This window comes from Methanohalophilus levihalophilus (assembly GCF_017874375.1).
GTDB classification, from domain to species: Archaea; Halobacteriota; Methanosarcinia; order Methanosarcinales; family Methanosarcinaceae; genus Methanohalophilus; species Methanohalophilus levihalophilus.
Window position 1 is genome coordinate 57,672 of record NZ_JAGGLK010000001.1, and the last position, 57,671, is coordinate 115,342.

A 57,671-nucleotide genomic window follows, 5' to 3' on the forward strand; every position below is an offset into this window, starting at 1 on the left:
GAATAAAAGCCCTTATGATCCCATCGAGGTTGCTGATTTCAGTCAGCAACTCTTTAGCAGTTTCAGGTCTAACTAACCTGCTTGGGAAAATTTCGATTTGAATGGGATTTCCGTTATCTGAAGAAGTTTCTGTCATTGTGAAACCTTAACATCCTGTGACAATCTTAGAGAGATTCTGCGATCGCGTCAATGGGCTCTCTGAACTCTTTGATGGATCCAAACACGTCACCAATGAGTCCTGATGTCTTTTCGATGGTAAACATCTGGGTACCTGCGTCAAGAGCAACTGCAGCGGATACACATGGAATTGCGAATCCTCTGGAGTGTCTGGTTACGACGTGGTTACCGTTGAATACACCTGGTCCACCGCCACCATAGATTGAGTGGCTGAAGAAGGAGAAACCGACTGCTGTACCCTGGATTCTTCCCATGTCACAGCCTGGTAAACCTGTTTCCTTCTCAATGATATCGTTGAAGTAAAGAATTGTAGATGAAACGTTCTGAGCTGCCCTGCCAGCACCCACGTTTACCATGGTTGCTGCAAGAAGACCTGCTGCTGCGTATGCGTTCCATGCGGATACATCGTTTGCTTTGTAGAACTTGTATCCGGAAGGTGCAGTCGCGTCAACACTGATTACACCATCTTCAATTGCCCTGCCAACGGTAGACTGAATCACAGTACCGATGGTACCGTCTTTGCCGTTCTCTTTAACGATGTCGTATACGACATTGTTTGCGTTAAGACCCTGGCATGCAAATCCGAGAAGCTGGTGTCTCTCGAATGGACCTACTGCGTTACCCATTTCGAACATTCCAGTCTGTTCATAGACTGAAGAAAGTGCTGCAGCGTTCATTGCCTTGCGGTGTGTGATTGCTGCAATGTGGTTTGTCATAATGTTCCTCAGGGAGTATCCCAGACCTTCGTTGTTCTGTGGGATATTGAGGATAGATGCGACGTTACCGCCCTTCATGTCCATTGTCTGTGGGTAGTTACCCCAAACAGCACCCTTTACGATTGGTGCATCGAACATGTCAACATTGTACATGTCAATGAGGGTCTGGACAACTGCAGCTGCACTGACTGTGAGGGAAGCAGTGTAATCTGCACCTGCATTGATCCTTGCGGTTGGAAGCTGTACGAGTAACTGCTTTCCGCCACTGAGGGTCTCAATGTTGGTGTCGTCACCATCTTCGACCATAACGAGTTCGTTTACTTTGTCAGCGATTGCTCCTGCATCGTCGACAATGTTGAAGTTCATTCCACGGCCGCTAATCTGGGCACCTTTGCCACCCATTTTACCGGTTGCGAGTGCCTTCTCGATTCCAGCGAGGTTGACAGCCACTGTTCTCTTGGTGTCGGTAATGATACGTTTGATGGCTGCGTTCCTTGTTGGAGCAAGGTCTGCAATATCAACGCCGCTTTCTAACAGTTTTCCTTTGTCACTGTAGATGTCTACTTTATCAGACACGTATTTTCCTCCTTTAGTTGTTGGTAAGAAATTCCCCATTTGGAAAACAACTACACTTGAGCGAGGACGATCTGGCGACACAATCCAATGGTAGCTAGAATTCCAGTCGGTTTTTCTTGAATGTAATGCACTTCAGCAATGTGACCTTTTAGGTTTAAAGCTTTTGGATTAGGTTCGAAGGTAGAAAGCAAATCTCCTGATTATTCGTTATGTTTTTGCAAATTTGGTGTAATATCAAGCCAACTTGACCACAACAGTTTAGTAATACCTTTTTCTACCTTCCCCACACCATGGAGATTGTCGCAGATATCGGAGGCAGCCCGGGAGTAGATTGCAACGGTTTTTGTTCATACTGCTACTTCCGCAAAGTAAGGGATGTGCCACCCTTTGGATGTAAACATTGTTTTCCCTTTTCAAAGGGGTGTGATTACTGCACAAGAAGTATTAAGGAATCCTATCCGGGCTTCAAACCCTCTCAGGTTGTTATGCGGGAAGTATCCCAGTCTATTCATTTCTCGCAGGGTAATGTGGAAAAATTCACGGTAAGTGGTGGAGGGGATATAAGCTGCTACGAAGAGCTGCCGGATCTGGTATATTTCCTGTCCCAGTTCGAGCGACCCATTCATCTCGGTTATACCAGTGGTAAGGGTTTTAATTCCGTTGAAGAAGCAGATTTCTATATACATGCAGGTGTGACTGAAGTATCTTTTACGGTTTTTGCAACAGACCCTGATCTCAGACGCAAATACATGAATGACCCTGAACCGCAATCATCTCTTGAAGCTTTGCAACGTTTCTGCGAGTCATGTGAAGTTTATGCTGCAATTGTTGTAATACCTGGTGTTAATGATGCCGAAGTACTTGACAGGACTTTGCAGGATCTCGAAGTCATGGGAGCAAAAGGTGCCATTCTAATGCGTTTTGCAAATTCCTTTAAGGAAGGTTTAATACTTGACAACGCTCCGGTTCTTGATGACATCACAACTCATAGTATTGAGGAATTCACTTCAATTGTACGCAATGCGGCTTCGAAGTATAATATAAGGATAACAGGCACTCCTCTTGAGGACCCCCTTATAGGTTGCCCCTTCGCTATAAGGAATGAACCTGATTATCTGGCCAAACTCCCTGAAATAACAAAAAAAGCTACTGTTCTCACCAGTATGGCTGCGCATCCGCGCCTTCAGGATATTTTTGACAGCCTTGGAGGGCAGGTCAACGTTGTGCCTGTGGGAAAGGACATCGGTTGTCTGATTACAATCGGGGATTTCAGGAATCTGGATCTTTACGATCTTGAAGAGACTATTATAATACCCGGTCGAACACTTGCTCACGACAATGAGATCAAGGAAGCTTTGAGCAGGGATGGTGTTGACCGGCTTGTTCGACGTGGTCCTGACCAGCTCACTTACGACGGCGAAATGTCCATTGGACTTACAAAAGAAAAAGTGTTGAATTTTGAAGTTGAGCAATTCAGCGAGCTCATTCAGCAAATAAACGCTGTGGGAATGCCTCTTACATAAAATCTGCAAGTCCCATCTGTTTTGAGCGGTCGTTGCTAAAGAGTGAGTCAATGTCCTTTCCGACCAGTTCTATTCTTTGTCGGGTGTAATCAGATACATTGTACTTCTCAGCGACCCTCATGGATACTTCAAGATATTTCCTGACTGCTCCTTCGTGAACAGTGAGAATCACCCTGCCACCGCAGAATGGGCAGGTTCCGGTAAGAGGTGGTCTCCGGAATTTCCCCCCGCATTTGACGCAGCGAGTTCCCTGTCTTGAAAATGCCCTAAGGTTTCCGAACATATCCGGCAGGAAGTGTGATACAAGAACTCTTTCCGCTACGTTTCCCACATCTACGGCACGTATCTTGTTTCCGAGGGATAGCTGGGCATCCATTTTTTCCACCATGCTTCCAAGGGTTTTGTAGGCGCTTTTTTGTGGTCCGGCTGCAATGTCCGTCGTGTCGTGAGTAAACATGAAATTATCATATTGTTCCGGGGTTCCAAGGCGATTACCTACCAGATCCATGATGTCTTCAAGGTCTTTAGGATTTGTAAAATCCTGTGTTGCTTCATAGAACTCCAGAGGATAAGATGCAGCTACATCAATATTATGGGCTTCCTTATCCACTTCCTTCGGATCTATCCTACTGGTGAGCACAAGTGGGGCGTCCATTTGCCCTCCACGTTTGTCCGGAAGGAACTCGCGTGAAAAATTCAGCAGTCCGTCCATCAGTAGCATGACACAGTCCTCATCACCATCACAGTTGCGTCTTTTTGCAGCGTGGAAAAACGGATGGGCATACCCGACAGAAGCTTTTGTAAATCCTACAAGCCTTCCCAGCACACCGGCGGAAGTGTGGGGAGCCAGGCCAATTAGCAAAACCCCGACAATATCTTCAAGGGTTTTTGCATTGTAGTAGGGTTCCTGATGGTAATATTTGACAAGCAAATCATCAATGAATCGGGTAGTATTGAGGATGTATTCCCCGCAGTCATAGGAAACTACTAAGTCCTGCACCCTGAGGCAGACAACCTGTTCATCTTTTTCCAGAGGATTTCCGTGAATATCTTCTGAGTATCCAAGCTCCTGTAGTTTACTTACAGGAATTCCCAATTCTGACGCTCTTATGTGTGTAAGGGGTATGTCCGACATGTCGTACCTTACGGTTCCGTCCTTGAAAGTGAACAAATCATGTTTGGCACGAAGGATTCCCTTTTCAAGGGGTTCGGGACTCATGTTTTTTGACATCATTCGCTTGACGCCCTTGAAAACCTCAAGATTGTCTCTTTCCCCCAGCCTTTCAAAGGCTTTCTGGTATATCTGTTTGAAATCGATATTCCTTTTTGTTGTGCAGGTAGTGGTAGCCCCGCATTTGGGGCATACTTCCTTGTTAATCGAAAGTCCGCATCTGGGGCAGAATAGTTTTGGGACGGTGTGGGTTCCACATTCACATCTGAATTCATGGGTTTCCATTCCACATGAAGGGCATATGCGGTTTCCGATTTCTACTTTTATGTCGCCGGGTTTGCCGTTTGCCATTTCTTTGTAATCAACAGCATTTGTCAGTTTTCGGGTATTTCCTCCTGCTTCTCCGATAGGGAAAAGAACATGTGGTGCAGGAGACATTTTGCGGCGGTTTGCTTTTTCAGGTCTTCCCATCCTTGCCCCAATTCTTATCGGAGCTCTGGCACGAACCGTCCATCCTGATAATTTGTTAACAGCATCAAGGGCCCCTGTTTCTTCAATAGTTTCCCATCTTTTTTTCAGGTTTTCAGTAAGGCCAAGGCAGTGAATAAGAGGTAGTGGGTCATTGATGCAGATTCTGTCGTCCTCGATTGTGTGCTGCACCAGAAGTTTTTCCAGTATTGTTTTTGACACACCGTCGCAACACTTGGTGTAGGGGATGTAGAGTGATTCCTTGTTGTCACTTATTTCGGAATTTTCAACAATGCAATTTGCAAGCTGGATAAATTCCTCCATTTCAATATCATGCCACAGGTATGTGAAAGAAGGATGTAGCGGTACGCCATGATTCTGGCATAGTTCAAGTGCTTTTTCCTGGGAAATGTTTGAAAGATCATTTTCGGTTTTTTCACCAAGGATTTTTTCATATTCCTGCACCCACCACTCGTAGCAGTAGGATGAAGGAATAAGAGGATGATTATTCTCAAGGAAATCGCCATAATTGATCAGGATTTCACCGATGTCTATTATAGACTCTACCTGTGAATGTAATTCAATGGCTGTTTCCTCGTCATCAATTCGAAGCACGTCACCTGAAAACAGTCTTACCGTGGGACCCTCAATTGAATCAACTGGTGCCATTCCTGCGGCTTTTCCCGGTCTTTCAACTTTCAGCTGGGTTCCCGCGACAATGAAACTGTCCATAATTACCATGCCAGCGGGACTGATGCCTGCTGCTGCAAAGGAAGTATTTCTTGAACGACCGTAACGCAACCTGAAACCGCCCGGTCTGGAGGGATGGGAAAAAACGGGTCTTCCTGCAATCAGATCCCGCATGTACTTGTCTTTTGGCTTGATGCCTTTCGTTTCCTCTTTTCCCTCGTCGTCCGAAGGAGTGGTACTAGCCATGAATTTCTCAAGCCAGTTCCAGCCATCAATCCCGAGCTTGTTTACGTGTTTCATTATTTTCGGGGCTTTTAGGGCCAGCCCTTCCGCGAGAACAAGTGCCATTCCACCCCTGAGGCGGTTTGTACCTACCCTGTCAAGGTTCCTATAACCTTCGACTTCCTCCTGCTCGGTGGGTTCCCCGTCAATGCATATGGGACAATTTTCAACAATAAGCCTGATTTCGGCCTCAGATGGCATGTACTGCAAGGTCGCAACACGGCGATACATTAGGATTTCTTCCACATATCTCTCCACTTCTTCCTTGCGGGGTTTGTATCTGTCAATTCCCACGCCTCTTCGGACATAATCGCCGACTAGAACTGAAAGGGCCTGTGCGGTACCTCCGGCACTTCGGATAGGTCCTGCATAATAAATTCTTATAAATTGGGTTCCGTCATCGTTGTCGGATATTTCTACCCTGTCAATACCTTCAATGGGTGCAGCAACGACACCTTCTGTAAGCATTGCAACAGATGTGCGGATAGCGCTTTCAATAGCTTGCTCCTTGGTGTCAAAATTTCCAACTTCTCCTTCGGCAATTGCCCTGCCAAGTGCAAGCGCAGCTTCTTCCCTTGACAGGTCAACTTCAAGCTCACGAATCTTGTCGGCAACACCCTCAACACCCATGAGGTTTTCCACCCTGTCCGCCAGATCCTTTGCAATGGGAATTTCTACATGTGGTTTAGGATCTTTCCCGGATTCACGGGCTTTATTCGCAATTTCAATTTCTTTTTGCAGGGTCGATTCCAGTGTCTCAAAATAGTCTGTCATCGTTTTGCTGGCTACAGTTTCTCCCATCTTGGATTATTCTTGTATCTCTAGGTATAATATGATTTTCCTGATAAGTCTTGAACTAATAATACTCCACAATTCAGGTCACTGGTCTCAGCAAAGACACAATCCTTATCACCAATCATCTTCCACTATTGGAACATGAGGAAAAGTTTATTGGTTTTGTTACTTGCAGCCACTATTTTTGTAAGCGGTTGCACAGGTACGGAAGAATCAGTTGAAGTAGCTGAAGTGGGGGACTATGTTCTTGTGGATTACACGGGTGAACTCGAAGATGGAACGGTTTTTGATACTTCCATCGGTCGCCAGCCACTCGGTTTTACTGTAGGGGCAGGCCAGATGATAGCCGGTTTCGATAATGGTGTCGTAGGCATGGCAGTGGGTGAAAGCAAGATACTGACCATTCCACCTGAAGAAGCATATGGTACTTATCTGGAAGTGCAGACTATTCCAATTCAAAATCTGCCAGATCCAAATGGGACATACGTAGAAGGGGGTCAATTGATGACTGCCTACGGGAATCTCACAATTGTCAATGTAACGGAGTCAGAAATAACGGTTGATGTTCAACGCCTCAATCATCCTCTGGCAGGTGAGACATTGATCTTCAATGTAACTCTTGTTTCAATTGGTGAAGAAGAATAAATAATCGGGTATTATGCCCGATTTCTCTTTCTGGTAGTCCTTTGACAAACTCCTGACTTCAGGCATACATGCCGTTTTCGCCTGGAGGGAATACAAGAGACTTTAATTCCTTCTTGTATTGTTCAATGCTTCTGAGCATGTCTTCTGTAGTTATTTGTTCAATAGTTATTTCATTCACTGAATCCCGGGTTATTATTTCAGGCATCTTGTTTCTGATTTTCACTATTTTACTGAATACACAGGCATTTACAACACCCTTTACATCCGCTCCGCTCAAATCCTTACTCACTTTTGCCAGCCTCTTGTAGTCGATATCTTCTACAGTATTGCGTCCTTTCAGATGTATCCTGTATATATCTTCCAGAGCTTTATCGTCAGGCAGTGGGATTTCCAGTTTAAGATCGAATCTTCCTGGCCTCAGGAATGCAGGATCTATATGGTTAAGCCTGTTGGTAGCTCCCATAATTATCATGCCTTTTGAACTGCGTATGCCGTCCATTTCCTGAAGCAGAAGGGATACTATTCTGACCGTGACCTCATGGGATGTGTCCCTTTGTGGCATTAAAGCATCAATCTCATCAATAAAGATCACCGATGGGGTACTGCTTTTAGCTTTCTCAAAAAGCTCCCTGAGATTCTTTTCCGACTCTCCGTACCATTTTGAAAGAATATCAGCGCCGTTTATGGAATAAAAATTGGCGTCAAGCTCCTTGGCAGAAGCTTTTGCAAGCATGGTCTTACCAGTTCCCGGGGGTCCGTAAAGCAATATTCCGTGTGGCAATTCTGCCCCGTACACTTCGTATATTTCAGGATGCCTGATTCCGAGATCAATGAGTGAAAGTTGTTTTTTTGCTTCCTCACAACCTCCGATATCACTGAAATCCACGTCAAGGAACTCTCTTTCTATTACTTCAAAACGCTTGCTTTCTTCCCCGGAAGAAGTTCTTCTTTCGGAAGCAAGTGATTGTGGCTTTAGATCCGGTTCTCTCATTGGCACAGGAAGAATGGCCAGATCCTGTTCTCCACCTCCTGCCTCGTAGCCGCAATTGATCAGTAATTCAAGGATTTCAAGAAATCTGGGGATATGAGTTTTCATTTCATCAGGATCGAGAAATGCCGTTGAAGATAACTTGAATTCATTTCCCTGAATGCTTATAATATACAAATCGTTGTCTTCAGTATGGCTCAGGCGCAAACTCCTGTGCGTGCTCTTGAAGTCGTATCCATACTGTTTAATTTCACGCTTGAAAAGGTCAAGGATTTCTTTGGTATTTGTCTCTTCGTCATATATTATAGTGGCAGAAGTGTCGTAAAGATATTCATTAAATGAATGTGGCGACATGAGGACGGAGGAGATTTCATATATCTCATCCCGCGTGTACAACGGTGACAGCAGGGAAACAACATTGTTATCGGAAACCGCCAGGTGCATAGTGCTGTAGTCCCTCTGGTTTAAAGCTCCCCAATCTATTCTGAATGGCATACATTCTAGATTCTCTATTCGTTTCAAATAGATTGCGACAAAAGATCTCATTATAGCAATGATGGAAAAGGATCACATTAATATAGATTAAATTTAATATATTTACGAAGGTGATATTATTGAAAAAACTTATCATTGCGTTAACATTTTTAATCCTTTTCACTTCAGCAACCACTGGTGCTTCTCCTCTTGGGGATGGCTTGCAGATGATGGTTGATGAATACAATAAGAATGCAGGAGTTGCTCCTTCTCCGATAAAAACTATTTTCGGAAATGAAGTCATTCAGTTGACAGTTGAAATGAATGATGGATCTATGTTTTACTTCAAATTAGTAACAGATGATGCAAAAATAGTTGAATTTGAGGAAATTAGTGTTGATGATGACATCGACGCAACTCTGCTTGTAGGTATTGATGAAGATACATTGTCAGCTCTTGCGAATTCGACCTCCCCGCTACATATCTTCTTAGATGCTTATGAGGATGGCAGGATTACAGTAGAAGCTGTGGGAGCCGTCAATAAAATTACCATAGCGTTGGGCAATCTGGCGATAAAACTGTCTCAATTACTTGGATTCATCTGATTTTATCCGGATGTTTCTTTTTTCTTTTTTTTCACTTTATTTGTGTTATGTCTTTTTTGTTTCTCCATAGAGATCCTTCTGCCAGTTTATGTAGCTAGTTAGGGTAGATTGAAGGTATTGTGCCAAAGATGTCATAATTATTATGAGAAATAGGATCAAATTGATATAGTTGTAGATTAATATATTTTCAAAGGTGAGTTAAGTGAAGAAAATTCTCGTGGCTTTATCTATCTTTATTCTTTTTGCCTCCGCAACTGCCAGTGCCGAGCTTGTTGATGATATTGAAGTTTCTATTGCCGAATACAATGCGTATTCAGGTGAAGTGCCTTCAGTTATCAAAAGCCTTTTTGGAAATGAAATTGGGCATGTAACTATTGGAACAGTTGATGGGTCTCCACTGTACTTCAAAATCGTGACAAAAAATGCAAAGGTAGTGGAATTCAGGGAAATAACCGCTGATGAGGATGTAGATGCCACTCTCCTGCTGGAAATTCATGAAAATACACTTGAGGATATCCTGACTTCTGAATCACCCATGTCTACTTACTTTGACGCATATGAAAGTGGCAAAATAACCATTGAAGCAATTGGAATTAAAAATCAGGTTTCGTTGACTCTGGGAAATGCAGCAATAAAGTTATCAAAATTCATTGGATTTTAAGAAGACATTTTAACTGTTTCTATTTCTCTCTTTCCTTCTTTTTCATTTATATACCCTCACCAGAAAGTACATAAAAGTTAATGGACAATTAGGTACAATTTCATCAGCCGAATTCTAAGCATTAACTAGATTCTTGCTTATATGTGCTAAAAATGAGAGGTATTCTATGAAGGTCAAAATAACTGAAACAATTCTGAGGGACGCACACCAATCGCTTCTTGCAACGAGAATGCGAACAAGGACTATGCTTCCCATCATTGAAAAGTTGGATGAGGTTGGTTACTATTCCCTCGAAATGTGGGGAGGTGCAACATTTGACACTTGTATCAGATATCTCAACGAGGATCCATGGGAGCGTCTCAGGGAACTGAAAAAACACATGAACAACACCCATGCCCAGATGTTGTTACGGGGCCAGAACCTTGTAGGCTACAGGCATTATTCCGATGATGTCGTAGAAAAATTTGTTACCAAAGCCTATGAAAACGGTATTGATATTTTCCGCATATTTGATGCGGTAAACGATGTCAGAAACATGGAAACTTCCATTAGGGTAGCTAAAAAACAGGGTGCGCATGTTCAGGGTACTATCAGCTATACCATCAGTCCTGTCCACACTGTTGAGAAATACGTTGCATTTGCAAACGAACTTGCGGAATTGGGCTGTGATTCCATTTGTATTAAGGACATGGCCGGACTTCTTGCTCCTCATGAAGCCTATGAACTCATAAGCTCACTCAAGAAAGAGGTCGGCTTGCCGGTGGACTTGCACTGTCACTGTACTTCCGGCATGGCTCCGATGAGCTACATGGCAGCCTGTGAGGCTGGTGTTGATATTCTTGATACTGCTCTTTCACCCCTTGCAGGGGGAACTTCCCAGCCACCAACAGAGTCCACGGTTGCAGCTCTTCAAAGGACTAAATTCGACACAGGCCTTGATCTTAAACTGCTGGGTGAAGCATCTGCATATTTCAAGGAAATCAAGGACGAATACAAAGGAATACTTGATCCTATATCCGAGCAGGTTGACACTAACGTTCTGGTTTACCAGATTCCTGGAGGTATGCTCTCCAACCTTGTGTCCCAGCTGAAGGAGCAAAACGCTCTTGACAAGTATGATGATGTTCTTGAAGAGATGCCAAGGGTGCGTGAGGAACTTGGTTATCCTCCACTTGTAACTCCTACAAGCCAGATAGTAGGCACCCAGGCCGTACTCAATGTCCTAATGGGCGAGCGCTACAAGGTAGTTCCAAAGGAAGTAAAGGACTATGTACGTGGTCTTTATGGCCGGTCCCCGGCTCCAATCAGCGAAAAAATGATCGCGACTATTATCGGTGACGAACAGCCAATCACAGTAAGGCCAGCGGATCTTCTCGAGCCTGAATACGAAAAGATAAAGCAGGAAGCTGAAGAGATGGGAATCGTCAGCAAAGAAGAAGATGTTCTTACTTATGCTCTTTATCCAGCCATTGCTCCAAAATTCCTGCGTGGCGAATCTGAAGAAGAGATACTTGCACCGGTGCCAGCTGCATCCACTCCCGCAGCATCAGCTCCAGTGGCAATACCTACTCACTTTAAAGTTGAAGTTGACAACGAATCATTCGACGTTCATGTTGAACCCGTTGGAGGTGCCATTACAGTAACCGAAAGTGCTTCCCAGAAACCGACTGCGGTTGCTTCAGAAGGTGCTGTAACTAGCCACATGCAGGGAATGGTTCTTTCTATTGATGTGGTTGTGGGTGACGCCATTAATGAAGGAGACAAGATTTGTGTTATTGAAGCCATGAAAATGGAGAATGCAATTCACTCTCCACATGGTGGTACTGTCAAGGAAATCCTTGTTTCCGAGGGCGATGCAGTTACTTCCGGCGAAGTCTTGATGGTAATTGACTGAGCACCAATTTGAGGTTATTATATGTTCAGCAAGGTACTTGTTGCAAACAGAGGCGAAATAGCTATCAGGATTATGCGTGCCTGCAAGGAACTGGATGTTGGTACGGTTGCAGTTTATTCCGAGGCAGATAGCAATGCACTGTTTACAAAATATGCGGATGAGGCTTATTTGATTGGTCCTGCTCCAACTTCCAAGAGTTACCTCAATATGGAGGCAATTCTTGAAGTAGCGAAGAAAACCGGCGCAGAAGGAATTCATCCGGGATTTGGTTTCCTTTCGGAAAACACTACTTTTGCAAAAAGGTGTGAAGAGGAAGGAGTAACTTTCATAGGTCCTTCCAGTGAAGTCATAGAGCAAATGGGAAGCAAAATAGCTGCCCGTGAAGCCATGATTAAGGCCGGTGTTCCGGTCGTTCCGGGTGATGGCAAACCAATAGAAGATTATGAAGCTGCACAGAAAGTCGCAGATAATCTTGGTTATCCACTTATGATCAAAGCCTCCGCAGGTGGCGGTGGCATTGGTATGAAAGTAGTTTATTCCGATGAGGAATTGAAAAATTCGATTTCATCTATCAGATCAGTTGCAGAGTCTGCGTTTGGTGATTCAACTGTTTTCATTGAAAAATATATGGAAGAACCACGTCACATTGAAATCCAGATTCTTGCTGACAGCCATGGCAACTGCCTTTATCTTTCAGACAGGGAATGCTCCATTCAGCGAAGGCATCAGAAGCTCATTGAAGAAGCTCCATCTCCTATAATGACTCCGGAACTTCGGGCAGCAATGGGTGGCACTGCAGTCAAAGCCGCAAAATCCATTGGTTATGAAAACGCAGGAACCGTGGAATTCCTTTATTCAAAGGGTGATTACTATTTCCTTGAAGTTAACACACGTCTGCAGGTAGAACACGGTATCACCGAGCTTGTAACAGGCATTGATATCGTCAAGGAGCAGCTCAAAGTCGCATGCGGTGAGGAACTATCTTTCAAGCAGGAAGACATCAAGATAACCGGTTCAGCAATTGAATGCAGGATTAATGCCGAAGATCCGCTCAACGATTTTACTCCATCCCCCGGGAAAATACGCCGCTACAGATCTGCCGGCGGTCCGGGTGTCAGGGTTGACAGTGGGGTGCATATGGGCTATACCATTACGCCTTTCTATGATTCCATGATTTCCAAACTCCAGACCTGGGGAAGGGACAGGGATGAAGCCATTGCAAGGATGAGACGTGCTCTCTTTGAGTATGTTGTAATTGGTGTCAAAACCAACATTCCATTCCATCGGGCAGTAATGTCACATGAAGAATTCCTGAAGGGAAATCTCACAACACACTTCATTGATGACTATAATATCCTTGATATTGTAGCTGAAAACGCTGCATGCCACGAGAGGGAATGTGAAACCCTTGCTGAAGCACTTGACAACAATAACAAAAAGATTGCTGCTATCAGCGCTGCAGTTGGGTCCTACATTAATGCAGCCAAATCCCGGGATATGGAAAACAAGGATGAATGATTTTTTATTCTTGTACTTCCAATTGTAACAGGGGATTTTATTGCAAAACAATATTCTTGAAGTAATAAGGATACTGAAAGGTGCAAACGGACAACCTGTGTCGGGGGCGGAGATAGGGACTTCTATCGGTGTTTCCAGAACGATGATCTGGAAATATGTCCAGGCTCTCCAGAAGCGTGGATATTCCATAGAATCCATCCCCGGAAGCGGTTATATCTTGCGATCAGAGCCTGATTTTCTCTATCCTGAACTAATTACTGAGGGCCTTGATACTGATATAATCGGGACTGAATTAGTTTACTACGACAAAGTTCAATCAACCAATGATATTGCCAAACAAATCGGAAGCGAAGCTTCTGATGGAACGGTTGTAATAGCTGAAATCCAGGACAGTGGCCGGGGGCGCAGGGGTTGTGATTGGTGTTCTCCGGAAGGTGGAATTTGGCTTTCTGTAATCCTGAAACTTTCTATGTCGCCTTCACATGCCTCCCGATTAACACTCATGGCTGGTGTTGCTGTGGCAGAAACACTTCGCAAAATCGGGGTAAATGCTTCCCTGAAGTGGCCAAATGATGTATTGGTGGGTGGCAAGAAAATCTGTGGTATTTTGACTGAGATGGAAGCAGAAGCTGAGATTATTAATTATGTAGTTATCGGTATTGGGATCAATGCCAACATGGATCCTGAATCATTCCCGGATGATCTGAAAAAGACTTCCACGACCATCAAGTACGAGTTGGGAAAAGAGATAGACAGGGTGATTTTTGTTCAGTCCCTTCTTTCTACGCTTGAGCAACACTACATAAAATTCAACACTGGTTCATTTGATGAGATTCTGCAGAAATGGATAGACCTTTCTGATACTCTTGGAAAGCAGGTTTGTATGGTAACTCCTGTCAAAATGTATGAAGGAAAAGCAATCGGGATATCTGAAGATGGCGGTCTTATTGTTGAGATGGCGGATGGCTCTAAGGAAACTCTAATATCAGGTCGCTGCATGTATGTTTGAGGATTACTAATGTATGCAAAGGTCTTAGCTTTCTTTTTTATTTTTATAATTAGCCTTTGCTCACTATCTACGAATGTTGCTTTTGCGCAAGAGCTTGTCCTGGAAGATGGAAGTGCGCTAAACATCCGCACAGGCCATACGAAGCAGCTCCATCAGAATTATTCTATAACGGTAAAATTTGTCAATCTGGATGATAATAGGGTTTGGTTGGCACTCCAAAGAAATGACGAACCCTTAATAGATGATATTCTTGGGGAGAATGAAACGCTGGTTTATTCAAGGGAAAACACTACAATTCTGAATATAACTCTCAAAGAAATATATTTCGGCTCGGAAGGTGAGCTTGTTACTTTTGAACCGGTTTTCCAGTATGTGGATCCAGAGTTCCCCCTGGATCAAAGTCCAGATAATGGTACAGTTATTCCGGATAATCCACAAAACAATAGTACAAATACCGAAAATCCCGGGAGTATGCCGGGATTTGGAATTACAGGTACAACCCTCAGTCTTCTGGCAGGAATATACCTGTTAAGGAGTCGAATTAAAGCTTAAGATCTCCTTTGTCCATCAAGATCTTAAGGTCTTCCAAACTCATTTTGCCGGTTTTCTCAAGACGCTCTTTTGCAGCACTATGCTGTTCATCCTTCTTTTTCTCGTCTTTTTCCAGTTGAATTTCGTTGAGCTTGTCCAGGTAACCACCAAGCTCTTCCCTGAGGGATTCTACCTTCTTCTTCAAGGGATCGATTTTGTCCCTTATTGGGGAAAGAACCGCATAGGTCTCTTTCATCTGGGAGTGATACAAATCGGCTTCCTTTCGGAATTCATCTATCTGGTTGTACAACTCAATCATTTTTACGTGATGCTTCTGGGAATCCTCCGCTAGCTCCTTGATATGTGAACCAAGTTCGTAGCCTTCCTTTTCAACTTCTTTTGCGCTATCATATACGCTCATGACTTCTTTGTGAAGGCCATCAGCAGCAAGGGCGGCTTCGAGTCTCTTTTCAAGCTGCATGATTCTTTCAAAAACATCCTTTTCGTGTTTAAGGGGGATGTCAGCATTCAGGAAAGTCTCAACTTCCTTAGTATAAGCCTTGGCAAGAGATTCAACGCTTCCCTTTGATTCCTGATTGAACTGGTTGCGCTTTTCCTTAAAACTTGAAATGTCGCCGGTAAGTTTATCCTTGAGATTCAATACGACCTGTCTCTTTCCTTTTATTTCAGAGATTTTCGCATTTACCTCATCTCTTGCTGCTTTTTCATTCCGGGCAAGAGTGGCAAGTTCCTTTACCTTTGCGTTCAAGTCATCTCTCTTTTCCTTAAGTTCACCAATGTTGGTACGGTGCAACTTAAGCTCCCTGAACACATTTTTGAGTGTCTTTTCATTATGGGAAATCTCATTACGGAATTTGTTCACCGTTTCCTTGAGTTCCCTTTCTGTCATTGAGGCCGGATCTTTCATGCTGTCTCCTCCGACTTCTGTGTACCTTCAAGTTGTTTTTCCCAGTATTCACGGGCTTCAGTGTGACTTGCAATACGCCTGTGTAGCCAGTTATGGCGTGGCTCATCTTTCTTGAGCTCTTCGGCCATGTTTTCGTTGTCCTTGGAGGAATCTTTTCGGTTTGTTTCAAGGGACAGAAGCTCGATTGTAGCTTCCTCGGCTCCTTTGATTTTCTCGGTTAACTGGCTTACCTGCTCTTTTATTTCTTCAACTCTGATTGAGTTTATCTTGTCCAGCAGGGTTTTACGCAATGCTGCTTCAGTTTCGGGCTCTTTCAAACGCTTAAGCTCTTCAATATCATCGTGAATTGAATGGACTAGCCGATCTTCAATAGTACCGGGTTCCAGATCTTCAAGCAATTTCTTTGCCTGATAATACAATTGCTGCCTTTTCTCCCTGAGAACATCCATCCTTTGCACGGTGTCCTCATGCTCTTTCTTTGCAGCAGCAACTTTTTCTTTTAATTCCTTTACTTTTCCTTCAAGGGAATTATACTCAGTATTGTATTCACTTATTAGGCGCTCATGTTTCTCAATGACCGCTTTGATTAACCCTTCCCTGTCGAGGGTTTTGACTGCACTTTCGCTATTTTCACTCATCTTTTTCCCTTTGCCTTATACTCTGTATATCTGGACGTGGGGAACGCCATCGATAATCATAACTGTGTCAGGATCTACCATGCCACATTTTATTGCACAATTAATAACTTTTTCTCCGAAAAGATTTGCATTAACGCAACATTTGAGTTCTTCCATCAGTTTTTCTTCTGACACAATGTCGCCTTTATAGAAGCTTTCTGTAACTTCAACGCAAATTTTTCCTTTTTTGAGCTTGGAACCGATAAGTTTTTGGTCACAGGCTGCAAGTACCATCCCATCCCCTTGTTTGTGAATTTTCAAATACATATCTTTCCCTCACACAATCTTAATATGTTTTTTATCAGGTGACATCAGGTCTCCTTTTTGCCTCATCTTCCTGATGAGTTCTTCTGCCTGATCCCGGCTTATATTTTCTGCTTCGGCAGCTGCATATACTTCTTCAAGGGGTGCTTTGCCACCAGGATTGCGATCTCCGACATCCCGAATAACATCCATCAGGACATGAATTTTGTCACGCTGGCTCTTGCTTGTCCCCGTAGCAATAACATCAACGTCAAAGGCACCTGTGTCCGGGTCAACACCAACCTGCTTCATGCAGGCCATACTGATTCTGGTAGTACGTTTTGCATCTTCCAGAGTTGCTTTGTTACTTAATCTGATTCTTGCGCTGGCTTCTGCAAGTCTCACAAGCGCTTCAAGCTGTCGTGCAGTAACAGGGACAGGTGAATCCTTATTTTCTCCCATTTTCCTTAAGTCAAGATAATAGTTAACCAGATGTTCCCTCGCTTCGTCTTCCATTACGGGGAATATCTTGCGGCGTGCATAAGCCACGTATTTGCGGAGTGTTTCGTTTTCAATTGCCGGGAGAATAATTTTCATCTGGTCTCCGACTTGTTTTTCGGTAATCTCGGATGCAGGGTCCCTGCTCATTTGTTCATTCAGTTCCCCCGCAAAGTGAGAGCGAAGGATATGTTTCGCAATGTCCCCGTCCTTCCTTGATTCGGGGATATCAAGCAATATAAAGATTAGATCAAACCTTGAAATCAGAGCAGGTGGCATGTTGATTTGTTCAGCAAGGCCTTCGTATCTATCAAATCTTCCGTATTTCGGATTTGCAGCTCCAAGCAAAGCACATCGGGATTTGAGTGTGGCAAGAATTCCGGCCTTTGCAACGGATATGGTTTGTTGTTCCATTGCTTCGTGAAGTGCGCTTTTGTCTTCCCTGCTCATCTTATCCATTTCATCCACTGCGGCGATACCCATATCTGCCATTACGAGTGCACCGGCCTCTAAAGTCCAGCGTCCATCTCCAAGATCGTCACGCACAGCAGCTGCAGTCAAACCACTTGAAGATGCACTCTTACCGGATGCGAATACACCTCTGGGTGATATTTTGACCATGTAGCGAAGCAACTGACTTTTTGCGATACCGGGGTCACCAACAAGAAGCATGTGGATGTCCCCACGAACCCTTGATCCGTCAGGCATAACTTTCGGGACGCCGGAGAAGAGTTGCAATGCCAATGCTTCCTTAATATCCTCGTATCCGAAAATTGACGGGGCAATGGATTTTATCATCTTCTCATAGAGATGAGGGTCCTTGCTTAGTTCCCTTATTTCTTCTTCATCTTCCGGGGTGATGTCGAGTTCATCGAATTCCTGATCAACATATTCGATGGAATTGCTGTGTAGCACAAGATCATAATATGGGGATTTGCCTTCCCGGAGAGTTCTCTGGTGGGAGCGGAGCACGCCATTTATTACTACCCTGTCTCCAGGTTTTACAATTCCTGCAATATCGTCTTCGGCGTCAACATCAATGCTCTGGGGCTGGCTTCCACCTCTCAGGTTTTCAGGTGATTCCTGTATCTGGAGTTTTTGAGAGTCGACAAAAGTGGATTTATCAATAATAAGTTTGAAAGGGCCTCTGCGCTCGCAGTTTACGTTTTCACAATCCTTTGGTTCCACAAACTTTGTGCCTTCCTGTGGAACATTAAATGTGTGTTCACAATTTGCGCATAAAAAATGAGCATCTATAATTTTTGGCCTGACTTCAGTGGCTTTCCTGATCATGCCTTCCAATGCGATGAATTTGAGCAGGTGTTTGCTGCGTAAATCACGGATTGGTATCTTGTTTGGAATATTTATGAATCGTATTTTGACATCTTTCAGGTTTTTGTCTTCATCGGTGCCTGACTCTTTAGTCGGGGTATCAACAAAGTGGATTTTTAATTCCTGCTTCAGTGCTTCCTCAGCTGCAGGGATTATCTCGTCGGGTGCCTGAATCAATTCCTCTGCTATTTCAGGCGTAAACTGGTACAGGTTCTCATAGTTAACATAAACACTTTTTTTCTCTGGATAATTGTCAACCAGTAAAAGTATGTCAGTCCTGTTGTAAAGATTCAGGAATTCCCTGAACTTGTTTACCCATTTTTCTTCTACCATGTTAAACCCCGGGTACCAGCATTATCGTTTATCAGAATATATTTAAATCTATCTTAAAAGAGTCGTTATTCATCATTTTCATTTGATTTCTGGATTCCCCTGAAGATGCCTCTCAGTGTTTGGACTTCGCGGGGTGTAAGAACAGCTCTTCCGAATATTCTCCTGAGCATCAAATATGTTTTTTCTTTCTTATGTTCAGGGTGCCCTATGTCATCAAGCATCTCTCCAAGATGCTCATACAAAAGTTCCAGATCAAATCTGTCTGCAATCGGTCTTGACGGATCTTCTATCTCACTCATTTCGTAGAGCACAACTGTTGTTGCATGAGCAATATTCATCACAGGGTAAATTTCGGATGTAGGAATTGTGAGGATCATATCGCATTGCTTCAGTTCTTCTTTTGACAATCCATTATCTTCCCTGCCGAACAAGACCGCTACTGTCCCGTCGGCATCCTTGAGATGTTCCTTCATCTGCTTGGGGGTATATACCGGTACACGAAGATGCTCATCATCTTTAATTCCTGAAATTCCACTTGTTCCGATTACCAGATTTGCATCCCCAATCGCTTCCTTCAGGCTGGACTCAATTGTTGCACTTTTGAGCAAATCCTGTGCATGGGACGCCATAGCTCTCGCTTCTCCTTCAAGCGGACATGGATTGACAAGAACAAGATCATTGTAACCGAAATTTTTCATTGAGCGGGCAACTGATCCGACATTTCCCTGATAAAGCGGTTCAACAAGTACAATACGTAAGTTAGGCGACATCTCCCTTTAACATCGTCTTTTAGGTATAATTGCTTTCTGGAACCTCGTCCCATTTACAAAAATCATGTTTTGGATAATAACAACTTTATGTATGGCGATTGCTGTAGTTAATAGTTAATTTGAATAGAAACCTGACAACCATTGCAGGGGTAATCGCATGGATCTCACAGTCACCAAAGCTAAGCAACTAAAACCTAAGCCCGATGAGAATGATCTGGGTTTTGGAAGAATATTTACTGATCATATGTTTGTTATGGATTACGATCCTGAAAATGGATGGCATGATCCGCGCATTGAGCCATATGGTCCTTTTCAGATGGATCCCTCTACAATGGCATTGCATTATGGGCAGGCTACTTTTGAGGGACTTAAAGCGTTTAGGAAAGATGATGGGACAATTCAACTCTTCCGCCCTCAGGAGAATTTCAAAAGGTTGAATGCTTCCAATCGCACACTTTGTATTCCTGAAATTGATGAGGCATTTGCGCTGGATGCATTGAAACAATTACTATCGATTGAAAAAGAGTGGGTTCCCCGGGTCCGGGGCACTTCCTTGTATATTCGTCCTGCCATCATTGCCACAGATCCCTTTTTGGGGGTCAGGGCATCCCGAACGTATCGCTTCTTCATGATCCTTTGTCCGGTTGGTGCATACTATGCCGAAGGGTTTAACCCGGTAAAAATATGGATCACAAAGGCCCACGTGCGGGCAGTGCGTGGAGGACTTGGAGAAGCAAAGACCGCTGCAAACTATGCAGCAAGCCTCTATGCCGGAGAAGAAGCGCATGGATGTGGTTACTCCCAGGTTTTGTGGTTGGATGGACTGGAACAAAAATATGTTGAAGAAGTGGGTTCTATGAACATCTTTTTTGTTATTGCTGGGGAACTTGTAACTCCGATGTTAAACGGCAGTATCTTATCTGGTATTACACGTGATTCTGTCATAGCTCTTGCTAAGAAATGGGGAATGGGAGTTTCAGAGAGGAAAATTAGTATCGATGAAGTTTTTGAAGCACAGGAAAGTGGAACACTTCAGGAGATATTTGGTTCCGGGACTGCTGCAGTTATTTCTCCGGTGGGAGAACTAAAGTATGATGGCAAGGCGATAACTGTCTCTGGTGGGGATGTGGGTCAGATTGCCAGCAAATTATTCAATGCCATTACAGACATTCAATATGGCAGAAAAGAAGATGATATGGGTTGGATTGAATCTTTATAATGCAGTTATTTGGCTATCATGCACTCTCCTGAAAAAAACTAACCATAAACGACCTGGTAAATCCAACACATCCTTGCAGTAAATATTTGATTGGATGCAGGTAAGGGCAGATGTTCGATGTTTGAATCAGCGGAATTTTTACTAATGGGCTTAGTTCTGGGGTTTGCTGCCGGTATTTCTCCGGGTCCGCTAATGGCGATGACAATTTCTGAAACCTTGCAGCATGGATCAAAGGAAGGGATTAAGGTTGCGATTTCGCCACTGATTACCGATATACTGATAGTTTCATCCATTGTGTTACTTTTAATTCATTTTGAAAATCAGGAGTCTGCAATTGCCCTTATTAGCCTGACAGGGGCATTGTACTTGGTACATCTGGGGATTTCTTCTCTTCGAACTCAAAATATAGATATTGAAATCAGTAATGGAAAGAAGGATTCCCTTAAGAAAGGTATTCTGGCCAATTTCCTGAGTCCCCATCCGTACCTATTTTGGATCGCTATTGGCGGTCCTATTTTTTTCAGGGCTCTTGAAGTTAATATATTAGCTGTGGTTTTATTCATTTTTGGTTTTTATCTTCTTCTGGTAGGTTCTAAAATCGTGCTTGCACTTGCTATCGGGAAATTCAGTTTCTTCCTGAAAAACAAATATTATCTTTACACTATTCGTTCCCTGGGGGTTGTTTATCTCATTTTTGCCATGTTTTTCATTACGCAGGGATTGGGATTGCTTGGTTTGAACATTGCAGCGCTGTAAATGTGATGAATTTAATACAGTCCGATAAATCTGTTCGTATATAACAAAACAATCAACTTTAAATGTTTGGAGAACCTATTAATTATCAAATTGGTGTTGTTAGTTACAATTTCTCAAAAAGAGCTATTTATGCACTTTTGGATATTTGTAAGAAAAGCACTCAGATTTCACAATGATTGTTCCAGAATCGTATAGAAATTGTGCTATAGCATAAATATGGTGCGGACAATTATTGTAATTACTTCGTTGACAAAGTCTAAGAGGAGTGAAATAATATGAGCCTGGAAAACATTTTACAGCAGACCTTTAAAGGTGAAACGACAGAAGTTGGTTGGTATTTGGCAATGTCCAAGCTTGCAGAAAGGGAAGGACTTCCTGAGGTTGCAGTCTACCTCCGTCAGCTTGCTATGGATGAAGCATGGCACGCAGCCGAAGTTGCCGAAATCCTCGGACTTATCAAAGATACAACTGTTGATAACCTTAAGATGATGCTTGAGGGAGAAACCATGGCCGAAGGCGAGAAAGCCGACGCTGCTAAGATTGCACAGGAAGAAGGAAATGAGCAGGCAGCTCTCTTCTTTGCAAAGGCATCTGCAGATGAGGCCCGTCACAAGGAAGGCCTTACCGGCATCCTCAAGAGACTTGAGCAGTGAACTTGGTGGAGTATTTAAATGACTAAGAAAGACCTTCTTGAGAAAGGCGCAATCCTGCAGCGAGATGGGGAAACTTATGCGATAGCACCCCAGTCTCCCGGTGGTATTGTCAGTCCGGAAATGCTTCGCAAAGTTGCAGATGTGGCAGACAAATATGAGGCAGCAGCCGTCAAATTAACCTCCGCTCAGCGTCTTTGTATCGTCGGGCTTAAGGAAGATGATATTGACGGTGCCTGGGAAGACCTTGGCATGAAACCTGCAGCTGCAATTGGGCTGTGTGTCAGGAGTGTTAAAATCTGTCCGGGTACCACATTCTGTAAACGTGGACAGCAGGATTCCGTCGGACTCGGGCTTGCCCTTGATGAAAAATACCACGGAATGCAACTTCCTTCAAAGTTCAAGATTGCCGTTTCAGGATGCATGAATTCATGTGCCGAATCCGCAGTAAGGGATATTGGAATACTTGGTACTCCCAAGGGATATAGGGTTCTGGTAGGAGGAAATGCAGGTATTCGTCCACGCCTTGGTGATTTAATTGCTGAGGAGCTCAGTGATGAAGAAGTCATGGAACTTGTGGACAAGATTATAAGCTACTATAAGACCCACACAAAGAAATGGCGCCTTGGCCGTGTCATTGATGAAATGGGACTTGAAGAATTCAAGAAAGAGATCGGGCTTTAAGGTAAAATCCTTAAACCTTTTCTTCTTTTTTTCTTTCTTTTCATCTGTCTCCTGATTATCTTTTTGTTGCTGTTTTCCGATGGCGGTGGATGAAAATATTTAAATAGAATCGGTACCACCAATAGACCAGACTTAACTATACATATCACATTTCTTTAAAAAGAACACATCAGGAGATAGACATTAATGGCTATGGAATATTTTTCAGGAATATCCGATGCTTTGAGGATCACTTTCGTGCAGGTCATGATACTGGCTAATGCTGCGATTTTGATTTTCCTCTACGGAATGTATATAAATTTGAAAAAATGGGGTGCTGGTGCCGAAGAATATGGTGGAAGCGGTACTGGTGGCAAACTTTTAGCTTTCCCAAGAATGCTTATTCGTCAGATGAGTGCTGAAAGCCACGGTCACGGACAGAATATTGTTGTAACTCTTGTTCTTGATATTCTGCTTCAGAGGCGTATCATGCGCCGCAGTCCAGTTCGCTGGTTCATGCACATCACAATTTTCATTGGCTGGATGGCACTTTTTGTAATGTCTGTTCTTATGTTCCTCGTGGAAGTAACACATATGGCACTCCACATGGGTCCGGATCCTGAAGTTTTCAGGGAAATGCTTTCTCTCCCCAATGATATATTCAGTTACATCCTGCTTACAGGAATTATAATTGCAATCGCAAGAAGGCTCTTCCTGCAGAAAATGCGTGAAAGTACAATTGCATATGATTCTATTCTTCTTGGCGGCCTGACTCTTATCACAATAACAGGCTTCTTTGCAGACGGTATCAGGAACGGTACTTTCTGGGGTATGGGACTCCACTATGAGTGGGCTCCACCCGCAGCTCTGTTCCACGTAATCATCTCATTGCTGTTCTGTATTGCATACATCCCATACAGCAAATACATCCACATGATTGCAATACCACTTACCCTCCTGGCAAACAAGGGAGGTGAATAATTATGGTACGAGATTCACCATCTATTAATACAAACAACATGACCGCAGTGCAACTCATGGAACTTGATGCATGCAGCCGCTGTGGTGAATGTGTAAACTGGTGTCCAACATACGATGCTTCCGGAGAAGATCCGGGACTTGCACCAAGGGACAAGATTCTCCGCTGGAGAGAATACATGAACAAGTCCTACGGTCTCAGGGCAAAACTGTTCGGTCCGAAAAAGATTTCCGAGGACGAGATTGAACAGTTCAAGGATGATGTCTATGGCTGTACAACCTGTGGTATGTGTGCCACAGTTTGTGAATCAGCTATCAACACAATCGAACTCTGGGAATCCATGCGTGCTAACCTCGTAAAACGTGGAAATGGTCCATACGGCAAGCAGGGAATGTTCGTCAAACTCATTGGTGAGTACGGCAACCCGTACATGGCCGACAAAAAAGACAGGCTTAGCTGGATTCCTGATGATGTCGTAATCGAAGACGAAGCCGAAATCCTTTACTTCGGTGGTTGTACAGCAGAACTCCGCCAGAAAAAGCTTGCATTTGCAACAGCCCGTGTTCTCAACAAACTCGGCATTAAGTTCACAATGCTTGGTGAGGATGAGGTATGCTGCAGTTCCGCACTTGTAAGGACAGGTCAGTACGAGATTGACGATATTGCCCGCAAGGCTGCAAAAGCTAATGTTGAGGGTATCAAAAAGAAAGGCGCAAAGAAAGTATTGTACGCATGTGCAGGATGTTTCCGTGCCTCAAAGGTTGACTGGCCAAGGCTTCTTGGCGAAGACCTTCCTTTCGAAGTTGTTCACATCACAGAGTTCCTTTCAGATCTTATCAAACAGGGTAAAGTACAGTGGAAGGATTCAGTCGACAAGACAGTTACATACCACGACCCATGCCACCTTGGACGCCACGTTGGTGTTTTCGATGCACCAAGGCATGTCCTGCGGAGCATTCCAGGTATAAAGTTCGTTGAAATGGACAGGATCAAAGACAACCAGCGCTGCTGTGGAGCAGGCGGTGGTGTAAAAGCAGGTATTCCTGATCTTGCACTTGGAATTGCATCAAGCCGTGTTGAAGATGCACTTGCTAAGAAACCTGACATTCTTTCAAGCGCATGTCCATTCTGTAAGAGAAACCTCTCCGACGGCAGGGATGCAGTAAAAGCAGAGGATCTTGAAGTGGAAGATGTTATTGTCCTGACTGCCCGTGCAATGGGCATAAACCTCGATGACTGTGTAGAAGAGTAATTCTTCTACATTCCATCTTTTTTTTTATTGTTAATTATAAATATACAGCACTGCATTTCATTTCCATGGAAATTCCCTACGAACTTCTGGGAAGAATATTCGTTTATGGCGCTATTGCAGCATTTGTTGGGTTGGTATTTGCTTTAATTCTTGGAGCGTACAGCTTTAAGAAACGTAAAATCCTCCTGCCAAATTTTGTTCTCTTTATTCTCTATATGTTCTATTCTCCGGCAAAATGGATTTGCCGCTCTTTTCAGATACGGGAAACCCTTGTGGATGAAATCCTGATAGAAGTGCGCAATGCAGTCATGCGTAACGCTTTCATCCATAACAAGGGAAAAAAAGTTCTCTTTCTGCCGCAATGTCTCAGGCATGGTGATTGCAGTGCAAAATGTCATCCTATTTTTGGATATGAATGTAAGCAATGCGGGAAATGTTCTATCGGGAAAATCAGTAATGCTGCACATGAAAAAGGCTTTTCAGCATTTGTAATTCCGGGTGGCAGCTTTGTAAAGAAAATAGTTAAGCATTGTCAACCTTCTTCATGTATCGGGGTAGCGTGTTACACCGAACTTTCCGAAGCTATGGAAGAAATGTCGTTTATGCCTGTTCAGGGTGTTTGTCTTAAGAAAGACGGATGCTTTGAAACCAGGGTAGATGTTAATGAAGTAATCAAAACTATGGGGTTATGTGATGTATAATTTAATTGGGTACTTGATTATCTGGGCGTTCATAGTATCTGTTATTATCAGTGCTGTGGCTCTTTTCGTGGGCAGGGTGAGTTTGAAAAGGGAAGTCCATATGGCTGGTTTTTTCTCTTCAATACTTGATTTTTTCTACATGCCCCTCAAGTATCTTTTCTGCAAGTTTTCAGACCCGAGGATTCTGGATAAGTGGATGGTTTCCATGAAAAATATTGCACATAAGGGGTCTTTCCTTGAATCATCCAAAAGAATAATGTTTGTTCCCCATTGCATGCGTGCACTGGATTGCCCCGCATCTTCCACACGTTTGGGTATACAGTGTGTGAACTGTGGGAAATGCGATGTGGGGAAACTCAAACAAAAAGCCGAATCTGAAGGCTATGGTTTTTTCATTGTAACAGGTTCATCTTTTGTTGAGCGTATTCTCAGAGGACAGAAAACAGATGGTGTATTCGTAGTCGCATGTAATTATGAAATCAATAAGGGAATGCGTTCTCTGAAAGGCACTAATATACCTATTGTGGGTTTTTCCCTCCTGAATGATGGGTGCTTCAATACCTGCCTCAACTACGATGAAATGCTCATAAAAATACAGGATCTCAAAACCAGTCCTAATGTATGTGAGTGAGGAGAGTAAGCTCCCTTCTGTTGGTGTAAATACACTGGCGGCATTCGGCTTAGCGTCAATAATTCGGGGGGCTATCCAGATGTAGCCTGATCCCCTACTTCCGACTTGCACCCGCGAGGATTCGCCGTTCCAGTCGGATTCCATACGACCTCAGTTTTCCAACATCATCGCATAAGTATGGAACGATATCGTTTCTGTGCCATCATGTAACCGGAGTTACAAGAGTTGGTTCCCCAACTGCCCGAGCTCTCGCCCGACACCCTTTACAGGTGTTCGCGTTTCTGGAGTGGTGGGGAGACTTTCCTCAGACCAATAAGGCCCGGCAGCCGTCCTTCCTCTCTCACATAGGTTGTAGGTATTGTTGATGTTATGATAAACCTATCGTTTGCGTTAACCATCATCAGGGACGAATTTGAGTGCAAGGGAATCAATACAGAAATGCTCTCCGGTGGGTGGAGGTCCGTCATCAAATACATGGCCCAGATGGCTTCCACAGCGGCTGCAGGTAACTTCTGTTCTCTTCATCATAAGACTGTAGTCAGGTACACGTTCGATGTTGTCTTCTGATATCGCTGACCAGAAGCTCGGCCACCCTGTACCGGCATCATATTTTGTCTTTGATGAAAACAGATCCTGCCCGCAGGCTGCACATTTGTAGATTCCAGCTTTATAGTGGTTATCATATTCTCCTGAAAATGGTGCTTCAGTTCCTTTTTGGCGCAAAATATGATATTCTTCCGGCTTCAGACGTTTCTTCCATTCAGCATCGGAAACTCTCTTCCAGTTTTCAGACGTTTCTGATTTCTTAATCTCTTCCACTATATTGCCCCCGGTGCGAACAACCGTGTTTGGTGTGCCGAATGTGTGGTACACGATTGTTCGCAATCATACGAATGACCTATTCCTATATAAAATTGCTCGTTTTGTGATTCAAGGTACTACAAGAACCTGTTTTGCGGAATGCCTGACTACATTTTCAGCAACGCTGCCAAGAAGGAATCGTTTTATTCCTGTTTTTCCAAGTGTGCCCATTACAATGAGGTCGATTCCATTGTTATCAGCATACTCCAGAATGACATCCGTTGGATTCCCTTCGAGAACTGCTGCTTCAACATCAACTCCTACCTTTTTGGCACTATCTTCAACGTACTCGACGGCCTTTGCACCTTCTTCCTGTAAGTGCTCCTTAAACGATTCTGCCCAACTGGCTCCTCGTGATGCTATTCCGATACTGACCCCTGGGACTACGTAAACCCCAAAAAGCTGTGCTCTGGTTGCACGGGCAAGTTCAACAGCCCAGTCAACGGCATTCTTTACATTCTCAGAGCCATCGGTAGCTATCAGTATTCGTTTGTAACTTTCTGCACCCATGAGTATTCCCCAATTATAATGGTTTTTTTGAGAACTTATTGTTTTTGCTAAATCAGCATCCAAATCTTAATTTATCGCGAACTCTATTCTTAGGTGATGGATGATTTGATTGTTGCAAAGGCTCTCGCAAAAAACTATGGGCGGATAACTGCAGTTGATAACATAGACCTGCGCATCAGGGCCGGAGAATTTGTTGCAATCACAGGTCCCAACGGGGCGGGGAAGTCCACGTTACTCAAGTTGCTTTCTGCAAGACTTCATCCATCGAGTGGTGAAATTCTGATTAATGGAATATCTCTTTCAGATGATGAAATGGGTATAAGGAAAGAATTCGGGGTTTTATCCCATGAATCATACCTATACGATGAACTCAATGCCATTGAAAACCTGCATTTTTTCGGGAACCTCTACGATCTGGAAGGCATGCAACTTGAAGACCAGATTGAAATGCTTCTTGATGAAACCGGTTTATGGAAGCGTGCCACAGACCGTGTAAGCACTTATTCCCGTGGCATGAAGCAGCGCCTGTCCTTTGCCCGGGCTCTTATTCATGATCCAGGTGTTCTTTTTCTGGACGAGCCATTCAGTGGCCTTGATCCGGGTGCTTCGAAAATAATGGAACAACTCCTTGTCAGGAAATCCACAACCACAAGATTGCTGGTTACCCACAATATTGATTTCGCAATATCCATTTGCGATCGTATACTTGTGATGGATTCCGGAAAACTGGTAGCTGATTTTGAATCAAAAGACGAATCAGTCAGAGAAACAATTGCGCAGATATGCGGCATCAATGGCTGTGTCTGAGGTGAAATGGTGATCAAAGCTTTACACATAGCTGCAAAGGATTTCCGTATAGAAGCCCGGGCAAAGGAACTGTTAAATTCCATGCTCCTGTTTTCGTTCCTTGTGCTGGTGGTATTCAGCATAGCTTTTTCCGAACTGACTGCATCTTCAGGCGATGTTGCAATGCTTGCAGCCGGTGTTTTGTGGATTTGTTTTGTCTTTGCCGGAACACTTGGTTTTTCCCGTGCTTTTGCATCTGAAACACAAAACGGAGCAATCCAGGCACTGAAAATATGTCCAGTTTCCCCGATTTCAATCTATCTTGGAAAGGTAATTTTTACCGTTTCAATAATGCTGATTGTAGAGATAATCACGGTTATCCTCTTTTCAATCCTTTTTACCTTCCCGGTCTTTTCACCTCTTTTTGTCCTCATCGTAATAGGAGGTACCATTGGTTTTGCTTCAGTAGGTGTTTTACTCTCAGCTCTTGTCCAGAATATTCGGGCAAAGGAAATCATGCTTCCTGTTCTTCTCCTACCTTTACTGGTGCCTGTGCTGATTCCCGCCGTGTCTGCAACATCTGCGGTATTGCAGGGTGATGGCCTGGGTGCAATTACCACTTATTTGAGGATACTGTTTGTTTACGACATAGTTTTCCTGGCGGTTGCTTCACTTGTATTCGAATACGTGATTGAGGATTAACAATTAATATAGTTGCAATATATTCTAGGATAAATCCTGTCATGGCTGGTAAAATCATGAATTATGGAAAATATGAACGCATTATGGCTTTGCTTTCGGGAATCCTGATAGCAGTTGCCATATACTCGGTGTTTTTCATGCTTCCTGTAATGAAAGACGAGTCAGGAAATGTCCTTGACCAGTCCTTCAATATTTTCTATTTCCACATGCCAATTGCGATTCTTTCTTATCTCGCTTTTGCAGTTGTATTCATAGCAAGTATCCAATACCTGAGAACACGTGACGTTTCATGGGATATACTGGCAAAGTCGTCCGCCGAAATTGGGTTAGTATTTGCTTTTCTTGTATTGGCAACTGGTTCTATATGGGCCAAGCAGGTTTGGGGCTGGTATTGGGTATGGGAACCACGACTGACGACATCCCTTGTGCTTTTCCTTGTTTATGCGGTTTACCTGCTTCTGCGAAACTCCATTGATGATATGGCAAGTCGTGCACGTTTGTCTTCGGTTTTCGGGATTGCCGGGTTTGCGTCAGTGCCTCTTAGTTTCTTTTCCATAAGGTTGTGGAGGAGTGCACATCCACTGATGTTTGGTGATGCACTTTACGGGCAAAGTGGAGGTGGACTCGAAGGTAGTACTTTGCAATTTGTTCTTCTTATAAATTTTGCAGCATTTATCTCGCTTTATGTTACGTTACTCATTTACAAACTGGGCAATGAGCATCTCCGGGAATCCCTTGAGGAATTGAAGAATTCCTGAACGTTGCATCCTGCAAAAACATTTTTATTATGCATGTTATCATTAAGAGCATGCTTTTTGAACCCATCAAACTAGGTAGCCTTGAAGTGCCGAATAGGTTTGTCAGATCCGCAACCAACGAATGGCTTGCAGAAGATGACGGCACCCCAACAACTGCCATTGTTGAGATGTATGAGGAACTTGCCCGCAATGACGTAGGCCTGATTATCACAGGATACTCCTATGTGAATCCTCGGGGCAAAAGCAATGAAAAGCAGCAGGGTATCTACGCTGACAGGTTCATCACTCCTTATCACGAAATAACTTCCGTTGTTCACAAATACGGCAGCAAGATAATTGCCCAGATTGTTCATGGAGGACGACAGTCCCTTGTAAGGAATGACACTGTTCTCCTTGGTCCTTCAGTTGTAAAAGATGAAACTTCAGGGAAAACGCCTGTTGAAATGACGGAAGCAGATATCTTACAAACAATTGAGGATTTTGTAGAAGCTGCAAGACGTACAAAAGAAGCCGGGTTTGATGGTGTACAGCTTCATTGTGCACATGGTTTCCTTCTGAGCAGTTTTATTTCCCCTTATACTAACCAACGTACTGATCAGTGGGGTGGATCTGTGGAGAACCGCACGCGTATAATTGTAGAAATTGTTGAAGGAATACAGGAGCGTGTAGGCTCAGATTATCCTATAATGGTTAAGATGAACGCAACCGATGGTTTTGATATGTACTCCGGGAAAATAGGGCTTGATGCCCCGGAATGCGTGGAAATTGCCGCAATTCTCGAGGAAGCAGGAATATGTGCAATCGAAGTCAGCGGTGGAATCTTTGAGGCAGGGGATGTGATGTCACAGCCGGATATCGATTCCGAGGATAAGGAAGCGTATTTCAGGCGTTATGCAAAAATGATCAAAGATACGGTGAATATTCCTATCATTCTGGTAGGCGGAATCCGCTCCAGGAATGTCATGGACCATGTTCTGAAAGTTTATGCTGACATGGTGTCAATGAGCCGTCCATTTATTTGCGAGCCGGATCTGGTGCGAAAAATAAGAGATGGAGCACCTTCTGTGAAGTGTGTTTCCTGCAATCTTTGTTTTGATCCGGAAGGAATAAAGTGCCATTATTTTTCCACTGAAAAATAATACTTCCATTTGGAAAATGGTCCCTGTTTGCTGTAGCTATTTATAGGAGGGGCCATATTCAGCTAACGATGAGACTCGATTCCTATCTTGTAGAGACCGGTATTTTCAGTTCACGTGGAAGGGCCAAGAAAGCTATTTCCAACGGTGAAGTAAAAGTAGATGGTGCGGTGGTCACCAAGACCTCAAAGGATGTTTCTACAGGTAATTCTATAGAGGTTACCGAAGGACTGGACAAACCTGAAGGTTACTTCAAACTGCAGTCCATTCAGGAAAAAACAGGAATTCTTGAAGCCGAAGATCTGGTTCTTGATCTTGGTTCAAGTGCAGGTGGTTTCATAATGTATGCTTCCGGAATTGCTGGTCACATAACAGGGGTTGAGTTCAGCAAACACTTCCGCTCAGAATTGGGTAAGCTTGCTTATGAGAACGAGAATGTGGATGTCATTTTCGGGGATGTCTTTTCTATTCCCCTTGAGGAGCTTTCTGAGACCCCAGTAGACGTGATTCTCTCTGACATGACTCTGGAACCAGCTGATTCCCTTGAGGCGCTTGAGCGTGTACTTCCACTCCTGAAGGAAGGGGGAAAACTGCTTCAGGTCCTGAAGATAGATCGGGCAAGAACCCATAAAGGGTGGCTTAAAAAAATGGAAGCTATGGGATTGTCCATAGTTGATGTTATTGAACCCCAAAAACGTGAAATCTACATTTTTGCAAGGAAAGAATGACGGAGGTATAATCCGTGTTTTCCCGGATTTATGGCAAAGGAAGACCATTCAGGCTGTTTGTGGCAGGGTTGCACGGCAATGAATGGAAAGATACTTCCCGTCTACTTATGTCCCTGCAACCTCCTTCTAAAGGCACTTTAATGCTCGTTCCCCTGATCAACAAGGAGCGTTATGTATCCACACTTGATTCACGCTACTACGGCGGGCCCGGCAGGCATATTGCCGAATTAATTGACACCTACAATCCAGAGGTTTACGTGGAATTCCATTCCTACAGGAAGGAGAATTTCGATCACCTCACCGGAATGGACAGGATAAATCATACCGGCGTACCTGCTTACAGTGTACTCGAACAAGGTGTTTTGGTAGGTTCGGTTTCCCCGAATATACGCCTGAGTTTTCCACCTGAAGCCCTTTGCCTGTCTTTTGAAATGGAAAAAGGCAATCCTGAATCCGGGTAGCTTGCTCTTGGAATGCTGGATTCAGTCAAAGAATGCAGTGATAGGGACGGGTTCATTAATTTCATGCTGGGGAAGTATCCAAAGCAGGCACATAAGGCTATGGAAGATTACAGGAATTTTTATGGTTTGTGAAGTTTGGCTTTGAATCATTTTTGAACAAACCTTAGGGTACGAAACAATCTACCTCACTATCATAAATAATGATGGTTTCATACTTAGTAGTAAGTATGCGGAGTGAATCCTGGCTCCCTTCCGCTCGATGCGTTCCTTTTGGGATCAATGTCACTTTGTGTTCACCCCACAAAACACGTGGCATGATCACTCCGCTGCTGTCTTTAGTTTAGATATTTTTTCTGTTTTTCATCGGACTTTAGGTCAGGTCAAAGAGTCAGACTTTCATATTCCAAAAGCATATAAAATTTAAATGCATTTTATTATTGGGGTAATTGTCTAATCATCTGGTGTGTGGGCGTATGGAACGAATTCACGATTTTTCATGGAAGAAATGTGGTGAATTATGCGAAAAACATCATGAAGGCATCATTGCAATCCCTCTTTCGCTGCAGAAAAAGGATCCTCATTCATATGCGCTTGAGCAAATAAAGGCCGACATGATAGTTGACAGCTTTAAATACAGAATCGCAAAAATGGTTTCTGAGGATAGGGCTGGAAAGGATTGAACATATTTGTGTAATTCCACTTGAAACTTAGTATTATGAAGATATTTCCATAGGCAGCTGAGCTTTGAATTAGTTTCGTTGTAGTTAGTATAACTGAACCCTGTGGAAGATTTTATAATATGATCTATGTTTTTGAAATATATATTTCTATTTTATTTAATTGATTATCATGTGTACTAACTTGATATGAGTCATTTTCCAGCTTTGTTAAAAGGACTGTGGTTTTATAGCAGTCAATTATATGAATCTTTATATAATTTAAATTCAATTATTTAGTTGCATTTGAGAACCTCAAAATGCCGATAATAATATCTAATTATATTTTGTTTTGGGAGCTATTCGATGTCTTTGAATTCTGAAGTAGCGGATGATCAAAAGGTCAAAAATTTCCGTTCTGTTGAATCTAGTAGTTCAGAGCAAAGCAACGACGACCTTTTTAGTTTGAGCCCTCAATATGAAATGTTTTCTACACTTGCAGAAAGCATAAGTGATGCCGCTATTCTTATTGACAATTTGGGAATGATTAATTACTGGAACTCAGCTGCTGAAGCAATTTTTGGTTTTTTTCGGGAAGAAGTTTCAGGAAGGAAATTCCATGAGCTTTTCTATTTAGATGAACAGCGAACCCAATTCCAGTACTCACTTGATGTTTTTTCGGAATCTGGATCTTTAGAGGATCTTGAAAAAACCATAGGCTTGGAATTAAAAACGAAATCTGGAAATATTGTTCCATTCAACTTGTCGCTTTCTTCAATACCGGTATCAGATGAATCTACAAACATTCTTGTCGTTTTTCATGATCTTTCAGATAGAAAAAGATTTGAAATTGTTGAAAAAGAAGAGCAAAAGAAGTTTCGGGCAATTATGGAATCTTCCCTATCGGGTTTTATTCTGATTGATGCAGAATCCAAAAAAATCCTGGATGTAAACACTACCGCTCAAAAAATGATAGGTCTTCAGAAAGATGAAATACTGGGACACGTCTGTCATAAATTTATATGTCCTGCTGATAAAGGCAGTTGTCCTGTTGTTGATCTCCATAAGAAAGTTGACCGTTCTGAACGCATCATGCTAACAGAACGTGGTGAGTTGCCAATATATAAATCAGTTAAGCCTTTTTACTACAACGGAAGACAAGTGCTTCTGGAGAGCTTTTTTGATATTTCTGGCTTTAAGAAAGCAGAAGAAACTTTGGTTGAAGCAAAAATTGCAGCTGAAAACGCAAGCCGGGCAAAATCTGAATTCCTTGCAAACATGAGCCATGAGTTGCGAACACCTCTCAATTCAGTTATTGGTTTCTCAGAAGTCCTGGCGGATGGAACCTTTGGGAATTTGAATCAGAAACAAAATCGATACGTTAGCAATATATCCGGAAGTGGAAAACATTTGTTGGGCCTTATTAACAATATCCTTGACATTTCCAAAATTGAAGCTAACAAAATGGAATTTGAGCCTGAAGTATTTAGTGTACCTGAATGCTGTAATGATGTCATGGCCCTAATTTATCCCTTGGCAAAGAAGAAATCCATTAATCTCAAAATGAATTTGGGGTGTCAAGGTGCTGATATATATGCCGACAGGACGAAAATGAAACAGATCATGTATAATATTCTTGGAAACGCTATCAAGTTTACACCTGAAAAAGGGGATGTATCTGTTGAAACAAAAATAATTGATGGAACATTTCAGGTTTCAATTTCTGATAGTGGAATCGGAATCTCTGAAGACGACCAATCAATCCTGTTTGAACCTTTTATGCAAATCAGTCCATCCAGCAGCCGTGAGTTTGGTGGGACTGGCTTAGGGCTTGCCCTGGTAAAAGAATATATTGAAATGCATGGCGGGAGAATCTGGGTTGAAAGTGAAATCGGGAAAGGAAGTACTTTCATTTTCAAAATACCTCATCATGCTCTACCCCTTCAGGAAAGTTGAGATTTTGATCCTGCCACAAGCCTGTTTTAAATTATCGAACTATTTTTTCAGAGTATGGAATACATTGATGGAAAAAAATTCAATTATTCAAGTTGAAAATTAGACAGCGGAATAAAAAAAGTAGTATGGAAAACCAATGACTTGATTTTCCAGTTGCGTGTTAAACAATAAAAGTATTAAACTACTTCAGCAAATGCGAATTTCTGGGTAACTTTTGTGACGTTGATTGTCACTTCGTCGCCCACAGATGTGTCAGGTACAAAGATTACAAACCCTTCGATACGGGCAATGCCGTCGCCTTTCTTTGCAATGTCTTCAATTGTTACTTCGTAGGTTTCCCCAGCTTCTACTGGAGCACTTGTATCCATGTTGTTAAACAAATATTTCACGTCCTTTAGGTATGAGCTTAAAAAGAAAAATACTGCTTGTTTAAACATACGAAAAAATAGTAAATACTGTTACGGTAATACCATCTAGACCTATTATTAATCAAAGTAATTTTAACCTCTAAAAGCACTCCTACAAAGGAGAGATGCTTTATATATCTTTTTGTCTGGGCAAGGTCGATCTAGATCTAAGAAAATGCTGAGATTGAACCCTAAAAAGGAAAAAAGAGATCTCCACGCAGTCGCATGAAGATTTTGAAAATATTTTAACATGCCATCAGTATGGCATGTTATAGTTGTGAATGTTGTGTTCCGGCCTGACATCCATCATGGATTTTCTCTGGGCACGCATCATGTCATCGACCCTGAGGACCATTGTTGCCACTTCGGATGCTGAAAGAATTGCCTGTGTTTTAACCCTGAGGGGGTCTACAATTCCAGCTTCAGCCATATCTTTTACGTCACCACTGTAAACATCGAAACCTGAGTTTGCGTTCTCAAGGTGTGCAGCGTGAAGTTTCAGGATGATATCCATTCCTTCAAAACCTGCGTTATCTGCGATTGCTCTTGGAACAGTTTCAACAGCGTCTGCAAATGCAGCAATAGCGAGTTGTTCTCTTCCACCAATGGAAGAGGCGTATTCCCTGAGTTTCTGGGCAACTTCCATCTCGGAAGCTCCACCGCCGGCGACGATTTTTTCATCTTCGTAAACTGCCTTTACAACCCTGAGAGCGTCATCAATTGTTCTTTCCAGATCGTCTGTAACATGGGCTGTGCTTCCCCTGATCCTCATGGTTATTACCTTTGCATTCGGACATTCACTTACAAAGATAGTTGCAGGGTCTGTGTCACCTTCCTGTTCTACTCTTCCGGCTTCACCAAGATCTGATGCCTCGATTTCCTGCGGCCTCTTCATAATCCTTGCACCGGTGGCGTATGACAGGTTTTTCATATCGTCATCGTTAACCCTTCTGATTGCAAAAATTCCTGCTTTCTGAAGGTAGTGTACAGCATGATCGTCAATATTCTTTGTATTGAAGACTGCAGTTGCACCTGCCACAATGATCTTGTCAACAATAGCTTTGACATCTGCATCTTCCTGTGCCAGATAAGCTTCCAGTTCCTCAGGGGTTTCAATCTGAATCTTGGATTTATTTGCAGTCTTTCTGACTTCAAGAGGTATGTCGAGCAAAGCAACTTTTGCATCCTTGACCAGTTTTGGCATTGATGGGTGCAGGCGGGACTTGAACATCATGAGCCCTTCTACGATTTCAGTATCAGAGACTGTTTCACTTGGATCCTGCCTGAGGATGATATTATCGCTAATGTTCATCTTGCCATCCTGGGCTATTTCAAGGGCTGCATCAACACAAATCTTTGCAATTAAATCCCTGTGAGCTTCATTACCTTTGCCGGAAATAGATGTTTTTGCAACGGTTTCAAGCATATCACGGTTTTCGCCAACATCAACTGCGAAGTCATCAAGAATATCAACTGATTTTTCTGCAGCGAGGCTAAATCCTTTTACAAGAATAGTTGGGTGAACGCCTTCCTCAATAAGATCCTCGGCTTTCTCCAATAATGCACCTGCAATGACAACAGCGCTTGTAGTTCCATCTCCTGCAATATCTTCCTGTGTTTTTGCAACTTCCACAATCATCTTAGCAGTAGGGTGCTCGATGTCCATTCCTTTCAAGATCATGGCACCATCGTTTGTAACCACAATATCGCCGATTTCGTTTACAAGCATCTTGTCCATTCCTTTTGGACCAAGCGTTGTTTTTACAATATTAGCAACTGCCTTTGAAGCAGCGATATTCATGGAAAGGGCATCCTTTCCCTGCTTATGTTCTGTGTTTGGATTTATGATATAAACTGGAGAACCTTGTCCTGCCATAGATATGAACCTCCTGATGAATAATCGTTATATGGAGAAAACTAACTGTATATGGTTCTATAAATAGCTTTTGTACGGTCTCTTTCTATTTCCTGAAACCCTATTTTTCAATAAAAATCCGGTCGCTGAAATGCCAGGATATTTGCCTTATTTTACAGGAAAAGTGACTTTACATCTTCTTCCGGCCAATATCAATATAATTAATCTGCTCTCCTTTTTCAACGGCAAATATCATCCTCTTGCGAACGCTGTTTGAGAGCCTTATTGCCCTTGACATCACAGGCAATGAGAATTCATAATTATTCGGAATTGCATGGATAAGGAACTCTGAATGTGGAAGCTTTTCAAGTGATTTCACTTCCTTATAAACCCTGAAATGCGTTCCAAATTTAAAGCCGGTTTTAGGTACAAAACCCAAATTTCTAAGATCAGAATAGGCGGCGAATTTCAGGCTGAAATCTTTTTCAATACTGGAGGCTTTTTCAACGAAAGCGTCGATTCCCAGAATCTCATCGGATTCCATGGAATGTATCTTTAAGACTTCTTCGCTTAACAGGTAACCGCCCTCAACCAGTGACAACTGCAGTCTCTCCTGATCAAGTGGTTTGCCATAAAAACCATTGTTTAAGAGAATTTCAGAAGCAGATTTTTTCCAGATAATAACGCGATCTTCAAGGAAAGTTGCATCAGTGGTAAGTGATGGGTGAGGTTCTTCCATTCCTCCATGAAGCTTACTGCTTTTAACTTCATAGTATGTGATGTCGCTTTCCTCATCGACTACGGCCAGAACAAGCTGCTTGCGCATGTTCTCTGCGGTTTTCAGGGATTGAAGTAGCTCTTTTATTTTCAGGGGAACCCTTTCGGATTGGACGTAAACAAGAATTTTTGCAGGTCCACTTCCCGGGTTGCTGCCTCTGGGATAAACTCTGAAATCAACTGCAGAAGGCTGAACATAATAACCGCGCTCTTTGAGATCTTTGTATACGATATACTTCAGTTCAAAAGCTGGTTCAATTGTTGCTGCTTTCTTGAAAAAATCCCGAAATGCGAGTTTTTTCCCGGATTCACCAATTTCCAGTTTTTCTCGGTAAAGTAAGTATGCAGCTTCAATTAGTGTTAATTCAAGCTTGTTGTCTTTAGGTCTTCCATGGAATCCCTTTTTGTACAACTCTTCAATTGCACTTTTGCCTGCAACAACACGATCTTTTTCTATTTTACCAATCAAAAGCCTGCACCTTCAATTCAGGATTAATTTCTACTGACGTTGTAAGGCTTTAACATTGTTTCCCTTACTTATCATTTACCTGCGCTGTCGATATTCACGCGCAGCTTCGACAAAAGAGGTCGCAAAATACTGGTATGATGCAGCTTCAAGATGCGCATAACAACCAAGGGTATTGTTTACTGTCAAACCATCCCATCCTTCACGGATTCCGGTGCCACGTGTAATACGAATGGCAAATTTCGCATCATCAGGAATGTCTCTAATTTCCGAATGATGGAATTCATGACCAATAAATGACTTCCCTTTCTTCCCGATTGCTGTATCACAATCAAGTGTTCCGTTATTGTAACTGACAACCCTTGCAAGTCCCATGATGGTGTGGCCGGGTAAAGCTCCAACCATTTCGCAGGTATTTTCTGGCATATCTGCCATGTTGTAAGTGCCTTTTCCCTTGACTCCCGTAGTCAGTTTTTCAGTAAGGTATATGAGACCACCACATTCGCCATAAATCGGCATTCCTGCTTTTGATGCTTCAAGAATTTCCTTTCTTATGGATTTGTTTGCTTCCAGTTCTTCTGCAAACAGTTCGGGATACCCTCCACCGATGTAAAGGGCATCAACTTTGGGTAAGCTTTCATCATGAAGCGGGCTGAAATAGGTAAGCTTTGCACCTGCAAGTTCCAGTAATTCAAGATTATTCTGATAATAGAAATTGAATGCCTCATCAAGGGCAACACCAATAGTCACTTTTTCCGTTTTTCCCGAGGCAGCTGTAAATATGGTCTGCTCAGGTTTTGGCAGTTCTGGTGCTTGCTTTGCAATTTCAACAATTTTTTCGAGATTTATTCCGGCACTGACATGATTTTTGATGGCTTCAATTCGGCTGTCGAAATCATCCACTCTCCTGCGTCCTTCGAGTGCTGGTACAAGTCCGAGATGACGCATGGAAATCTGCATTGAATTGTCACGTTTGATGATTCCAAGAACTGGAAGATTTGTGTAGTGTTCAATGGCTTCACTGGATTTCTGCTCATGCCTCTTGTTTCCAACATTATTCAGTATGACTCCTACAATATTGATGTCGGGGTCAAATGATTGGTAGCCGTTTACGATGGCAGCAGCAGATCGAGTAATGCTTCTTGCATTGATAACAAGGATAACAGGACATTTCAGGATTTTTGCAATTTGTGCAGTGCTTCCAATATCGCTCTTGCTTTCCAATCCTTCGTAGAGTCCACGAACGCCTTCAATAACCGCAAGGTCGGCTTTCCCATCCACTTCACAAGCATGGGTAAAAACATCTAGGATGGTATTTTCATCCATAAGGTAACCATCGACGTTACGAGCACGCCTCCCGGTAATCTCTGAGTGGTAGCTGGGATCAATGTAATCCAGTGCCACCTTGAATGGCTGGACATTGTATCCCTTTGATACCAGTGCTGCCAGCAGCCCGGAAACGATAGTGGTTTTCCCGGAAGATGACCTGTCTGCTGATATCAGGATACGTGGGATATCCACCATGGAACTATTCTCCGGGTGCATTTGTGAACCTTACCTTGTGAGTTCCCTTAACCTGTCGTCATCCAGTGATCCTGGGATTAAAGATTCGCTGCGTGTCATAATTGTTCTTGCAAGCTTACGATAGATTTCCGCAATATCAGTTTCTGGTGCTTTCTCAAGAACCGAGTATCCGTCACGCTCACAGTCCTGCACAATCTGCTTCTTGGGAATGAATGCGATCATCTCACTGCCAATTTCCTCGGCAAACTTGCTCACAATCTCTTCTTCACGACTTACACTTCTGGAATTGCAGATTACGCCGTTTAGGTTTGTGTTAATGCGAGCCAGTCCCTTGCAGATGTTGTTAGCAGCATATAGGGGCATGTATTCCCCGGAAGTAAGAACATAAGCTTCATTCACCAGTCCTTTTCTGATAGGTGCAACAAATCCTCCGCACACAATATCGCCGGGGACGTCATAGATGATGAGATCCATGTCATTCATGGATTTGCATAACTGCTTGAGTTTCTGGATGGCAACAATTATTCCCCTTCCTGCACATCCTATGCCGGGCTCTGGTCCACCGACTTCAACACACAGGACGCCGTTGTATCCTTCAAAAACAATATCTTCTTCCTTGATATCCACACCATCCCTGAGAAGATCAAGGATTGTAGGAATTCGTTTCCCTCCAAGGAGAGTAATGGATGAATCGCTTTTCGGATCGCATCCTATAATCATTACTTTATAGCCTTCATCCGCACAGGCTGCAGCCACGTTGGAGGCGGTGCTTGATTTGCCGATACCACCTTTTCCATATATGGCAATTCTTTTCTGAATCGTCATTTTTCCACCTTAATCCAAATCTTCTGCTACCTGTCTTAATGTAGCACCGAATTCAGACTCAACAATTTTGTTAACACCCAATGTCTTCGGGTGAAGATCAATCTCGACCATCACATGCTGATGTCCCATTTCCTTTAGTGGTAGAACCTGTCTGGGTCCGTTTGTGACAGAAATAAGTTCCATTCCTTCAAGGGCATCCATTGGGATTGCATGGGGTACGCCGGTAATAACTGCGAAATCAAAATCTGTATATTTTTCCTTGAGAAGCTGGCTGATATGTTCACCGGTAATTGCATATTCGTCCAGTCCACCGGTCACTTCGTGAATTGTGATTCCACGCTTCTCGAAATCCTCTTTCATGTTAATAGCATGCTCGCGAACCCTTGGTAAACCCAGTTCAGGATCAATGTTTGCCATATTCACAAGATTTTTCTATTTCCCCATTTCTGCCGCAACTTCATTGACAGCAACAGTGACGTCTGCAAACATGTACCCGGTTTCTTTCTTTGCATTCATAATACAAAGGCCCTTTTTACCTTCTTTCAATAATTCGATAACTCGTTTTGCGACATTGTATTTCATATCGCCACGGGAAGGTTCAAGGTATTCCCGACTTGCAGCTCCATGACGTTTTTCAACATTTGTTGCTTCTTCAAGCAAATGTTTCTGCCTGTCGAATTCATGCCTGTCAATGATTCCTATGTCAAGGGCAGATTCAAGTGCAAGAAGAACACCCTTTGTGTTCTCATTGTATCCTGCATGGACTTCCACTTCAATAACAGGTGTATCGAGGTTTGCTTCCATTACCGGTTCATGCATTTCTTCCCCGATAATCATACTTGCACAGGTGCCAACGACGCCGATGAGATTTGGGTTAAACATTTCCTCAACCTTGTTGAGCATGTTTACCAGCTTGTCATGGCCTCCAAAAACAAATCCGCTCTCGTCAAGAGCTGTGGTTACGACACGAATTCCATCTTCTTCCAGAAGGCGGGCGTGCTTGAATGAGCATCCTGCAGGTCCGTGAAGGATGGCTACATCTACGTTTAGATCCCTTAATGTGTAAAGCGCAGCCACAATTGAACTTGGGCGCGGGTGCATGATAGTAATATCTTCCATGTAATTTCTCCTGTTATCTGAAGCATTTCACGCATGAAATGATTATGTCGTTTTCTGATGTTAACTCAAGTGCAGTTGTTATGCCTTCTTCAAGGCTGCTGCAATATATGGCTTTATCTGTTCCAGTATCTTCCATTCGTTCTCCGACTAGAATCGGAACGTCAATTTTGTCGGCATATTTTTCCAACAGGCATTCAACTTCTTCCGGTGGTAGGCCCTCACAAACCTGTGCAGCATGTTCACCGATTATCAAAACTACTTTTTTGTCAGAATCGGCCCCTTGTATCAGGGCAGTTTCAGCATCTTCGATTTTTAATCCGGAACTGGAGTTGTCTACAAGTTTTCTCCCTTGAATACTTGTAATTCTCATCCTGCCTTCAACTCCCGAAAAATCGGCAAATGCATTTGCAATTGTGCTTGTGCTAATTCCAGCTTCTAAGGCAGCACAGGCAGCAGCTGCAAAAGCCATTGAATAGGATTTAGGATCGTAACCAGATTGCAGGACGATTTTGATGTTTTCATTTCCGCTCTTCAAAACTAATGAATCCGAGGATACTTTGATTTCCACATCTGCATTGCATTCGCCGTCGCTACTAAATGTGGATATTTTGCTTTTTGAAGTACTATTTTCAGCTCTTTCAAGATCAATGCAATTGAGGACAATCTTTGAATCTGGCTTTGCATTGCGAACCATCTGCAATTTAGCATCACTGGAATTGCGCTTGTTATTTGCAATTCCATATTCAGGTTCCAGAGTTGTTATGATGCCAATATCTGCAATCCCTGTTCCTCCAAGCGAATCTTCAAAAATGAATGCATCAACAGAAATCTCTTCTTCTTCAACAGTGCTAACTGCTTCAAGGATGCTTGCAGGTGCTATGCTTAGGCCTTTTCGAAGAAGTTCTTTTTTCGTGGGACTCAGGTAATAAAGACCACCGGAAGTATGCAAAACAACAGTTTTTTCTTTTGAAAGGATGGCTGCCAGCAAAAAAGCGGTGCTTGTTTTACCCCTTGAACCTGTTATCTCAAAGACTTGTTTTTCTTTGAGTTTTCCGGTTTTGCTAAGAATCATCTCAACTGCTTCATGATGGGTTATGATTTTTGCACCGGATTCCAGTGCTGACTTATGTACAGGATTATCGGGATCAAGATGTACGGGAACTACAACAATATCGTTTTCAGAAAAAGCGGGATTTTTTTCGGTAACTTCAATCCCGGAGGTTTGGAGGCCAGCAATACCTTCGTCTTTAAGAGATCCATAAACGTCTACAGCTCTGACATTTGAACCCAGTTTTGCAAGGGCTTTTGCAATAAAAACCCCGCCATGGGTCATGTCAAGAACTGTGTACTTTTGCTGGCCGGTATTCATATTTACCAGTTCAGTGTGGGGATTTTAAAGGACTTCCTTTGCCCTTTCAAAGACAAGATCTGCAAGAAGTGGGTGGTTCCCAAGAGGCTTGCCATAGACGATTGGTACTTCATTACCATCGATTGTTATCTTGCCTTCGTTAGTTTTGGAGTCCAGACCCAGAATTTCTGGAATGTCTTCTGTTATATGGACGCCTGATGCGAGGAAGACAGGGACTGCTGCAATGCGGGTCACACCTGTTCCCTGGAAGCTCTGCAATGCTTCTTCCACTGAAGGGCCACAGTTTTCCATGAATCCGGGAATTATAACATATTCAGGGTGCTTTTCTGCAATTGTATCTGCAATTGCTGTAACTACTTCCTTGTTGTATGGAAGTCTGCTGCCGTGTCCGATTGCCAGAATGCCTATTTTTTCACTCATGTTAGAATCACCATTGTTTTGTTAATTTTGAAATCTTGTTATTGAAAAGTAAGAATCTTACTTTCAGTAGGTGTTTGTGTTACTCCCTATGAGTAACGTAATACCATAAAAAGAATTCGGATTGGTCAAAATGTCAGAATAAAAAATTAAGATGAATTTGAAAAAAGAGGTTTGGGCGATTAAATTTCGTAATCGCCGTCATCTTCTTTGTAGCTATCGGCGCCAACCATGGCAGCTTCAATAGAGTCAATACCGTCCATTAGTTCAGCTACAAAACCATAAGGCATTTCTTCCAGTTTCTCAGCTGGAAGTTCTTTTTCGCTAAGTACAAGTGCTCCTATTTGGGCTATCAGATCGAGTGCTCCGTCGATGTCCTCAGCTTCTTCGGCCTTGACAGCTTCATCGATTAAGTCTTCAATGTTTGCATCAGCGTCAAAGTCTTCGTAGAGATATTTCTCAAAAGATGCAAAAGCTGCAACAAATGAGTTTTGAAGAGACTCGATCATGATTTCTGCATCTTCGGATATGTTTTCTGGTTTTTCAAGTACAATGTCCTGAATGCTCGCAAGAATATCATCGGTTTCTTCAGCGTCATATTCTCCATTCTGATGCTTTGCAATGACTTTCAGGCAGGCAAGTATTACATCATCCTGCATATTGACAAAAATAGCTCCGTCCTTGCTCTCCTCTTCGTCCTCGCTGAGCTTGAAGTCACTTTCTTCTACCTGCTTCAACCAGTTTGTCCAGCGCTCCTGCGTATAAAATTCATGAGTAATCTGTTTATTCTGGGTTGTCGGCATCTTCTTAAACCCCTTTAAATCCATTATGCTAATTTCAGTTCAACCTTTTTCAGGTTTTCCTCTTCGCCGATTTCTACAGGTCCAAATGTTTCAGTGATTATACATTTGTCTCCGTCTTTCAATCCGGCGGGATGACACAATTCAAAAGTTTCCGGGTCTTCGGTTTCACAATTTGGTGCCTTATACCTGATTGTTGCACCTTCTACTGCATTCTTGGAATCAATTGCTGCAACGATGGGAGCTTTTTCAACTACAACTACATATGCTCCTTCTTCGTGAACAAAACACTCCTGAAGCTTATCTGACCGAACTTCGGTAATCCTGTACTTTCTACCCCTTTCAAGATCAAGGCAAGTATTTTTCAACTTACATTTATCACATTCGGGAGCTTCCCTTTCAAAAACGAACTCCAGACCCTCCCGGGCAAGCTGGGTTCCGATAAGTGTGATCTTGGTGTCATCATCCATTGTTATCACCTGATTTGGTTCATGTATATATCTATTATGAAATTACTCCGGTTGTCTTTGCGACAATTTCCGCAGCATCCCTGGTAATCCCGGTTCCAAGGACAGTGTATCGTTCCGGTCTGATTTTATGACATTCAACAAGCGCTTCTAATATATATTTATCTTCAATCCCGAGAGCATTTGCGGTTGTTGGAGCATTGATAGTTTCGAGTCCCTGTTTGATTCTTCTCCAGTCTCCTCCATGCAGGTACATCATCAGGATTGTTCCCACTCCGCATTGCTCCCCGTGAAGTGCAGGGTTTGGTGCAAGCTTGTTAAGGGCATGGCTGAACATATGCTCAGATCCGGATGCTGGCCTTGAGGAACCTGCAATACTCATTGCAACTCCGCTGGAAACAAGTGCTTTAACCACCATTCTCACAGAGCTTTCAAGTTCAGGTTTAATGGATCCTGCAGAATCAATAAGGATGTTTGCCGTCATCTTGGAAAGGGCTGCTGCATATTCGCTGAATGCTACGTTCTGGAGGCGGTGTGCTAATTCCCAATCAAGCACTGCTGTACAATTGGAAATTATGTCTCCGCATCCTGCTGCAAGCAGACGATATGGTGCTTTTGCAATAATTTCTGTATCTGCAATTACTGCCATGGGGGCGTTTGCCTGTATGGATGCGCTGTCCCCATCTTTGATTATCGAGGCTCTTGATGATACAATACCATCGTGTGAAGCAGCTGTGGGTATACTCAGGAAAGGGACTCCGAGCTGGGTGGCTGCGAGTTTGGCAACATCAATGGAGCTTCCGCTCCCAACACCCATCAGGAATCCGATGTTTTCCTCATTAACGAGTTCCATTGCTCTTTCGACTTCTTCCATGGATGCCCTTTTTGCAACAAAAGTGTCAATGCTTTTTCCGCAATCTTCCAGCATGTCTTGCACAGGTTTTCCTGCAATTCCACTGGTTTTCTTCCCTGTTATGATGAGTCCGTGTTCTCCAAGCAATAAGTCCTGGCAGACCTCGTCTACCTTGTTGATAACTCCACTGCCTACAAGGACGTCTCTTGGAAGTTGCATCCACTTGCTGTTCTTAACGCTTTCCATCACTTAAACAAACCCTGTTTTTTCTTAAAGAGAGTTGTGAAAACACTTATATTATAGTTGCCTATGGTATAAACTGTATCGTCTTCAATATGAAGATTTCCGACTTTTGCCATCAAAAAGTAGGATATTGCTTTTCCTGTGAGGAGTAGAATGGGTGAATTAACAGATCAGTTAGTCCAGTTCATAAACCGCTATTACATTGATCCTGTGATCTATGATAGTGGCTATAATCCTGTCAACACCATTACTTGGGGTTTAATTCTCGGCATTTGTGTTTTCGGGGTTGTCAAATTGTTGCAAAAAATGGATGTTAAGATAGATGATCGTTTCATCTATTCTGTAATTCCGTTTGTCTTTGCCGGCTCTTCTTTACGGGTTCTTGAGGATGCGGGTATTTTCTCTGCTCCTCTGAGTTATCTTTTCATTACCCCTAACATTTATTTTGTAGTTTTTATTGTGACGACGATCTGCCTGATATTTTCAAAAAAGCTATTTGATTTTGGGAAAATAAGAAATTGGCATCGTTTGTTTTCAGGAATTGGTTTATTATGGTTCCTGTGTAATCTGGTTACATTGTTGTATTTTGAGGATATTCAAAGGCCGGATGCTTTTCTTGCAATTGTTCTTTTTGGAAGCGGGCTCGCTTTCTTAATTTACTACATTTCTACAAAAGCAAAGTTTTCAATCATAACCGACAGGGTCAATTTCACCATACTGTGGGTGCATCTGCTTGATGCATCATCTACTTTTGTTGGAGTTGATTTCCTGGGCTACTATGAAAAACATGTTGTACCTGCATACCTTATTGATCTCACAGGAACGGCTCTGGTTATGTTCCCGCTGAAACTTGCGATTTTTCTGCCGGTCATTTACATATTAGATAGTCAGTTCAAGGACGAGGAATCAATATCTTTAACAACATTTGTGAAAATGGTTATTATTGTACTGGGTTTGTCTCCTGCGTGCAGGAACACTTTGAGAATGACGCTGGGTATTTGATATGTTTGGATTTCTTTCCGATTCGGATGTTGTGGAAATAAAATCTTATGTGGGTGAGATAAAACCGCTTATTATCCTAGCCACACTTGTGTTTTTCATCAGCGCAGTACTGGGTTATTTGTTCACATCCATGAATCCGGATTCTGCTGGATTCTCCCTTCAGGAGCTCGAATCCCTTGTGGAACTTATTGAGGGGCTATCGCCACTACAGATAATGCTGTTCATTTTCCTGAACAATTCGATAAAAAGCTTGTTTGCAATATTGCTTGGTGTTTTCTTAGGAATAATACCATTCATTTTCCTTGCATACAATGGTTTCATATTGGGTGTTGTGGCCTATATTTTCGGTTCGGAAAAAAGCCTGCTTTTCGTTTTGGCTGCAATCCTGCCTCATGGGTTAATCGAGCTTCCTATGATATTCATATCAGTTGCCATTGGAATGCGTGTAGGTATTGCGTCATTTGATATTGTGCGTGGGCGTCCGTCAAATGTAAAGGCCGAACTTTCACGGGGGCTTTCAATTTTCTTCAGGTTTGTGGTTCCAATGCTTCTTATTGCTGCAGTAGTGGAGACATTCATAACCCCATTTTTCATAATTTCATTTTGATTTCGCCGCAAAAACCTTTTATCTATCTCTCGTATTAATAACCCAGAAACCAATGATGAGGACTTCCAGATGATAGACAGAAAAGAGATTATCGAAATCGCTGAAAATTATACCTATGATGACGTTCGCATCGGTGCAATCGCATCCCATTCCGGCCTTGATGTATTTGATGGTGCCGTGGAAGAAGGCTTCAATACGTACGCAGTCTGCAGGAATGGTCGTGAAAAAACCTATGCAAATTATTTCCGTTCCAAACGGGATGCTCAGGGCAATGTTATACGCGGAATAGTTGATGACTATGTCTGCTATGATGGTTTCGATGAAGTACTGTTGAAAGAGAATCAACAACAATTGGTTGATACTAATACTCTCTTTATTCCAAACCGTTCATTTACTTCATACTGCAGCATTGATGAAATCGAAAACAATTTCGCAGTGCCTCTTGTCGGTAGCCGGAATATGCTTCGCAGCGAAGAACGAGGTCTCGATCAGGACTATTACTGGCTACTTGAAAAAGCAGGCCTTCCATTCCCTGAAAAAATCAATGACCCTCAGGATATTGATGCTCTTTGTATAGTTAAGCTCCCTCACGCAGTGAAGAAACTTGAACGCGGATTCTTTACCGCAGGCACATATAATGAATATGTGGAAAAATCCGAGTCTCTCATCAAACAGGGCGTAATTACCCGCGAGGCACTCGCAGAAGCCCGTATTGAGAGGTATGTTATCGGCCCTGTCTTTAACTTCGATTTATTCTATTCTCCAATTGAAGAGGAAATGGAAAAAGTTGAGTTGCTTGGAATTGACTGGAGATTCGAAACAAGTCTTGATGGTCATGTCAGGCTTCCAGCCCCTCAGCAGATGACTCTTGCAGAACATCAGCTTACTCCTGAGTACACGGTGTGCGGGCACAACTCTGCTACTTTGAGGGAATCCCTTCTGGAGAAGGTCTTTGAACTTGCCGAGGTTTACGTGAAGGCTTCACAGGAATATTATGATCCTGGTGTCATCGGCCCATTCTGCTTGCAGACTTGCATCGACAAGGATCTGAATTTCTACATTTACGATGTCGCTCCCCGTGTAGGTGGTGGAACCAATGTGCACATGTCTGTGGGTCACCCCTATGGAAACACTCTCTGGAGGAAACCAATGAGTACAGGGCGCAGGGTTGCCATGGAAATTAAGCGTGCAATTGATACGGATCAGCTTGGGATGATTGTAACTTAAATCATTCCATTTCTTTCTTTTCTTTTTTTATTAATCGATTCTGGAATAGTATTCGTATTCCCATATTTCTGAAATCGACGAAAATGCTATATAAAAAAGACACAATACCTCATTATGATGAGATATCTTTGATCACTATCAATTTCTTTTGTTTTTTTCTCCTAATGTGCTGTGGACTCCAACCTTTTTTTGTTTTTGAATGATTCGCCGAAAGGGTTATATAATAATCACCATTATACTCATAATGATGAGACAGGTCATGTGTACTCACATGATTTATCTAATGGAGCCTTCAGAATGAAAATTGTACATGCACAGACTGTATTAACAGAGGAGCAATTAGAGGCTCTGAAGAAGAAAGCTAATGAGTCTTCTACTAAAGAGGCGCTCAGTGTTGCTGTACAACATTTTCTCGAGTGTGAGTACACGGATATGAACGATGAAATGTGGACCCGCAAACTCGAGAAAGTAGTACAGAAAAAGAGTAAAAAAGACTAAGGAGTATTTAATATGAAATTACCAGAAATATTTAAGAGAGACGATGCAGTGTCCCCGGTCATCGGTGTTATCCTGATGGTCGCCATCACTGTCATCCTCGCAGCTGTAATCGCTGCATTTGTATTCGGACTCGGATCACCAGAAACTGCCCCACAGGCAAGTGTTAAGGGAAGTACTGATACCGTAAACTCTAACAGTGCCGTTAAAGTTGAACATCAGGGTGGAGACGCAATTACCATGATTACTTCTAACACCAAAGTAACCGTTGATGGTACGGAAATTGATACTTATAACACTAGTGCAGCTGATAAATTTGAAGCTGGAGAAACTCTCTATCTTGTCAAGGCCTCAGGTGGGGAATATACCCTTGGCAACTTAAGTTCAACCACTGTTAATGCTACCGCTGCATTTGCAGCTGCTGGTGAGACTGTTAATATCAAGGTCATTGATGTTCCAACTCAGCAGTTGATTGCAGACTTTGATGTAAGATTCTAATCTTAAATAGTGAGGGCGGCATTGCTGCCCACCAATTTTCTTTTTAGTTTTTCTTTTTTTCAAAAGTATATTTTGATATTGGAACACTCAATTTAATGAGTAACTCGCTAATAATAATTCTGGAAACCTCAATGAGATGTTAGTTACAATTTAAAAAATGGTGCAAAAAAGATAGGACTACTAATGGGGTATGATATGAAAACGTCAAATTTATTTGAAGAAGAACTGGCACTAACTCCTGTAATTGGTACCATTCTGATGATTCTTATTGTTGTTATTCTCGCATCTGTATCTGCTATTTTCCTTTTTGATTTAGGTGTATCTGACGAACCTCCTCAGGCAAGCATCAAAGGAACACTTGGAAGCGCAAATACGGGAAATTTCAATGTTATAATGATAGAGCATCAGGGTGGTAGTGAAGTTATGCTGAATGTTGCCACTACAAGAGTCGAAATTAATGGTGAAGCTGTGAATCTTGATGCTTTAGCTGGTGCAAATGTAGAATTCGAGGCTGGTGATGTTCTCTATCTTGTAAAAAATGGCTCTTCCACTCCTTACTGGCTACTTCAGACAAGTAATTCAGGAGGTGCGCAGGAGAATGTTCTCGGTTCAGGTGATACAGTTGGTGTCAAGTTTATTGACATAAACAGCCAGGCGGTTATCTCGGATTTTGAAGTTAGTTTCTAAATCTAATAACTAATAGTACTTGATGTGCCTTCCTCATTTCATTTTTTCAAAAAAAGTCATTTAAGGCTGCAGCACGCAATCTCTTTGGCGACCGGATTCTGCATAAACTCTCTTATTTTATCCATATCATCAGTCTGTCCCAACACCCACATAAGTTTGACAAGCGCAACTTCAGGCAGCATATCTTCAGCTTCGATTGCCCCTGCTTTTATCATATCCCTGCCTGTGTCGTATACTCTATCACAGATACGTCCGTTAAGACACTGTGACGTCACTATTATCGGGATTCCTGCTTTCGTTGCTCTTTCTATTTCAGGAACCCAATCCGTGGAAACATGCCCAAGTCCAGTTCCTTCAATTACGATTCCTTTGTATCTCTTATCAATGTAGTAGGAAAGAACTGCCGGATCTGCTGCCGGAGTGAATTTTACTAAAGCACACTTTGGTTGTATTGTTTCAAAAAGTTTCAGCTTTTTCTCACCGCGTTTTGCATAATTCAGGTTTGTTGTAATTTCCCGGTTTGAGTAATCAACATGTCCTATTGGTTCTGAATTGAGTGATTTGAAAGCATCCCTGCGGGAAGTGTGCATCTTTCTCACACGTGTGCCGTAATGAATTGCGCACCCGTCGTCAGAACTGCTCTCATGCATTACAACACAAACCTCTGCAATATCGCTGATTGCGACAGTTGCCGCGCAGATCGCATTCATCACATTGTCACTGCTTGGTCTGTCTGCACTTCTCTGGGAACCAACGAAAACTACAGGAACCGGGGTTTGCAGCATGAAAGAGAGGGCTGCTGCCGAATACATCATAGTGTCTGTGCCGTGGGCAATGACAATCCCATCAGCTCCATTCTCTATTTCCTCAGCAACAGCACGAGCAAGATCAATCCAGGTTTCCGGTTTCATATTTTCGGAAAGTATGTTTGTAATAATCCTTCCCCGGATGTTTGCGATTTCCTCAAGTTCTGGAATTGCTTTAACAATGTCATCTGCAGAAAAGTGGGCGGTTACTGCACCTGTGCGGTAATCCACCTTACTCGCAATTGTTCCGCCTGTGGAAAGGATCGTAATGTTGGGAAGGTTCTTGTTTGCTTGCGCTTTTTCCTTATGGGGGATTGTTTTTCCTTCAGCTTTTTTCTCAATCAAAGTAATTTCTGCACCTTCAGGTTCAATTCCCACGTTATAACCGTTTTTCATCTTCACCACAATATGGCCGGTTACCGAAGGCATGGCTACACCTTCATATTCATTACCGTTTCTTGTGACTCTGATTATATCTCCCAACTCGTAATCCATATTTTTCCCTTTGCGTAATTATGAAACTTAATTGTCTTTTGTGAATTCATTGACGGATTTCATGAGATTAGCCAGTGCATCATCAATGTTTTCACTGATTTTGGCAACTTTTCTTTCTTCCACTAAAAGCTGCTCTCGCACCCTTGCAATTGAATTGCCTATTTCTTCTGGATTCGGTCCGCCGATGTTGTTCCTTCTCTTTATATTAAGCATTGGATCAAGGGCTTCTTTTACCATCTGTTCAGTGAGTCCGCGTTTAATCAGGCTTTCCCCGAGGATGTCTTTTCCGGCTGTCTCGATGTCTGAAATATCCGGTTCATTTTCCATTCGTGCAAGCTGGCCGACTATCTGGTGAGCTGTCCGGAAGGGGATATCACATTCTCTAACGAGGGTGTCTGCAAGTTCTGTAGCAGTTGTAAATCCAGTTGTTGATTGTTCTGCAAGTATATCTTCATTGATTTTCATGGATGCCAGCATTCCTGCTGCAACTCTCAAAGATGCACGGCAAGTCAGGACACTATTCCAGATGTGGGGCGTTGCTTCCTGAAGATCTCGGTTGTAACTTAATGGCAATCCTTTGCAAATTGTAAGTAATGCTATAAGGCTCCCGGTTGCAACTCCGCTTTTTCCTCTCAGGAGTTCTGCAGTGTCCGGGTTCTTCTTCTGGGGCATTATTGATGAAGTGGAAGCATATTGGTCTGAAAGTTCAATGAATGAAAACTCGGTTGAAGACCAGACAACCAGCTCTTCTGCAATGCGCGTCAGATTAATCATAATGCATGAAATCACTGAAGCGGTTTCTATCAGGAAGTCACGACTGCTAACAGCATCCATGGAGTTTTCAATAATCTCATTAAAGGCCAGCAGTTCCCGGGTTCTTTCCCGGTTTATGGAAAAGCCGGTTGAAGCAAATGCAGCTGCACCCAGTGGTGAGCGATTCACACGGGCGAAGCAATCGATTGCTCTTTCAAGATCTCTTCCCAAGGCCTGCTGATGTGCCATCATGTGATGTGCCATTGTTGTTGGTTGTGCATGTTGCAAATGAGTGTACCCGGGCATCAAGGTTTCCCGGTGCTTACCTGCCAATTCAAGTAATACGGCACGTATATGCACTAATTCTTCCATCATTCCCAGAAGCTCTTCTCGTAATCTCAGCCGTATGCAGGTTGCAACTTCATCATTACGAGATCTTCCGGAATGCATCCTTCCGCCGACGTCTTCACCAACAAGATCTATTAGTCTCGCTTCCAGAGCAATATGAATATCTTCATATGAGTGATCAAGCCTGTCAATTCCTTCTTCCCTGACCTGCAGTAAACCTTTAAGGATTGATCCGGAATCGGATTGTTTGATAATTCCCTGTTCTGTAAGCATTACGGTATGTGCAAAATCCACAAGAATATCTGCATCAAAAATCCATCTGTCGGCTTTGAGAGATGTTGTGTATTCCATAATCTCTTCATCAGGAACCGACTCCAGCCGTCCGCGTCGCAGGATGTCACTCATAAAATACCTCGGGTGTCAGGATCAAAAGTTAAAGGGCTTATTTCCCTTTTATACATGGTCTTTGTAAATAAAAGTAGCTATTTGCTTGCCACTTCTCTGGATTTATTCGGTATCAGAAACAGGTAAACTTATGTGGACTTCAGTACCCTTTCCTTCTCCTTCACTCTCAATCCAGATTGTCCCATGATGGGCTTCAGCAATTGTTTTTGAAATGTAAAGGCCAAGACCTGTGCCACCATATTTACGCTTGCGGGATGAATCAATCTGATAAAACCTCTGGAACAGGCTTCCAATCATCTCTTTCGGAATTCCAATACCGCTGTCCTTTACAATTATGTGAATTCCTTCATCTTCTGCAAGGCCGCTGACAGTTACATTTCCTTCTTCCGGAGTAAACTTGATAGCATTATCCACGATATTTGTAATCATATCAGTCAGTTTATCCCTGTCACCGTTGATCAAAGGCATTTCTTTGTCAAGTTTTAGTTCAAGATTTACCTTTTTTTGACTTGCCTGTATTTTCAAATCTTCCTGAATATGCGCAAGAATTTCCTCGATTTGCAATGGCTCGAAGAAGTATTCCACCGTTCCGGCCTGTATTCTGCTTAAGTAGAGTAAGCTTTCAACAAGCCTTTTCAAACGTTCAGAATTGCGCGCTACGGTATTCTGGGCTTTGAGCTGTTCCTCGTTAAGTTCGCCAAGTGTTCCGTCAGAAAGCAGCTGGGTGTATCCTTTTATTGAAGTGAGGGGTGTTTTGAGCTCGTGGCTGACATTTGAAAGGAATTCGTCTTTCATCTTGTCCAGTGATTTAAGTTCTTCGTTAGCTTCAGCTAGCTCTTCAGCATATCGTTTTAGCTCTTCTTCTGCCCTTTTCCTTTCTGTGATATCACGGGCTACAACAAGGATGCTGGGCTTGTCATCGTATTCGATAATACGAGCGCTAATTTCCACAGGAATGGCTGTTCCATCCTTGTTTTCATATGTGGCTTCAAAAATTGCATTTCCTTTTTCTTTCAGGTAATTTATGCGCTCAGGAATTTCTTCCATGGACAAACGGGTGTTCAGATCCATGGTATTCATGGAAAGCATTTCTTCACGTGAATAACCCAGTTTTTCATAAGCTGCACGATTTACTTCAAGCAGGTCTCCATCAAAATCGTGCAGGAAAATTGCATCATTTGTGCTTGAAAAAATAGTCCTGAATTTATCTTCCGATTTTTTGATCTTTTCTTCAGATTTGCGGCGTTGTATTAGTCTCCACATTCCCTGCATAAGAAGTGTTAACTGTCTTGCATCAGAGTTGTCGTAGTTCTCCATTTTGTTTGCAACTCCTGCAAGTGCAACAACTTTGTCCTCTTCAAAAATAGGTACGTCCATGTGTCTTACAATTTCAACATGACCTTTGGAATATCCGCTCTTGAGGGGATTTGGATCATTGTAATTGTTATTGATAAACAGTTTTCTCTTGCGAACCGCTTCGCCCCAGAGTCCGGTCTTACGGATCTTGTATTCTAGTTTTTTATCTTTCACTTTGCAGCGATTCATGGCATTGTCCGTCCACGAGACAATCCTCATGATCATTTCTTCTTCATCTACAAATGCGATATATCCCATGTTGCTACTGGTAAGCCGAACACCTTCCTCGCGGGCAAAATCGATTATTTCCTGCAAGGATGCTTCTGACATCTGGTTTAATTTAACCAGTGTTTCCAGACGTGATTCATCAAGTCGAAGAGCCTCCTCAGCTTTCATGCGCTCACTGATATCTTCAACAATTCCGACTCCTCCCAGAAGGGTTCCGTCTTCAGCAATATTTGGACTAAAATCGGCTTTAATGGGTGTTACCTTCTCACTGAAAGTAGAGCAATATTTTCCTTCATAATGCCCCTGCTCCTTTCTGAAAACTGCCTTTACGGCATCAGCCATTTTCTCATCCTGCAAATCAGTTAGCATGTTGAATCCCAGGATTTTATCTTTTGGAGTCCCGAGAATTGTGACAATGTTATCGTTGGAATGAGTAACTACTCCATCGGAGTCAAAGTTGAAAATTCCCAGTGGCGAATTTTCAAAAATAAGATGGTAATTCTTTTCGGATTCAAGCATTGCATCTTCTGCCATCTTGCGAGGGGTTATGTCAATCAGTATGCCCTGGAAATAAGATGGGTTCCCCATTTCATCCCTTCCGAGATATGATCTCTCAGTGACCCACCGTGTATTCCCGTCTTTGGTTAATACGCGGTATTCTTTTGAAAAATAAGCTCTGCCCCCGATTTCAAGTTCAGTGACATCCGATTTAACTCCTTCAAGATCCTCTGGATGGATCCAGGTTCCGAAATTCATTTTTCCGGAAATGAAATCATCGATTGAATACCCAAACTGGGATACATTTTCAGAAATGAATTCCAGTGGCCAGTTCTCCTCAGCTGTACAAAGGAATGCAACTACGGGGCTATTCCTGTAAATCTGCTGAAGTGTTTCCTTTGACTGTAGCTTATCACGAAGTGTTTTCTGGCTGATTTTGCGTTCCACAACTTTTTCAACGGTACAAACCATTCCATCATATTTCCCATTCTTATCCAGCAAGGGGATGAGGTGGCCGTTCTGGAAACTGAAGGCTCCGTCTTTCGTAATTATTGGTAGTGACTTGTAGGATGTGGGTTCCAGTGTTTCCTGAAGTTTCCGGAAAAGCTCCCGGAAATGGGCTTCATCTCCCACACTTTGTTGGGTGGGGGACAGGAAAGTTTTCAACTCTTTCCCGAGAACTTCGCCTTCCTTCAAACCGGTTATTTTTTCCATCCCGGGATTAAAATAAACAAATTTTTTATCCTTATCAACTGCCCAAACTCCCATGGATACGCTATCAAGGATCTTCTTGCTTAAATCCATAAAATCCTGCCACTCCTGATTAACACAAAACTATGTAAAAAGTATCTGCCTGCTGGCATTAAATAGTTTGTTGTTTTTTGGAAGCAGTTATTATTTTCCTGAGTGGTATGTGGAGCAGGTACCCCGCAGCCATTACAAGAATAATAGTGGAACCAGAAGGCACGTCAAGAATATAAGACAGGAATAAACCCAGTATTGTGAAAACTGCTCCAAAGCAAATGGATAGTTTCATCATTCCAATCAGGTTTCCTGAAAAACTGCGGCTTATTGATGCCGGAATTGTTAAGAGTGCGATGACAAGGATTAGTCCTACAATGCGAATCATTACAACAATTGTCAGTGCAATAAGGCAAAGTAGCAAAAGGTTTAGTTTTTCTACGGGAAGGTCTGATACTTCGGCAAATTCTTCGTCAAAACTGATTGCCAGGAATTCCTTATAAAAAAGGTACGCAAAAATTATTATTATCACGTCAAGGACTGCCATCAGGTAAAGATCCATCAAAGGCACTGTCAGGATATTCCCGAAAAGGTAGGTCATGAGATCTGGTGCATAGCCGGGTGTAAGTCCTACAAACATGACACCGATTGCCATCCCTACAGCCCAGAGTATCCCGATTGCCGTATCCTCTGCAATTTTTGTCCTTCGATTGACAAGTCCCATTACAACAGCAGTTAAGACACTGAAAGGCAGGACACTCAAGATAGGATTAATTCCAAGGAAGTATCCGAGCCCGATTCCTCCAAAGGACGCGTGGGCAATACCGCCGCTTATGAATACGATTCTCTTGACTACGACATAAACCCCGATTATTCCGCATGCAATGCTGGCAAGTAGTCCTGCAATTATTGCAGTCTGCATGAATTGGTATTGCAAGATTTCCAGCATGCTATTAAACCTCAATGTTCCTTCAGTACCCTGTGGGGCATTCCGTGTGCAATCAAATCTACGGGGCAATGGTATGCATGTTTCAGATCGGATTCTGAAATTTCCTTTGAGTCATGGAAGAAAAGTGTCTGGTTTAAGCATGCAATTTTATCAACATAAGTGGAGACTGCGCTTAAATCGTGGGAAACCATAATGATTGTAATTTTGGATTTGAGCTCGGCAAGTATCTCATAGAACTCTTTTTGCATCAATGCGTCAATTCCTGCTACGGGCTCATCCAGCAAAAGGATTTCAGGTTCGCTCGCCAGGGCTCGTGCAATAAATACCCTTTGCCGCTGTCCCCCTGAAAGTTCAGAAATCTGCCGATCTTTGAATTCAAGCATTTTAACTTTCCGGAGCGCATTATTTACAGCTTCAATATCTTCTCTGGTATACTTTTTGAGCATCCGGTTTTTCCCCAGTCTTCCCATAAGTACAACTTCCCTTACATCTACAGGGAAGTCAGGACGATATGCACTGTGTTGTGGAACATAGCCAAGATATTC

General features: G+C 42.8%; 55 protein-coding genes, 1 other RNA gene and 2 pseudogenes (2 of these 58 cut by a window edge). 30 read left to right on the forward strand and 28 right to left on the reverse strand.

The genetic code is table 11. The features are described from left to right. Positions 1–136: the start of a methyl-coenzyme M reductase operon protein D gene (mcrD, locus tag J2755_RS00255; RefSeq protein ID WP_209677859.1), read on the reverse strand. Its footprint begins 359 nt before the window's first position; only the first 136 of its 495 coding nucleotides appear in the window; the start codon lies at positions 134–136; the stop codon falls past the left edge of the window. 28 nt (positions 137–164) lie between these two features. Then, positions 165–1,469, reverse strand: a complete 1,305-nt coding sequence (mcrB, locus tag J2755_RS00260) for a coenzyme-B sulfoethylthiotransferase subunit beta (protein ID WP_209677863.1) — start codon at positions 1,467–1,469, stop codon at positions 165–167. Between the two features lie 290 nt (positions 1,470–1,759). On the opposite strand from mcrB, the gene mmp10 reads away from it, so the two are divergent. Beyond that, on the forward strand, positions 1,760–2,992 hold the full coding sequence (gene mmp10 / locus J2755_RS00265; protein ID WP_209677866.1) for a methyl coenzyme M reductase-arginine methyltransferase Mmp10: 1,233 nt from the start codon (positions 1,760–1,762) through the stop codon (positions 2,990–2,992). On the opposite strand, the gene J2755_RS00270 is transcribed toward mmp10, so the two are convergent. Next, positions 2,985–6,404 carry a DNA polymerase II large subunit gene (locus J2755_RS00270; protein WP_209677870.1) on the reverse strand — a complete coding sequence of 1,140 codons (3,420 nt, stop codon included), beginning with the start codon at positions 6,402–6,404 and terminating at the stop codon, positions 2,985–2,987. The genes mmp10 and J2755_RS00270 overlap by 8 nt on opposite strands. Positions 6,405–6,539: 135 nt before the next feature. Between J2755_RS00270 and J2755_RS00275 the strand changes: the two genes are divergently transcribed. Beyond that, complete coding sequence (locus tag J2755_RS00275) at positions 6,540–7,043, forward strand: FKBP-type peptidyl-prolyl cis-trans isomerase (protein ID WP_209677874.1); 504 nt, start codon at positions 6,540–6,542, stop codon at positions 7,041–7,043. 58 nt (positions 7,044–7,101) lie between these two features. On the opposite strand, the gene J2755_RS00280 is transcribed toward J2755_RS00275, so the two are convergent. Next, positions 7,102–8,526 carry an ATP-binding protein gene (locus J2755_RS00280; RefSeq protein WP_209677877.1) on the reverse strand — a complete coding sequence of 475 codons (1,425 nt, stop codon included), beginning with the start codon at positions 8,524–8,526 and terminating at the stop codon, positions 7,102–7,104. A gap of 119 nt (positions 8,527–8,645) precedes the next feature. On the opposite strand from J2755_RS00280, the gene J2755_RS00285 reads away from it, so the two are divergent. From J2755_RS00285 to J2755_RS00310, 6 genes are all read left to right on the forward strand, one after another. Continuing rightward, entirely contained in the window at positions 8,646–9,110 is a 465-nt protein-coding gene (locus tag J2755_RS00285) for a hypothetical protein (protein WP_209677879.1), read from the forward strand. A 202-nt stretch (positions 9,111–9,312) separates the two neighbouring features. Continuing rightward, positions 9,313–9,771: a hypothetical protein gene (locus J2755_RS00290; protein WP_209677882.1), complete on the forward strand. Its 459-nt coding sequence runs from the start codon at positions 9,313–9,315 to the stop codon at positions 9,769–9,771. Between the two features lie 166 nt (positions 9,772–9,937). Beyond that, positions 9,938–11,665, forward strand: a complete 1,728-nt coding sequence (gene oadA, locus J2755_RS00295; RefSeq protein ID WP_209677885.1) for a sodium-extruding oxaloacetate decarboxylase subunit alpha — start codon at positions 9,938–9,940, stop codon at positions 11,663–11,665. A gap of 21 nt (positions 11,666–11,686) precedes the next feature. Further along, complete coding sequence (locus J2755_RS00300) at positions 11,687–13,183, forward strand: acetyl-CoA carboxylase biotin carboxylase subunit (RefSeq protein WP_209677888.1); 1,497 nt, start codon at positions 11,687–11,689, stop codon at positions 13,181–13,183. A 40-nt stretch (positions 13,184–13,223) separates the two neighbouring features. Continuing rightward, complete coding sequence (locus tag J2755_RS00305; RefSeq protein ID WP_209677891.1) at positions 13,224–14,192, forward strand: biotin--[acetyl-CoA-carboxylase] ligase; 969 nt, start codon at positions 13,224–13,226, stop codon at positions 14,190–14,192. Between the two features lie 9 nt (positions 14,193–14,201). Beyond that, on the forward strand, positions 14,202–14,744 hold the full coding sequence (locus J2755_RS00310) for an S-layer protein domain-containing protein (protein ID WP_209677894.1): 543 nt from the start codon (positions 14,202–14,204) through the stop codon (positions 14,742–14,744). Here J2755_RS00310 and J2755_RS00315 read toward each other — a convergent pair. The 5 genes from J2755_RS00315 to J2755_RS00335 all read right to left on the reverse strand — a co-directional run bounded on the left by J2755_RS00315 (position 14,734) and on the right by J2755_RS00335 (position 19,504). Continuing rightward, a complete protein-coding gene (locus J2755_RS00315) occupies positions 14,734–15,651 on the reverse strand; it encodes a coiled-coil protein (RefSeq protein ID WP_209677897.1) in 918 nt (305 codons plus the stop codon). The genes J2755_RS00310 and J2755_RS00315 overlap by 11 nt on opposite strands. Then, complete coding sequence (locus J2755_RS00320) at positions 15,648–16,289, reverse strand: hypothetical protein (RefSeq protein WP_209677901.1); 642 nt, start codon at positions 16,287–16,289, stop codon at positions 15,648–15,650. The genes J2755_RS00315 and J2755_RS00320 overlap by 4 nt, the downstream gene beginning before the upstream one ends. A 15-nt stretch (positions 16,290–16,304) precedes the next feature. Further along, complete coding sequence (locus J2755_RS00325) at positions 16,305–16,595, reverse strand: DUF424 domain-containing protein (RefSeq protein ID WP_209677904.1); 291 nt, start codon at positions 16,593–16,595, stop codon at positions 16,305–16,307. 9 nt (positions 16,596–16,604) lie between these two features. Continuing rightward, positions 16,605–18,734 (reverse strand): minichromosome maintenance protein MCM, encoded by a 2,130-nt coding sequence (locus J2755_RS00330; protein WP_209677906.1) that lies wholly within the window; start codon positions 18,732–18,734, stop codon positions 16,605–16,607. Positions 18,735–18,799: 65 nt separating this feature from the next. Further along, the gene (locus J2755_RS00335) at positions 18,800–19,504 is read right to left on the reverse strand and encodes an RNA methyltransferase (RefSeq protein WP_209677909.1); all 705 of its coding nucleotides are present in this window, start codon (positions 19,502–19,504) and stop codon (positions 18,800–18,802) included. 157 nt (positions 19,505–19,661) lie between these two features. Here J2755_RS00335 and J2755_RS00340 point away from each other — a divergent pair, with 157 nt between their 5' ends. The 8 genes from J2755_RS00340 to J2755_RS00375 all read left to right on the forward strand — a co-directional run bounded on the left by J2755_RS00340 (position 19,662) and on the right by J2755_RS00375 (position 26,355). Then, the gene (locus J2755_RS00340; RefSeq protein ID WP_209677912.1) at positions 19,662–20,723 is read left to right on the forward strand and encodes a branched-chain amino acid aminotransferase; all 1,062 of its coding nucleotides are present in this window, start codon (positions 19,662–19,664) and stop codon (positions 20,721–20,723) included. A gap of 117 nt (positions 20,724–20,840) precedes the next feature. Then, positions 20,841–21,479, forward strand: a complete 639-nt coding sequence (locus tag J2755_RS00345; protein ID WP_209677914.1) for a LysE family translocator — start codon at positions 20,841–20,843, stop codon at positions 21,477–21,479. Between the two features lie 275 nt (positions 21,480–21,754). Next, positions 21,755–22,132 (forward strand): ferritin-like domain-containing protein, encoded by a 378-nt coding sequence (locus J2755_RS00350; protein WP_209677916.1) that lies wholly within the window; start codon positions 21,755–21,757, stop codon positions 22,130–22,132. Between the two features lie 18 nt (positions 22,133–22,150). After that, on the forward strand, positions 22,151–22,813 hold the full coding sequence (locus J2755_RS00355; RefSeq protein WP_209677918.1) for an NAD(P)/FAD-dependent oxidoreductase: 663 nt from the start codon (positions 22,151–22,153) through the stop codon (positions 22,811–22,813). 186 nt (positions 22,814–22,999) lie between these two features. Beyond that, positions 23,000–23,773: a disulfide reductase gene (locus J2755_RS00360; RefSeq protein ID WP_280954352.1), complete on the forward strand. Its 774-nt coding sequence runs from the start codon at positions 23,000–23,002 to the stop codon at positions 23,771–23,773. Positions 23,774–23,775: 2 nt separating this feature from the next. Continuing rightward, on the forward strand, positions 23,776–25,023 hold the full coding sequence (locus tag J2755_RS00365) for a (Fe-S)-binding protein (protein ID WP_209677920.1): 1,248 nt from the start codon (positions 23,776–23,778) through the stop codon (positions 25,021–25,023). 65 nt (positions 25,024–25,088) lie between these two features. Next, entirely contained in the window at positions 25,089–25,724 is a 636-nt protein-coding gene (locus J2755_RS00370; RefSeq protein WP_209677933.1) for a DUF116 domain-containing protein, read from the forward strand. Next, entirely contained in the window at positions 25,717–26,355 is a 639-nt protein-coding gene (locus J2755_RS00375; RefSeq protein ID WP_209677936.1) for a DUF116 domain-containing protein, read from the forward strand. The genes J2755_RS00370 and J2755_RS00375 overlap by 8 nt, the downstream gene beginning before the upstream one ends. On the opposite strand, the gene rnpB is transcribed toward J2755_RS00375, so the two are convergent. The 3 genes from rnpB to J2755_RS00390 all read right to left on the reverse strand — a co-directional run bounded on the left by rnpB (position 26,350) and on the right by J2755_RS00390 (position 27,726). After that, positions 26,350–26,697, reverse strand: an RNA gene (rnpB, locus tag J2755_RS00380) — RNase P RNA component. The two genes, J2755_RS00375 and rnpB, sit on opposite strands and share 6 nt — an antisense overlap. Positions 26,698–26,745: 48 nt before the next feature. Next, on the reverse strand, positions 26,746–27,165 hold the full coding sequence (gene msrB, locus J2755_RS00385) for a peptide-methionine (R)-S-oxide reductase MsrB (RefSeq protein ID WP_209679813.1): 420 nt from the start codon (positions 27,163–27,165) through the stop codon (positions 26,746–26,748). A gap of 120 nt (positions 27,166–27,285) precedes the next feature. Continuing rightward, complete coding sequence (locus tag J2755_RS00390) at positions 27,286–27,726, reverse strand: universal stress protein (RefSeq protein WP_209677939.1); 441 nt, start codon at positions 27,724–27,726, stop codon at positions 27,286–27,288. A gap of 96 nt (positions 27,727–27,822) precedes the next feature. On the opposite strand from J2755_RS00390, the gene J2755_RS00395 reads away from it, so the two are divergent. From J2755_RS00395 to J2755_RS00430, 8 genes and pseudogenes are all read left to right on the forward strand, one after another. Further along, positions 27,823–28,533, forward strand: coding sequence for an ABC transporter ATP-binding protein (locus J2755_RS00395; protein WP_209677942.1), 711 nt, complete (start codon positions 27,823–27,825; stop codon positions 28,531–28,533). Positions 28,534–28,539: 6 nt separating this feature from the next. Then, entirely contained in the window at positions 28,540–29,214 is a 675-nt protein-coding gene (locus J2755_RS00400) for a heme exporter protein CcmB (protein ID WP_245312573.1), read from the forward strand. A gap of 56 nt (positions 29,215–29,270) precedes the next feature. Further along, positions 29,271–29,972: a cytochrome c biogenesis protein gene (locus J2755_RS00405; protein ID WP_209677945.1), complete on the forward strand. Its 702-nt coding sequence runs from the start codon at positions 29,271–29,273 to the stop codon at positions 29,970–29,972. Between the two features lie 50 nt (positions 29,973–30,022). Beyond that, positions 30,023–31,111 carry an NADH:flavin oxidoreductase gene (locus J2755_RS00410; RefSeq protein ID WP_209679819.1) on the forward strand — a complete coding sequence of 363 codons (1,089 nt, stop codon included), beginning with the start codon at positions 30,023–30,025 and terminating at the stop codon, positions 31,109–31,111. A 68-nt stretch (positions 31,112–31,179) separates the two neighbouring features. Continuing rightward, positions 31,180–31,836, forward strand: a complete 657-nt coding sequence (locus tag J2755_RS00415; RefSeq protein WP_209677949.1) for an SAM-dependent methyltransferase — start codon at positions 31,180–31,182, stop codon at positions 31,834–31,836. 14 nt (positions 31,837–31,850) lie between these two features. Further along, positions 31,851–32,429: pseudogene (locus tag J2755_RS00420) on the forward strand (DUF2119 family protein). 341 nt (positions 32,430–32,770) lie between these two features. Next, positions 32,771–32,977, forward strand: a complete 207-nt coding sequence (locus J2755_RS00425; RefSeq protein ID WP_209677952.1) for a hypothetical protein — start codon at positions 32,771–32,773, stop codon at positions 32,975–32,977. A gap of 342 nt (positions 32,978–33,319) precedes the next feature. Continuing rightward, positions 33,320–34,909, forward strand: coding sequence for a PAS domain-containing sensor histidine kinase (locus tag J2755_RS00430; RefSeq protein WP_209677956.1), 1,590 nt, complete (start codon positions 33,320–33,322; stop codon positions 34,907–34,909). A 176-nt stretch (positions 34,910–35,085) separates the two neighbouring features. On the opposite strand, the gene J2755_RS00435 is transcribed toward J2755_RS00430, so the two are convergent. From J2755_RS00435 to J2755_RS00485, 11 genes and pseudogenes are all read right to left on the reverse strand, one after another. Next, on the reverse strand, positions 35,086–35,277 hold the full coding sequence (locus J2755_RS00435) for a TRAM domain-containing protein (protein WP_209677958.1): 192 nt from the start codon (positions 35,275–35,277) through the stop codon (positions 35,086–35,088). Between the two features lie 295 nt (positions 35,278–35,572). Next, the gene (gene thsA / locus J2755_RS00440; protein WP_209677959.1) at positions 35,573–37,192 is read right to left on the reverse strand and encodes a thermosome subunit alpha; all 1,620 of its coding nucleotides are present in this window, start codon (positions 37,190–37,192) and stop codon (positions 35,573–35,575) included. A gap of 169 nt (positions 37,193–37,361) precedes the next feature. After that, entirely contained in the window at positions 37,362–38,417 is a 1,056-nt protein-coding gene (endA, locus tag J2755_RS00445) for a tRNA-intron lyase (RefSeq protein ID WP_209677961.1), read from the reverse strand. A gap of 75 nt (positions 38,418–38,492) precedes the next feature. Then, complete coding sequence (gene cfbB, locus J2755_RS00450) at positions 38,493–39,938, reverse strand: Ni-sirohydrochlorin a,c-diamide synthase (protein ID WP_245312575.1); 1,446 nt, start codon at positions 39,936–39,938, stop codon at positions 38,493–38,495. A 30-nt stretch (positions 39,939–39,968) separates the two neighbouring features. Continuing rightward, positions 39,969–40,763 (reverse strand): Ni-sirohydrochlorin a,c-diamide reductive cyclase ATP-dependent reductase subunit, encoded by a 795-nt coding sequence (cfbC, locus tag J2755_RS00455; RefSeq protein ID WP_209677965.1) that lies wholly within the window; start codon positions 40,761–40,763, stop codon positions 39,969–39,971. Between the two features lie 9 nt (positions 40,764–40,772). Then, positions 40,773–41,882: pseudogene (gene cfbD / locus J2755_RS00460) on the reverse strand (Ni-sirohydrochlorin a,c-diamide reductive cyclase catalytic subunit). A gap of 13 nt (positions 41,883–41,895) precedes the next feature. Then, positions 41,896–43,251 carry a coenzyme F430 synthase gene (gene cfbE / locus J2755_RS00465; RefSeq protein ID WP_209677967.1) on the reverse strand — a complete coding sequence of 452 codons (1,356 nt, stop codon included), beginning with the start codon at positions 43,249–43,251 and terminating at the stop codon, positions 41,896–41,898. Between the two features lie 24 nt (positions 43,252–43,275). After that, the gene (gene cfbA, locus J2755_RS00470; protein ID WP_209677969.1) at positions 43,276–43,671 is read right to left on the reverse strand and encodes a sirohydrochlorin nickelochelatase; all 396 of its coding nucleotides are present in this window, start codon (positions 43,669–43,671) and stop codon (positions 43,276–43,278) included. Positions 43,672–43,850: 179 nt separating this feature from the next. Beyond that, positions 43,851–44,471, reverse strand: coding sequence for a DUF2150 family protein (locus J2755_RS00475; RefSeq protein WP_209677971.1), 621 nt, complete (start codon positions 44,469–44,471; stop codon positions 43,851–43,853). 23 nt (positions 44,472–44,494) lie between these two features. Further along, positions 44,495–44,938 carry a UPF0179 family protein gene (locus J2755_RS00480; protein WP_209677974.1) on the reverse strand — a complete coding sequence of 148 codons (444 nt, stop codon included), beginning with the start codon at positions 44,936–44,938 and terminating at the stop codon, positions 44,495–44,497. A 34-nt stretch (positions 44,939–44,972) separates the two neighbouring features. Then, the gene (locus J2755_RS00485; protein ID WP_209677978.1) at positions 44,973–46,034 is read right to left on the reverse strand and encodes an NAD(P)-dependent glycerol-1-phosphate dehydrogenase; all 1,062 of its coding nucleotides are present in this window, start codon (positions 46,032–46,034) and stop codon (positions 44,973–44,975) included. 150 nt (positions 46,035–46,184) lie between these two features. Here J2755_RS00485 and J2755_RS00490 point away from each other — a divergent pair, with 150 nt between their 5' ends. The 6 genes from J2755_RS00490 (at position 46,185) to J2755_RS00515 (ending at position 50,547) form a co-directional block, all read left to right on the forward strand. Next, complete coding sequence (locus J2755_RS00490) at positions 46,185–47,033, forward strand: DUF63 family protein (protein ID WP_209677995.1); 849 nt, start codon at positions 46,185–46,187, stop codon at positions 47,031–47,033. 1 nt (position 47,034) lies between these two features. Beyond that, positions 47,035–47,640: a stage II sporulation protein M gene (locus J2755_RS00495; RefSeq protein WP_209677999.1), complete on the forward strand. Its 606-nt coding sequence runs from the start codon at positions 47,035–47,037 to the stop codon at positions 47,638–47,640. A gap of 69 nt (positions 47,641–47,709) precedes the next feature. Further along, positions 47,710–48,867 carry a formate--phosphoribosylaminoimidazolecarboxamide ligase family protein gene (locus tag J2755_RS00500; protein ID WP_209678001.1) on the forward strand — a complete coding sequence of 386 codons (1,158 nt, stop codon included), beginning with the start codon at positions 47,710–47,712 and terminating at the stop codon, positions 48,865–48,867. Positions 48,868–49,164: 297 nt separating this feature from the next. Further along, the gene (locus J2755_RS00505) at positions 49,165–49,365 is read left to right on the forward strand and encodes a DUF5371 family protein (RefSeq protein ID WP_209678004.1); all 201 of its coding nucleotides are present in this window, start codon (positions 49,165–49,167) and stop codon (positions 49,363–49,365) included. A gap of 12 nt (positions 49,366–49,377) precedes the next feature. Then, positions 49,378–49,860 carry a type IV pilin gene (locus J2755_RS00510; RefSeq protein WP_209678007.1) on the forward strand — a complete coding sequence of 161 codons (483 nt, stop codon included), beginning with the start codon at positions 49,378–49,380 and terminating at the stop codon, positions 49,858–49,860. Positions 49,861–50,055: 195 nt separating this feature from the next. After that, on the forward strand, positions 50,056–50,547 hold the full coding sequence (locus tag J2755_RS00515) for a type IV pilin (RefSeq protein ID WP_209678010.1): 492 nt from the start codon (positions 50,056–50,058) through the stop codon (positions 50,545–50,547). Positions 50,548–50,603: 56 nt separating this feature from the next. Here the strand turns inward: J2755_RS00515 and gatD are convergent, their stop codons facing one another. The 5 genes from gatD to J2755_RS00540 all read right to left on the reverse strand — a co-directional run. After that, a complete protein-coding gene (gatD, locus tag J2755_RS00520; RefSeq protein ID WP_209678013.1) occupies positions 50,604–51,848 on the reverse strand; it encodes a Glu-tRNA(Gln) amidotransferase subunit GatD in 1,245 nt (414 codons plus the stop codon). A gap of 27 nt (positions 51,849–51,875) precedes the next feature. Continuing rightward, a complete protein-coding gene (argH, locus tag J2755_RS00525) occupies positions 51,876–53,354 on the reverse strand; it encodes an argininosuccinate lyase (protein ID WP_209678016.1) in 1,479 nt (492 codons plus the stop codon). A 102-nt stretch (positions 53,355–53,456) separates the two neighbouring features. Beyond that, positions 53,457–56,240 carry a PAS domain S-box protein gene (locus tag J2755_RS00530; protein WP_209678018.1) on the reverse strand — a complete coding sequence of 928 codons (2,784 nt, stop codon included), beginning with the start codon at positions 56,238–56,240 and terminating at the stop codon, positions 53,457–53,459. Between the two features lie 58 nt (positions 56,241–56,298). After that, positions 56,299–57,126, reverse strand: a complete 828-nt coding sequence (locus tag J2755_RS00535) for a metal ABC transporter permease (protein ID WP_209678020.1) — start codon at positions 57,124–57,126, stop codon at positions 56,299–56,301. 11 nt (positions 57,127–57,137) lie between these two features. Further along, on the reverse strand, positions 57,138–57,671 hold the 3' portion of the coding sequence (locus J2755_RS00540) for a metal ABC transporter ATP-binding protein (protein WP_209678022.1). 216 nt of this gene lie beyond the right edge of the window; 534 of the gene's 750 nt are visible here — the last part of the coding sequence; the start codon falls outside the window, past its right edge; its stop codon occupies positions 57,138–57,140.

Coding starts and splice junctions, on each gene's coding strand:
- J2755_RS00510 (WP_209678007.1), top strand. CDS start 49,378: ATGAAATTACCAGAAATATTTAAGAGAGACGATGCAGTGTCCCCGGTC.
- J2755_RS00345 (WP_209677914.1), top strand. CDS start 20,841: ATGTTTGAATCAGCGGAATTTTTACTAATGGGCTTAGTTCTGGGGTTT.
- J2755_RS00315 (WP_209677897.1), bottom strand. CDS start 15,651: ATGAAAGATCCGGCCTCAATGACAGAAAGGGAACTCAAGGAAACGGTG.
- J2755_RS00505 (WP_209678004.1), top strand. CDS start 49,165: ATGAAAATTGTACATGCACAGACTGTATTAACAGAGGAGCAATTAGAG.
- J2755_RS00360 (WP_280954352.1), top strand. CDS start 23,000: ATGGCTATGGAATATTTTTCAGGAATATCCGATGCTTTGAGGATCACT.
- J2755_RS00435 (WP_209677958.1), bottom strand. CDS start 35,277: ATGGATACAAGTGCTCCAGTAGAAGCTGGGGAAACCTACGAAGTAACA.
- J2755_RS00280 (WP_209677877.1), bottom strand. CDS start 8,526: ATGCCATTCAGAATAGATTGGGGAGCTTTAAACCAGAGGGACTACAGC.
- J2755_RS00480 (WP_209677974.1), bottom strand. CDS start 44,938: ATGGATGATGACACCAAGATCACACTTATCGGAACCCAGCTTGCCCGG.
- J2755_RS00335 (WP_209677909.1), bottom strand. CDS start 19,504: ATGTCGCCTAACTTACGTATTGTACTTGTTGAACCGCTTTATCAGGGA.
- cfbE (WP_209677967.1), bottom strand. CDS start 43,251: ATGAATACCGGCCAGCAAAAGTACACAGTTCTTGACATGACCCATGGC.
- J2755_RS00475 (WP_209677971.1), bottom strand. CDS start 44,471: ATGCCGACAACCCAGAATAAACAGATTACTCATGAATTTTATACGCAG.
- J2755_RS00415 (WP_209677949.1), top strand. CDS start 31,180: ATGAGACTCGATTCCTATCTTGTAGAGACCGGTATTTTCAGTTCACGT.
- J2755_RS00355 (WP_209677918.1), top strand. CDS start 22,151: ATGACTAAGAAAGACCTTCTTGAGAAAGGCGCAATCCTGCAGCGAGAT.
- J2755_RS00425 (WP_209677952.1), top strand. CDS start 32,771: ATGGAACGAATTCACGATTTTTCATGGAAGAAATGTGGTGAATTATGC.
- mmp10 (WP_209677866.1), top strand. CDS start 1,760: ATGGAGATTGTCGCAGATATCGGAGGCAGCCCGGGAGTAGATTGCAAC.
- J2755_RS00530 (WP_209678018.1), bottom strand. CDS start 56,240: ATGGATTTAAGCAAGAAGATCCTTGATAGCGTATCCATGGGAGTTTGG.
- J2755_RS00320 (WP_209677901.1), bottom strand. CDS start 16,289: ATGAGTGAAAATAGCGAAAGTGCAGTCAAAACCCTCGACAGGGAAGGG.
- oadA (WP_209677885.1), top strand. CDS start 9,938: ATGAAGGTCAAAATAACTGAAACAATTCTGAGGGACGCACACCAATCG.
- J2755_RS00390 (WP_209677939.1), bottom strand. CDS start 27,726: ATGGGTGCAGAAAGTTACAAACGAATACTGATAGCTACCGATGGCTCT.
- J2755_RS00490 (WP_209677995.1), top strand. CDS start 46,185: ATGGGTGAATTAACAGATCAGTTAGTCCAGTTCATAAACCGCTATTAC.
- J2755_RS00270 (WP_209677870.1), bottom strand. CDS start 6,404: ATGGGAGAAACTGTAGCCAGCAAAACGATGACAGACTATTTTGAGACA.
- J2755_RS00340 (WP_209677912.1), top strand. CDS start 19,662: ATGGATCTCACAGTCACCAAAGCTAAGCAACTAAAACCTAAGCCCGAT.
- J2755_RS00365 (WP_209677920.1), top strand. CDS start 23,776: ATGGTACGAGATTCACCATCTATTAATACAAACAACATGACCGCAGTG.
- J2755_RS00430 (WP_209677956.1), top strand. CDS start 33,320: ATGTCTTTGAATTCTGAAGTAGCGGATGATCAAAAGGTCAAAAATTTC.
- J2755_RS00405 (WP_209677945.1), top strand. CDS start 29,271: ATGAATTATGGAAAATATGAACGCATTATGGCTTTGCTTTCGGGAATC.
- J2755_RS00485 (WP_209677978.1), bottom strand. CDS start 46,034: ATGGAAAGCGTTAAGAACAGCAAGTGGATGCAACTTCCAAGAGACGTC.
- J2755_RS00495 (WP_209677999.1), top strand. CDS start 47,035: ATGTTTGGATTTCTTTCCGATTCGGATGTTGTGGAAATAAAATCTTAT.
- J2755_RS00325 (WP_209677904.1), bottom strand. CDS start 16,595: ATGTATTTGAAAATTCACAAACAAGGGGATGGGATGGTACTTGCAGCC.
- J2755_RS00275 (WP_209677874.1), top strand. CDS start 6,540: ATGAGGAAAAGTTTATTGGTTTTGTTACTTGCAGCCACTATTTTTGTA.
- J2755_RS00535 (WP_209678020.1), bottom strand. CDS start 57,126: ATGCTGGAAATCTTGCAATACCAATTCATGCAGACTGCAATAATTGCA.
- J2755_RS00395 (WP_209677942.1), top strand. CDS start 27,823: ATGGATGATTTGATTGTTGCAAAGGCTCTCGCAAAAAACTATGGGCGG.
- thsA (WP_209677959.1), bottom strand. CDS start 37,192: ATGGCAGGACAAGGTTCTCCAGTTTATATCATAAATCCAAACACAGAA.
- J2755_RS00370 (WP_209677933.1), top strand. CDS start 25,089: ATGGAAATTCCCTACGAACTTCTGGGAAGAATATTCGTTTATGGCGCT.
- J2755_RS00330 (WP_209677906.1), bottom strand. CDS start 18,734: ATGGTAGAAGAAAAATGGGTAAACAAGTTCAGGGAATTCCTGAATCTT.
- J2755_RS00515 (WP_209678010.1), top strand. CDS start 50,056: ATGAAAACGTCAAATTTATTTGAAGAAGAACTGGCACTAACTCCTGTA.
- gatD (WP_209678013.1), bottom strand. CDS start 51,848: ATGGATTACGAGTTGGGAGATATAATCAGAGTCACAAGAAACGGTAAT.
- J2755_RS00400 (WP_245312573.1), top strand. CDS start 28,540: ATGGTGATCAAAGCTTTACACATAGCTGCAAAGGATTTCCGTATAGAA.
- cfbC (WP_209677965.1), bottom strand. CDS start 40,763: ATGACGATTCAGAAAAGAATTGCCATATATGGAAAAGGTGGTATCGGC.
- J2755_RS00410 (WP_209679819.1), top strand. CDS start 30,023: ATGCTTTTTGAACCCATCAAACTAGGTAGCCTTGAAGTGCCGAATAGG.
- J2755_RS00300 (WP_209677888.1), top strand. CDS start 11,687: ATGTTCAGCAAGGTACTTGTTGCAAACAGAGGCGAAATAGCTATCAGG.
- J2755_RS00310 (WP_209677894.1), top strand. CDS start 14,202: ATGTATGCAAAGGTCTTAGCTTTCTTTTTTATTTTTATAATTAGCCTT.
- cfbA (WP_209677969.1), bottom strand. CDS start 43,671: ATGAGTGAAAAAATAGGCATTCTGGCAATCGGACACGGCAGCAGACTT.
- J2755_RS00375 (WP_209677936.1), top strand. CDS start 25,717: ATGTATAATTTAATTGGGTACTTGATTATCTGGGCGTTCATAGTATCT.
- argH (WP_209678016.1), bottom strand. CDS start 53,354: ATGAGTGACATCCTGCGACGCGGACGGCTGGAGTCGGTTCCTGATGAA.
- J2755_RS00500 (WP_209678001.1), top strand. CDS start 47,710: ATGATAGACAGAAAAGAGATTATCGAAATCGCTGAAAATTATACCTAT.
- cfbB (WP_245312575.1), bottom strand. CDS start 39,938: ATGGTGGATATCCCACGTATCCTGATATCAGCAGACAGGTCATCTTCC.
- J2755_RS00350 (WP_209677916.1), top strand. CDS start 21,755: ATGAGCCTGGAAAACATTTTACAGCAGACCTTTAAAGGTGAAACGACA.